This window comes from Laspinema olomoucense D3b, assembly GCF_025370785.1.
Lineage (GTDB): Bacteria > Cyanobacteriota > Cyanobacteriia > Cyanobacteriales > Laspinemataceae > Laspinema > Laspinema olomoucense.
Genome location: NZ_JAMXFA010000020.1, coordinates 1 through 57,671, shown reverse-complemented (window position 1 = coordinate 57,671; position 57,671 = coordinate 1). Strand labels below are relative to the sequence as shown.

Sequence of the window (57,671 nt, the reverse complement as noted above, 5' to 3'; positions counted from 1 at the left end):
TCCAGAGGCGATCGCCAGCCCAGATCCAGTCTTGAACTCGCTTCCCCAGGACGGGTCAAACCAACCCTACAGCTTTGCTCAAACCGCTTCAATGCTGCCCATTCCCTAGGTTAATCAGGGACGATTCATCAGGTCTTAAATTTCTCCCGTCAGGTTATGAGAATCCCTGACAAACTCACGGAAATAAGCTCAGGGATAACCCCAGTTTACCCTAAAAGTTTTCAGCCCCAGACTAGATTACAAAACCCCCGAAGGCAGAGGAAAAAGGACCCAGACCCCTAGATAGGCCTTCATAAACTTACTGAAAAATCAAAAATTGAAGATTTTTCTTTTTCCTACCCCAAATTTGTTAAAACTTTATAAAACCTCGTTTCCCTGACTCCCGAAATTCGCTAAAACTTTATAAAAAATTGTTTCCCTGATTCCATAAATCGGATAAAATCTGAATAAAACTAACCCAAAAGAGGGGAGAAAAAAGGGGGGTATTCCGGGAAGGTGGGGAAACTTCACGGAACCCCTAAGATCTGGGGATTGGGTCGAAACTCGTGAATCCCCGGGTAAACCTGACTCCCTGCAATCGCTTTTGCTGCGGAAGAATCCCGAGGAAGGTGAGTAAACGGAGGAAGGGAGGCGATCGGGCAAATGTTTTGACCCCCTGAGTGCTTTCCTGGGACAGAGAGCCTCAATCTGTTCCGCTTTGGACTGATGAAAAAGGGTCCTATCGAGGAGTAAAGTAAAAGAAAAGCAACAGCGTTTGTCCCTTCCAGGGCTAGGGAAAAAATCGCGATAGCGAGACAGGCGCGGCGTCTGTTGTATGCAGAGAAACGGCTCATAGAGCGGCACGGAGTAAAAAAAGCAATGGCAAATCATCGAACTCAGCCAGTCCATGCTCAGGCGGCGATCGCAGATATCGAAGCAAGAATCGATACCCTTACCACGGCTGTAAAGCAGGGACCCTCGGGATTAGAGCAGGTCATCAAGGCATTAAAGGACGAATCAGAACCCGTGCAGCGGGCGGCCTATTTGCTGCTGCGAAATCGGCCCGAACTAGAGGTCCGCAAAGCCTTACAAGACTATAACCCCTATCGCTTTTTTAAGTGCATCCGCACGATGGGGGGGCATTCCAGCCGGATTTATTCTGTGGCGATTAGCCCCAATGGACGCTTAGTAGCCAGCGGCAGCAATGACAATACCATTAAACTCTGGAATCTGGAAACCGGAGAAGAACTCGGCATTCTCAGTGGACATTCCGATTGGGTGGATTCCGTCGCCTTTAGTCCCGATGGTCGTTTGCTCGCCAGTGGCAGTGGGGATGCTACGCTCAAACTCTGGACCATCAATGAGGAAAACTCTCCCAAAATAGCCTCCCTGAAACAGACCCTCACCGGCCATTCCCGGTGGGTTACGTCGGTTACCTTTAGTGCCGATAGCAAACTCCTGGTTTCCGGTTCCAAGGATAATACGATTAAACTGTGGAATCTGGAGAGTGGGGAAGAAGTTAGAACCCTAGAGGGTCATTATGACTGGGTATATTCTGTCGCCTTCAGTCCCGATGGTAAACAGTTGGTCAGTGGCGGAGACAGCACGGTTAAATTATGGAATATTGACACCGGGGAAGAATTACAAACCTTTACCGGACATCGCGACTGGGTGTATTCCGTCGCCTTTAGTCCCGATGGAGAGTGGATTGCCAGTGGGAGTGAAGATGGGACGATTAAACTGTGGAGTGTGAGTGACCCGAGGGCGATCGCCACCCTCACTGGCCATACTTCGGGAGTCAATGCGGTAACTTTCAGTCTGGAGGGACGGTTGCTGATTAGTGCCAGTGCCGATGATACGGTGCAACTGTGGAATGTAGAAACCGGCAAAATTCCCGAAAATTCCCCCTTAAAAACCCTTAGAGGACATGGAGAGTGGGTCAGTTCCCTGGCGATCGCTCCCGATGGACGCCGGTTAATCAGCGGTAGCGGCGATCGCACCCTGAAAGTCTGGAGTTTAGAAACCGGGGAAGAACTCCGCACCCTGGGAGGTGACGCCGAGTGGGTTGATTCCGTCGTTTTTACCCCCGATGGTCAAATGGTCGGCAGTGGCAGTGGTGGAGACACCGCTAAATGGAACCTGCACAGTGGCGAAGAATTGCGATCGCTCAGTGGCATCTCTAGCTGGGTCGAAGATATCGCCGTTAGTCCCGATGGCACTCGCGTCGCCAGTGGCAGTGAAGATGGACTCGTCAAAATCTGGAGTCTCAACAGTGGCGTTCTCGCTATCCTCCTCTCCGGACATTCCGAAGGCGTTTGGTCCGTCACCTTCAGTCCCGATAGCAAACTCCTCGCCTCCGGTAGCGGTGACGAAACCATCAAAATCTGGAACCTGCAAACCGGCAAAGAAATTCGCACCCTACGCGGTCATTCCTATCGCGTCGATGCCGTCGCCATGCATCCGAAGCTTCCCATTTTAGCCAGTGGGTCCGCTGATGAAACCATCAAACTCTGGAACCTCGACACCGGAGTAGAAATTAGCACCTTAGAAGGCCATTCCGATGCCGTATCCTCAGTTTTGTTCAGTCCCGATGGGGAAACTTTAGCCAGTAGCAGCATGGATGGCACCATCAAACTCTGGAATTTTCATACGGGTGAAGAACTCGGCACCCTAGAGGGTCATGGCGATGCGGTTAATTCCATCAGCTTTAGTCCCACCGGCAAAACCATCGCCAGCGGCTGTGAAGATGGCACCATCAAACTCTGGAACTTACTCACCTGTGAGGAACGCGGGACCCTTTCCGCTCATTCCGAACCCGTTAATTCCGTCGCCTTCAGTCGCGATGGCTATCAACTAGCCAGTGGCAGTGCAGACAGCACCCTCAAAATCTGGCATCTGCGGACGGGGAAAGAATTCCGGATGTTTTCAGGCCATTCTAACTGGGTCAATGCCGTCGCCTTCAGTCCCTCCAGTTCCCATTTCATCGTCAGTGGCAGCGCTGATGGGACGGTTAAAGTTTGGGGAGTGGAGTGATGGGAGTAGGGGGGATGGGGGAGATGGGGGAGATGGGGGAGATAGGGGAGATGGGGGAGATAGGGGAGAGACGGGAGATAGGGGAGATAGGGGAGATAGGGGAGAGACGGGAGATAGGGGAGATAGGGGAGAGACGGGAGATAGGGGAGATAGGGGAGATAGGGGAGATGGGGGGGATGGGGGGGATGGGGGAGATGGGGGAGATGGGGGAGATAGGGGAGATAGGGGAGATAGGGGAGATAGGGGAGATAGGGGAGATAGGGGAGATGTTCAACGTCCCGACTTGCTGTCGTTTCTTCTCCCGCATCCTCCCCATCCTCCCCATCTTCCCCATCCCCCCCATCTCCCCCATCCCCCCCATCCCCATCACTAATGAACAGAATGGGCCTGAACTGGGGGTTTAACCGCTACATTCTCTTGGCGATTTTCTCTTAACTGCCGGAAGCTACAGCGATCGCCTCGGTAGCCGGTTGGCATGACGAGGCGTTTGTAATCGGTGGTGAGGTCGAAGTTAACTTGGTTTAAATCGGCATGATAGAAATTCACACAGTTAAGAGAGGCATTCTCAAAACAAGCCTCACTTAAACAGGCTTCTACAAAAAAAGTGCCGAATAACTGAGCGCGTCTGAAATTGGCTCCGGCTAGATTTGCTTGTTTGAGGAACGTTCCCAGCAAAAAGGTCTCGGAAAAGTTAGCCCTAGTGAGATGAGAATAGGCAAAGTCGGCAGCAGTGAGATTAGCCCCGGTGAAATTTGCCCTGGGTAACTGGACCTCGACTAACCTAGCCCCGGTTAAATTGGCTTCGGTGAAATTCGGTCCCTGGGCATCTTCCCGGCCTAAAATGAGACCATTGAGGATGGCCCCGGAGAGGTTGACGCCGGTAAAGTTTGCTTCACCCACGATCGCGTGAGACAGATCAACTCCACTCAAATTAGAATAAGACAGGTTCGCCCGAGTGAGATCAGCACCGCTGAGGTCTGCATTGTTCAAATCGGCACCACTCAGATCAGCCCCGACGAGATCAACGCCCATGAGATTAATATGGGGTAAGGAAGCCCCGCGCAGATCTAAACCACTGAGATCTAACAGCAAAAAGTCACGTTGTCCGGCTTCATAATGATTCAGCAGGTCCTCAGCACTCATTCGTTTCATAGGTTGCCCTTACTCTGGTTGCGCTTAAAGGGGGTCTGCACGAATTCATAGATCACCCAAAGGCATGACTCGGCAAACACCACCCTCTTTCCTTGCGCCCCAATCGGGCTGCATCCGGACTTTTTGCCTCTCTCACCTGGGTTGAGGGCTTCGGGCGATCGCTGCTTACAAACTGACCCATTCCCTCTGGGTTTGTAGGAGCAATTCCAGAATTGCCCCTAGTCCATTTAGGGTTGCTTCGGTGCGGGGGGTTCGACAATGTATTGATTGGCGGCAGAATTGTCCGGTAGGGGTTCCATGCGTCCGGCATGGACTAAGCTTTGATAAATCATGGCGGCAGCGGAACCCCGACTCAGAAAGTCGGTAGGGTTGAGGACTGATGGATCGGGATGATTAACGACGATATTAGCTTGGGTTGCAGCTAAGATGGGGTCGGTGGCCTCGGAGGGGATGCGATCGGCATCAGTATAATAGGCGGTTAAATCCGGTGTCGGTTGTTTTGTGACAAAGGATTGTTGAGTGGGTTCCTCGACCGAGGGTCCGGGTTGTGAGGGAGGTTGTGCGTTAGCTCGCTGAATTAAGAGTAAAGGTTGCATCATGGCTGTAAACGCCACGGGAAATGCGAGTTGCCGTTTGGCAACCGGGCGTTTCCCTTCAGAGGAGGGGGAAGTGCGATCGCCAGCTTGAGCAGCAGTAGCTGCTGGACGAACTTTGACTAATTGTAACCCTTGTGCTAACGAGGTAATCGCCTCTGCTCTCGTCATTTCTCGCTGGGGATAGAATAACTTATTATTAGAAAAGGCGTTCATAAACCCGCCTTGATAGGCTTCCTCGATCGCCGGAACTGCCCAATGATTTTCAGGAACATCATTAAACTCACTGCCACTGGAAATTTGCCGTTTTTCGGTCACCTCAAAGGCTTGGCGAATCAGTGCCGCAAACTCCTCCCGTTCGATATTTTGATTGGGTCTAAAGGTTCCATCGGGATATCCTGCCACAATGTCTTCTTGAGCTAACCCTTCAATAAAGGGACTGGCCCAATAATTGGGTTGGACATCCGGGAAGGAGCTTTTTTGTTGCGTTTGTTGGGGTTGTTTTTGCGGTTGTTGACCCTGTGCGGAAGCGGTTTCGACCTTCCACAGATCCGGAATGGTCAACCCGGCAGTCACGCCGAGTACAATAGAACTGAGGATAGCGAGGGGCCATTTCAATGAAAAAACCATAATTAATATTCTCCTTACTGCTGGCTGCTTAAAGTGGGGAATCAATCAGCGTTTAATGCTTGTGAGAGTGAAAAAGCTTTTAAAGGGGTGAATTATTCTCTTATACAGGAAGTTTAAATCGTTATGAGAATAAAATTAAGGAGTGGGAGCGGACCACTCCCCAGTTTTAGTAAGGAGTGGTCCGCTCCCACTCCCTTATCGATGGTGAATTGAGTTTATGGGCGCTTTTTATCCTCCACAATGGGATTTCCTTCGCGCTTGACTTCTAATTTTTCGTGACGCAGAGTTTCTTCGGCTTCAACGGTATTGCGTTCGACTTCCTTGCGGATTTCGACTTCCTCTCGCACGAAGGCTTCCTTGCGGATGTCGGCATTCTCTGTATAGACTTCGAGTCGAGCAACTTCCGTGTCATTAAAAGCGACTTCACCCGCCGCCAGATTTTGTTCGGCCCCTACGGCTTCCCGGATTTGAACAACAACTTTTTCATTTTCAACGGGAATCGTCGTTTTTGCCTGTTCAGTGACGACTCGTTTGCTAACTAAAACTTCCCCGGTTTTTTCGCGGCGTTTGTGCGCGACGAGGCGTTCTTCATAAAGCTTGAGTTTTTGATGATCTAGATCGGTCGTATTGTAGAAAGAAGGCTCGCGATCATAACTATAAGACTGATCTTCTTGAGCAACGAGGCGATCGCTTTGTGTTCTTTCTGTTGGGGTGGTCGTCGCACGGCTTGGAGTCTGGGGAAGGGTTGGGGGCATCACCTGGCGGCCCGTGGCAGTTGCGGCTACACCGGCCCCTTCTACTGGCGGACTGTCTTCTACAGCGGCGGAATTTTCCACGCTAGGAACGGCATAAGTAGGAGCGCCATAAATCGATCGCACATTTTGCTCGTACTGGCTATCAACTACGGTATCTTCACGGTATTCCGGCAGGTTTTCAGCTTGTTCTTTGGTTTCCAAACCCATCGCATAGATCCGCTTGTGATCGTTATCGACTCGGCAACGCCCGATGGGAATCAAGACCCGTTTTCCAAACACCCAAAATCCTGTAGAAATTACCAAATAACGAAAATAACCCGATTCATCGACTAAGGCATCATCAACGTTACCAATTTTTTCGTCGTTGGTTCCCGCATAAACGTCATAGCCTTTAATATCATCTCCCTCAAATAAATCGTTCCGGTAGTTGGGATAAAAATCCTCAATTTTGTAAAGCGTCATGGTCATGTCCTTAAAGTTTTGTTACAATTGTGTTCTATAACACTATATTAGAAAAAGTAATAGGTTTTCCCCTCTACCTGACGATTGAGTTTTTGTTGGTTCTAAGGGGGTTAACTTATATCCCTAGATAGATAGATAAAATAGCAAATCGGTCTTACAGTAAATCCATATTGATGCAGGCATTCCCCCCAGTGCCAGCATTTTGCTTAAAAAAAAATTAACGAAAGTAGGGTAAGGGAGATAATAACCATGACTTATGGAAATCGCAGTGGAGTCAATATTGCCGAACCAGCTATGATGGCAACCCCCGTGGTTGATTATCACGATCGCGTTCGGTGGGGTCCAATTTTTGCAGGAATCGTGGTGGCGCTGAGTACCCAATTGGTATTAAGTGCTTTGGGAGTTGCGATCGGGATGAGCGTGGGTGCAGCAGATGGTCAATCCGACCCCGGTTCTATTGGTTTGGGAGTGGGAATTTGGTCTATTATTAGTTTATTTATTGCCCTACTGTTGGGGTCATGGATGATGGCTCGCACCTGTGGACCAATGAATAAAAATACAGCTTTATTGAACGGAGCAATTTTGTGGGCAACCACTTTAGCACTCAGTTCATGGTTACTGGCAAGTGGTGTATCAGGAACCTTCGGAATTGTGATGGCAAATGCTGGAGAAATTGCCGATCGCGTGAATGTAGACCCCGGCGCCGCAAATGTCACCCCGAATGAGGCCCGTAATATCGCCGACGGTGTGGCCCGGGCTGGCTGGTCATTTTTATTCGGTTCCTTGTTAGGATTAGTGGCATCGTTGATTGGAGCAACCCTCGGTGCACGTCGTCCTCGCAACGTTGTTTAAGAACAGCTTCTAGCATTTCAATCTCTTTCAATCTCTATTTTTCCAGCTAGTTCGGACCTCTTATACAACGTCCAGTCTAGCTGGATTTTATATTATGTATGATAAAAATACAAAAACTATAAAATTTGTTCCCTGATTTTGTATAAAAAAGATAGGAAACGAACGGTTTTGTGAATAGATATATACTTCCTTGATTGATGATATCTGGAAGGTTGAACAGGGGTATTCTAAACGAGGAGCATATCCAATCTCATCCCAATCATGCTATGGCAAATCGAAATTTACAAGCGGGATTAGCTCAACTGAAAGCGGGGGATTATGCCGAGGCGATCGCCCAATTAGAAGCTGTCTTAGTTAATGAACTCCATCCGGGTACCCTCTTTAAAGCTAAAAAAGCCTTAGTCAAAGCTTATGAAGGCGATGGGAAAGTGCGTCTAGCTTGGAAACTCTGTCAAGAACTCAGCGAAAGTACCAGTCCTGAAATCCGAGACTGGGGCGATCGCACCTTAGCCGAGCTCGATCGCCGTTACCCCACCCTCGCCTCAGAGATTCTCATCGGACAACGCCTGACTCGTCAGCAAAAAGTGATTCGCGCCTTCATTCAGTGGTTGAAACGTTCCCCCCAGCGGGTCTCTACCCTGGAAACCTCTTGGAACATTATTGAGGAAGAACGGCAGGCTCACTCGGATAATAGTCCCTTGGGGAAACTAACGGTTAATTGGAATATCTTTCGCCGCATCTCCCTTTTTTTGGGGAAAACCTTCGTGATTTGGATTAAAGCTAAATGGCAGAAATTTAAAGCTCGAAAATAAAGCCAGTTGCTGCTGATTTTTGGGGTCTTGAATTTCACTGAATTCAAGCTTTATATAAAGTTTAATCCGGATAACGCTTCAAGTTGTTATCCGGAACCTCAAACTAACTCATCACCCCTCAATCCCTAATTGAAAACTCGCCACCTTCCAAGGAAAAATCGGCACAACCTCCCCCTTAACCCATACCTTCCCTTCTTCTAAATTTTCCTCTAATAAATCCACCTCTTGCAAACTCTTCCATCCCTCCTGAACCACTAATTCTGTCGGGTTTCCTCCCGATTCATAACATCGGATGATCCATTTTGTAGCATCATTTTCAGACTGTTTGAAAGCCATCAAAACCAGACTCTCTCCCGACAACTGTAAAAAACTTTCCTGCAAGTCCAAAGTTTTTTCCCCTGGTTCTGAGACTGACTCTAGGGGACGAACCTGCAAGGGTAAATTCAATTCATACCCCTGTCGGACTGTTTTGGCTGACTGCCAATTTCCCCGATAGGGATAAATGCAATAGGTGAAGTGATGCCACCCTAAATCCGCTTCTGGGTCCGGCCAAGTGGAACCCCGGAGGAGGGTGAGACGCAGTTGATTAGGGGTGGCATCGTAACCATATTTACTATCATTGAGGAGACTTACTCCCTCTTGTGCTCCACTTAAATCAGCCCATTTTAAAGCAGGAACTTCCCATTTAGCTTTTTCCTCGGGGGTTTGGGGTCGAGTGGTTCGTTCCACTGCAGCACAGGGGGTTTCAGAGGTGAAAAAATCTGCCTCAATGGTGAGGGGAAATGCTGCTTTCACCATGATATTGCGGTCTTGCCAATTCACGGTAGTGGCAATTTTTACCAAAGGGGAATCGGCTTGGATAATATACTCCTGAATAAAGTCCGATTGTCCTACTTGGCGAATCACTTGCACTCGTTGTTGCAGTATGTCCCGTTCTATCCATTGAATCTGTTTCAGGGTAGGAGGGGGAAGCGGATGTTGGCTATAATTAGGGTCAATATTCCAAGCATCCCAATATTGTCCTTTATCTTCAAAAGCTTGGAGTTGGTTGCCCGGTTCGTTGAGAATTTCCCAATCATTTATTTTATCATAAATGCTGCTCAAATTCCCGGTTTCAGGGTCAATAATAACGCGCAATTTGTCATTTTCTAGGATAAATTCGTCATTGGGTTCTGGGGAGGAAGACTTGGGATTAAGTTCGGATTGCCCTAACCAAAAAACGTGATAGCCAATGGAGGGGATATCCAGGCATTCAAATAACAGATGGGTGGGGGTGAGTTGCGATCGCACTTGATTTCCGTGACTATTATACACTTGCCATTCCATCCCCGTTGCTGCGGGTTCGGGTAACTCTAGGGAAACAATTTGCGATCGCTGCCAATTGAGAGAATTAAACACCATAATGGGTTGGGCGGATCGCAAGGCAGCAGGAGGAACCCCGGCAACTTGTGAGGCGATCGCCGCGAATGCCTGTTCTAACACCTCCCGCCCATTTTCTTCCGCTTCCTGCCAACCGAGATTGGCATCCTGATACACCTCCGGAATTGAGGAACCGGGTAAAATATCGTGAAATTGATTGAATAATACCGCTTTCCAAGCAGCTTCAATTTGCCCTTTCGGATACTCACTACCCGTCACCCTTGTAGCAATTGCCGCCCATAATTCTGCTTCATATAATAACCCCTCACAACGGCGATTCCATTGTTTTTGGTCTCCATGAGTCGTATAACAGCCGCGATGAAATTCCAGATATAATTCATCCCTCCAAACCGGAAATTCTCTCTGCTGTTGCAACTGGCGCAAATAATCCTCAGCGGTGGTAAATTCCATTGCGGGGAAAAAGGGAGACTGCCGCCAGCGATCGCCTACTTCTAACATATCGCGAGTCGGACCCCCGCCATGATCTCCCACTCCTGGTAACCATAAACTCTCTTTCAGTCCCGTTTTCTGTTCCCAATCACAGGCATAATCCGCCATTTGCACAGGTTCAATTCCCGTCCCAATTGGGGCCGACATTAAACTAAAAATTCGCGTTCCGTCGGGGGATTCCCACCAAAAAACGGGATAGGGGAATTCTGTTGTATCATTCCATCGCAACTTTTGGGTGACGAAATATTCGATTCCCCCTTGTTTTAAAAATTGTGGCAATTGTCCACAAAATCCAAAAGTATCGGGCAGCCATGCCACGGGAGAGAGTTTGCCAAATTTTTCTAAACAATACTGTTGTCCATATAACAGTTGTCTGCAAATTGCTTCCCCACTAATAATATTTAATTCCGGTTCCACCCACAATCCGGCTAAAACTTCCCAACGTCCTGCCGCAACTTCGGCTTGAATATCTGCAAATAACTCTGGACAGTTGTCTTCAATCCAAGCATAGAGGGCAGCGGTGGAATGACCAAAGGTGAGGTGAGGAAATCCCGCCATTAAATCGAGAACAGAGGCAAAGGTAAACTCTGCAGCATCCCAGGTTTCCGCAATGGGCCACAACCAGGCTAAGTCTAAATGGGCGTGACCGAGTAAACATAGTTTACTGGTTTGGTGAAACTGTTGTTTCAAATTTGTTCGCAATTCAGATAGGGACTGTTCAAATTTGGGAACATCATCGGGTAAACTATCCCAGGCGATCGCCTCCATTTGGGTCTGTAATTGCTGCAATTTTGTTTCGGCATCGGATGCAATTCCCCAATATTTGCCAATCACCGCTAATTCGTCTGCAATAAACCCCGGATCAATACAACTTTCATAACTGTCTTCATAGCTTTTTTCATAAATCCAAAGCGATCGCACTAATGCCCCGCAGTCATGTCCTGGACTAACTAACCTTAAAGCAATATCAATCCCCTGACCCGGTTCTACTTCTTCCTCAATCATCACCCGGGTCACACAATCAAATAAATCCCCTTCTTGGACTAACTCCCCATTCACAAAAATTTGGGCTTCATCGGCCCACCAAGTTAGGGCCAAGCGCAAGGTTAATCCCGCCACGGGATACCCCTGCAACTGGTCCGGAACCTGATATCGCAACCCTAACCAAATCGTCTGGTGTCCTTGAGTCCAGGGGATATGTCCTTTCTCGTTCAATTCCGCCCTCTGCCACTGGTCCCAGGTGTCTGCGGCTGTCCCTTCCTCCACGGATAAATCGGCAATTCGGTATCGCCAACTACCGATCGCATTCACCCGAGTCAGTTGCTGCAGTTTCTCAATTGATCGGGTTATTTCACTGTTTGGATCTGGCATAAATTTGCTCAAATTTTCGATATGATTAAATGACGGGTTTCGGATTCCCCAGGCATTCTTTATAAAAAAAACCCGTTACAGAGTTTCATATTGCCGATAGTCAATATGAAATCCGCCCCCGAACAAACTGATTAACTTAAAAATTATGTCCTCTTCCGGTCGATATCAAAGTAAATTATTCAATTTTCTGCAAGCGGGGTCTCGGAAACTGGCGACCCAGTTAGAAAAGGCCGGACAGCAGATCCGCTGGATCGCCCAAACTGGGGGTCATTATTTACTGATTCCTGTCTATGCAGTGTATCAGGCCACGCGGTTCGTGGGAAAGCAGTTGGCGGGAACCGCTAACCCGTCCGAGTCTTCCGCAAAAACCCTGGGGACTACAGAGGCGAATGCGGGGACGAGAGAATCCGACATCACCCCGGAAACCCGTCCAGGCGATCGCCCGATCGCCCGAGTCTTGAGTGGGGTAGAACTCGTTGCCGTTGCTGCAGCAACAGGGGATACCGAGGAATCCTGGCAAGTTTTGGTTACAGAAGAGGACAACAGATCCCAACCGCAAGAGGTTCTCGCGTTAACCGCTGGACGGACTGGGTTGCGGCAACGGGTACTCAACTGGATACCGGGGAAAATTCTCGCCCGGTTTGGGGTCAAAGGCGATCGCCCAGGAACCCTGGTCCCGGTGGCAACCACAGAACAATCCCTAGCTGTGGCAACTCCCGCCTCAGCGATCGCCACTTCTCGTCCGGTGATTCAAGGGATTGCCACCTTGCTGGAAACCCGAAGTTTAGTTTTAATCAGCGATCACAACCAAATATTAGATATTCTCACCCCCATCCAGCAGCAACAATTGCAAGCCAGAATTGAGGGGGAACTGGCAGCAGCAGCGTACAACCTCGAACCGAAAAGCTTGTCATCCCAGGCAACCCATTCGGCCCTCACGGGTTCGCCATCCCAGAAACAGTTACCACCCGTGAAGCGATTGCGTCGTTTGCGGCAACTGATCGCCGGAGTTCAACCCGTTCCCCTGGGCAATTTATTCGACCGGAGTTTAGCCAAAGTTGGGGATTTGTTGCAACCTTCGGCCCTCGTCTTGCAACCCGATGGAGTGGGGGAAGTTCCCCAACCCCAGGGGACAGCATCTCCTCGCCATCAGGGTCAACCTAAAATTGAAGCTGTCTTGTTAAAGATGGATGCAGCAGTGGCGAGATGGGAAGAGATGCAACTGCCCCAGGGGGGAACCCTCAGCGAAACCGTGGCAGACAGAGGCGAGTCTTTGCTGAAGGGAATTCAAAAAGTGGCGATCGCCCTCGTCACCGACCCCCAGCAGGACCCCAGCGATTCTGAACTCTCCAATGAACAGCAATCCCTATCCCTGCAAATGCAACGGTTGATCCAATCAGCAGTGGATTATTTCTTCGGGGCCTCGGATCAGGCTTTAACGGGAAGCGGCGATCGCCCCTTGACTCCTACTGAAGTTCCGGGGAAACCAATATCACAAAAGACAGCAAATGTCAAGCCTTTAACTGGAAATTCTGAGGCGGCGACTGGGCAAATGTCCAGTAACCCGGAATTAGACCAGTTGCCGGACTCCTTCTGGGGAGTCGAGGCAGTGGAACAATTTCTGACCCCGCCCTATCCGACTAGCCGACGAATTGGACCTTCCCAATCCGTCCGTAAGCCCTCCCGCAGCAAATCTAGCAAAGGAAATCACCGCCGAGTCCAACCCCAGCGATCGGTCCCCCGGACAGCAGTCCAACCCACCGCTACCGTAACCGTTGAACCCACCCCAGGGGTTAGCCGCCCCAGTCCCGTTGTTGACTCTGCCGCCCAATTGCCACCCCAGGTCCAAACCCAGGCCAAACGCGACTGGATAGACGTGGAAATTGCCGAAGTGGAATACATTATGCACCCCTTAGAGCAAGCTTTGAAATGGTTTGACCAGATCCTCGTCTGGCTGGAAGAAAAGCTGATTCAAGGCTGGCAATGGGCGCGGCAACAACTGTTTAGTTAGCTCAAAACCTCCACCCTGAAGGGTGGGGCTACAGCGACAAAGCCCGCCTGCGCGGGCTTAAGAGTAAAGTAGGTCTTTGGCAATCGGATTCCGTATTAGTAGGTTTTCTATATTAGCCCGCGCAGGCGGGCTTCGTCTGTATAGCCCCACCCTTCAAGGGTGGGGGTTTTTATAGATCTTTGATAGCCGGATTCCGTCTCACCGGGAAGTTGGGGAACGAGCGATCGCCAACAGACGTCCCCACCGCAGGGTGCTGGAAACCAAAACCCTTTGGTCCATTTAAACTCGGAAACCAGACAAAAATATTTCTTAATAAAACGGGACAGCCTTCCGATATGATAAAAAAACTGGAGAGTCTGGATGGTAAACTCTCACAGCTTTTCCAAACACGGGAGATATCTGTATGGTGACCCTTAAAATCGTAGTTTATGTTGTTGTCTCGTTCTTCGTGGCCTTATTTGTCTTTGGCTTTCTGAACGGAGACCCGGCCCGTAACCCAAAACGGCGCGACCTCGAATAATCAAGGAATTTTCAGACCTTGATGGCGATCGCAGGGGCGGCCTTTTGGTCGCCCAAGCATCGCAAACCGGGGTAACGGGTTCACGTTTGGGCTCGCGTTTGGGCTATTGATTGTTAAGTCTAATCCTTTAAATATGCCTTACCCGGTTCTGCCTCCCCCACCGCCTGCTATTGTTACACCTGTTTCCCCCGAACATCTCAATTCGGAGGCGATCGCCGCTTCAGTGGATGATTCAGCAGCCGACTCGTCGGCACAAATTCATCCCACACCACCGGAAACCCTAGTCACTGAACCCGAGTACGGGGTCAGTTCTGCCGCCCTTTTAGGTCCACCGTTAGAAATCTCCTCACCGCTGAAACGGGTTGAAGGTCCGGGGATTGTGGCAGCTAAAGAATTAGAACAATCAGAAACCCCCATAACTGAACCCTCCACCAAGCAACTCCCCAGTCTCGAATCCCCTGCAGAAAATAACCCCGAATCTGAGGCGAGTCAGACGTTATCCATTGGCTTGAGATGGACCCTGCGTAAGGCCGCTGCCTTACAAGACACTGCATCCCCTGGGGAATCGGCATCGGTGACCGAAACCGAACCCCAGACGAGGGATTTGTATCCAGAGGAAGTGGAAACCACCGAAGTCCCGGTAACGACGGCAGAGGAAACAGGGGAAACCGGCGAAACCGCCGAAGTCCCAGGGACAACGGCAGAGGGAACAGACCCGCAACCTGCTGAAATAGTGGCGGAAGTTCCTGCAACTTCTGGGGAAAATGCCACCCCACCGACGATCGCCCCAGCGGATACCCTGGAGTTAAAAGCCGATCGCCAGGAGTTCGATAATGGACGGCAAATTGTCACCGGAGAAGGCAATGCCCGGATGAGAGGACGGGGGGCCGCCATTGACGCGGAACGCCTGCAAATTAACTTAGAATCCCAAGTGGCGATCGCCGAGGGAGATGCAGTGTATGCCAAAGGACAGCAAGTCCTCCAAGGCGATCGTATTGAATATGACCTCGTGCAGAATCGGGGCGGCATTGATGGGGCCAAAGGAGATATTTTTACCCCCACCACAGCGCAAGACTTTTCCCCCACCCTCCCCACGGATGTCTCTGCTGCTGCCTTGCAACAACAGGATATCATGGACCGACTCCGGGCCGGAGAACCCCCCAGGCGAATCACTCCCGCCGGGGGTGTCACCTTTGGCGGGGGGGGTGGAAGTCTTCCCACTGCGGGGGGAACCATTGATCGCTTTCGGTTTGAAGCCGATCGCCTGAATTTCAATGATTTGGGGTGGGAAGGGACCAATGTCCGGATGACCAACGATCCGTTTTCTCCTCCGGAGTTGGAATTGCGATCGCCCCGGGCCACCTTTCGCCCAATCTCTCCATTACAGGATGAAATTTTTGCCAAAAACGCACGTTTAGTCTTTGACGATCGCATCTCGATTCCATTATTAAGAGAACGAGTGATTCTGGATCGCAGCGATCAAGACCCCTCCTTAATTCGCTTCGGCTACGATCAAGAGGACCGAGGCGGCGTTTATGCTGAAACTACCGTAATTCCCCTCGGAGGTAGCGGACCCGTTCAAATTAATTTAATTCCGCAATATTATATTCAGCGGACCTTGACAGATGGCATTGGCAGCCCCTCCCGCTTATTTGGACTAAAAGCGCGGTTAGGGGCGAATCCGACCCCGACGACTTCCATTGTGGGAGAGGCAAGGTTTACGGATTTTGATTTTAATGACGAAGAACAGAATCTGCGGGGGACATTACGGGTCCGGCAGATGGTGGGAACTCATACAGTATCGGGAGAATATAATTATCGTGATCGCCTGTTTAATGGGTCCTTGGGATATCAAACCGTGCATCAAAATTTTGGCTTGGTTGTGACATCTCCCTCCATTGCCCTAGGGGGAACCGGCATCAATTTGAGCTATCAAGCCAGTGCACAATATATCAATGCCGATAGCGATCGCCCGGACCTTCTCCCCCTCGTCCGGAATAACAATCGCCTTGACTCTAGCCGATTTCAAGCCTCTGCAGCCCTGTCTCGGGGCTTTTTACTCTGGCAAGGGAAAGCCTTACCCCGCACAAGGACAGAAGGATTGCGTTATACTCCTGCACCCGTGGTTCCCTACGTCCGATTGTTTGGCGGATTAACAGGAGTTGCCAGTATTTATGGTTCCGATGATACTCAAAATGCCCTTACGGGAAGCATTGGCATCCAAGGGCAGTTTGGGCATTTTTCCCGTCGCTGGCTGGATTATACCGGGTTTAATGTGAGCTTGTCGCGCATTTGGAAAGATGGGGACTCGCCCTTTTTATTCGACCGAATTGCGGATTCCAAGGTCCTCACGGCGGGGATCACTCAACAAGTCTATGGACCGTTTAGAGTGGGGGTACAAACCTCCTTTAATTTGGATACTGGGGAACGAATTAATACTGATTTATCGATGGAATATAGTCGCAGGACTTATGCCGTGAATCTGCGGTTTAGTCCAGAACGAGAAGTGGGTTCGGTGAGTCTGCAACTGAATAATTTTAGTTGGTTCGGGAGTGGTAATCAGTTTTCCCCAGCGGGCGATCGCTAACTCAATTAGAAAAAGTCATAACGAGTTGGCAATCCGGGCTATCCGCCCTCACTTGCGGGATGTCTCCAGAACCGGAGTGCCGGTTGCGAGAGTCCATGACAGGCACTCAGTGCGGGTAGTACAGGGGCTAACCTGCTGCTTATTTTGGACCCTAGCGGATTAATACAGAAAAGGTTAGAAACGGGGGTATTCACAAAATTGTAAAGAATTAGCAACAAATCTGGACCTCATTTTGTCTTTCTGGTCCTCCCTATTTAATATAGTACGGGCATTGTAGAGGATTGATCCAAGGGCGATCGGGCGTCCAGCCGGTCCGGGTCCTGGAGTTTTTCAGGCAATATTTAACTTCAAACTTCCGTCTGAGGAGGGATGTGCTTTTTTCAGGTTATAGAGAATAATTTATAGGGGTAGGTGATAAACTCGAATTCAAACCTAGTATTGCTACATTTAGCATAGCATTCCTATCTGATAAGTGGCCACAATCTCGCCTATATTAAACACTAATTTATTTATTTTATATGTCTACTTTAAAACAAATTGCTATGCAGCTTAAAGATTTACCCATTTCCTCTTTATCCCCCGAAACGGCCATTGAGAGAAAAGTGGTAACTCTTTCCCCAGACACCCCCTTAGACCAGGCCCTTGGGTTGATGCTGCCAGAAAAAACAGCTTGTCCCTTGCCCGTAGGACCTTGGGTAGACTCAAGAACCCGCGAAGAGAGCGGGCCACTCTGTTTGTTGATCATTGAAAATGAGCAACTTGTGGGCCTATTAACGGAATGGGATTTTGTCAGACTAGGCGCTGAAAAAGCGGAGTTAAAATGCACGACCGTTCGGGAGGTGATGACTCAAAATGTTGTCACCATTAAAGAAGCGGAATTCACCGACATTTTTAGCATTTTAAAAATATTTAGAAGCCATAAAATTAGGCATCTTCCCCTATTGAGCGATACCGGAAATGTCCGAGGAATCGTCACTCTTGATAGCATTCGTAAAGTGTTGAAACCGGCGGATTTACTCAAGGGAAAACGGGTGGAAGAGGTGATGGCCACCGATGTCATTCATGTGCCACCCAAAACCTCGGTGTTGCAAGCGGCTCATTTAATGGCAGAGTACCGAGTCGCCTCGATCATTGTCACCGAAAATATAGAACCCGCCCCAGAGGAACCCGACAGAAACCCCAGCTCATTTTCCTTGCCGGTGGGGGTGATTACCGAACGAGATATTTTGCATTTTATGGCGTTAGAACTCGACCTAGAGCAGATCCAGGTGGGAGATGTGATGAGCGAGCCCCTGTTGTGTTTAAACCATCAGGAATCCGTCTGGACAGCCCATCAACAAATGCAGCGCCGACAGGTCGAGCGGTTAATTATTTGTGGAAATCAAGGGGAACTGCTGGGGATTATCACCCAGGGAATTTTAATGCAAACCCTGGACCCAAACCAACTGTATGGGGTGATTCATGGATTAGAACAAAAAGTTTGGAAACTGCAAGCTGAAAAAGTCGAATTGTTGCACAGTCGCAATATTCAACTGGAAAGAGAAGTCAACCTGCGCACAGCCAAGCTGCATGAACAGGCATCCCGAGAACGGCTGCTGAATAAAATTGCCCTGAGAATCCGGGAATCCCTGAATCTGCATGAGATTCTCAATACGACGGTATCCCAAGTCAGACAGCTTTTAAAAACTGACCGGGTGATTATTTATCAATTTGGACCGCATTGGAGTGGAAAGGTGGAAGTGGAATCGGTGCGGGATAAACACCTTTCAATTTTGGGCCGAACCATTCAAGATCATTGCTTTGAGGAAACAGCACTGAGCTGGTATCAACAAGGGCAAACCCGGGCGATCGAGGATATTTACCATTCCAACTTAACCTCCTGTCACATCCAATTTTTAGAAGAATTTCAGGTACGGGCTAACCTAGTGGTGCCAATTTTGCAAGGGGAAGATTTATGGGGATTGCTGATTGCCCATCACTGCCTAGATATCCGGAAATGGAACCCCTCAGAAATTGATTTCCTAGAAAAGTTGGCAACCCAGGTGGCGATCGCTATCAATCAATCCACCCTATTTCAACAAGCGCAAAGCGAACTCGCCCGCGCCACCCGCGCCGAAGCCGAATTACAGAAAGCCAAAGATCAGTTAGAAATCAAAGTGCAAGAGCGCACTGCCGAATTAAAGGCAGCCAATGAGCAATTACAACGGGAAATCCAGGAGCGAAAACAGGCCGAAACCGATCTGCTTTCTAGTCAACGATTTATCCAAAGAATCGCTGAAACTACCCCAAATATTCTGTACATTTATGACCTCGTGCAGGAGAAAGATGTCTATAAAAATCGGTCGATTGGGGAAATTTTGGACTATACCCCCGACCAGATTGAGGAAATGGGAGAGAACATTTTTTCCCAAATTTTGCATCCGGACGATGTAGCCCAGGTCACGGAACATTTCCAACAACGCATCCTCCTGAAAGAGGAAGAAATTCTAGAAATGGAATATCGGCTCAAAGACGCCCACGATCGCTGGCGGTGGTTCATCAGCCGAGATATGGTCTTTTCCAGAAATGCTGAAGGCTTACCCAATCAAATTCTGGGGACCGCCACGGATATCACCTCTCGTAAACGCGCTGAAGAGGAGTTGCAAAAAGCTAATCTCAACCTCAAGGGATGGGTCAGTGAACTGGAACTGCGAAACCAAGAGATGGATATGCTGGGGCAGATGAACGAATTTCTCCAAGCCTGCTTAAGCGTAGACGAAGCTTACAAAGCCCTGGACACCCTTCTGCAACCGTTATTTCCCGGGACCTGCGGTGCCGTATTCATGCTCAATCAGTCCAAAAATTTAGTAGAGGCGATGGCAAAGTGGGGGGATGATTTGCCAACCCATAGCCTGTTTTCCCCGAGTGACTGTTGGGCATTGCGCAGAGGTCGCCTGCATTGGATCGATCGCACCAATGCCGGATTAGCCTGCAAACATATTCACCCGCATAAAAATCCCGCCCAGTCCCTATGCGTGCAGATGATTGCTCAAGGAGAAACCTTGGGAATGTTGTACTTAGCCAGTGAAGACGAGAGATATTTAACTCCCGGGAAGCGCCAATTAGCGAGGACCGTTTCCGAACAGGTGTCTTTGGCCCTGGCTAACTTAAAACTGCGCGAAACCCTGCATCAGCAGAGCATTCGTGACCCTCTGACGGGGTTATTTAACCGGCGATATTTGGAAGAATCGTTGAATCGGGAGATTCATCGCGCCTTGCGAACGAAGCGATCGCTGGCCGTTGTGATGATTGATGTGGATCGATTTAAGCAATTTAATGATACCTTCGGTCATGATGCCGGAGATGCCGTCTTGCGAGAACTCGGAACCTTTTTGCAAACTAATGTCCGCACCTCAGACATTGCCTGTCGCTATGGGGGGGAAGAGTTGACCCTGATTTTCCCCGATGCGGACTTAGAAGATGCCGCCCGTCGAGCTGAGGCCCTGCGCCAAGGGATCAAGGAGTTGAAAATCACTCATCGCGGTCAAGTTCTGGATCAGATTACAATCTCGATGGGCGTTTCAGCTTGTCCCGATTGCGGGACCGAGGGTGACGACTTGATTAAAGCCGCCGATGCAGCCCTGTATCGGGCCAAAAAAGAGGGACGCGATCGCACCGTGGTTGCCTCCCCTTGAGGGCATGGCGGGACCCCCAGGGGGTGAGGCCAGGACTCGGGGATGCGATGGGCGAAGAAACAGACAGAACCCCGCAAGGAACAAGTCATACCGAATTCGGTTGTTCCAGGTCTATAAAAAGAAGCGCGACTCAAGGGTGGGTCTACAGGGATAAAGCCCGAGAAGCGCGGGCTGAAGAAAAACCGACTTTTGACAACCGGATTTGGTATCACACCAGTGATTTGACGAATAGAATTCTTTGGGGAAAGCATAACGAGGATTTCCGGGATTCGGACATCAAAAGCTGTTGCTAGGGGCGATCGCAGATGTAGGATTGATAGACCATCACCCGTGGTCAAACTCGCGCATGGTAGAGAAGATTGGGGATACCCGGTAGGCAATCAACAATGAACAAAGCGGCCCACGATACTGTATCGGAGAGTGCAGCGGCACTGCTGACTCACTATAGCTTCGATCTCGGCGGCTACAGCACCGGGGAATTGATTGCCGAATGGCTCCTAGAGTATCCGGCAGCTTGGGTGCGTCTAGCTACCATTGAAGCGTTATATCAAGGACGGTATAAAGCCGTTTCGGTCACCCATATTTTAGCCTGTTGGAAACGGCGAAATCAGGCCCTCTATCATTTCAATCATGAATTTGAACGCTTAGTGTCTAGTCAACTGCCGAAAGGTTGGAAAGGGAGCGCAGACACAGGGGAGAAAATGTCATCCACACAGGGGTTTACGGAATTATCCCAAACAGGGGTATTCCCCAGAGCGATTCCCAGTTCCGACGTCCGGCACTTGGAACGGCAAACATCGGGCAACAATCTCGCTCAGAGTGCTGCATTGGAAACCCCGGCGATCGCCACTCCCGAGGAGAATGCTCCCTTACCGGACTCCAAAGCGCCCATCCCCGCACCTCCAGGTCCCCAGGAACCAGATTCGTTATCACCCGAACTCTCCCCCATTGACCCAGAAGATGCCCCAACCCGAGCTACCTCATTCCCCGAAACCCTCAACCCAGGGACAAAAGAGCCGGGAATTACAGGGATAGCCGAGGCGATCGCACCCAACTGCGATGATTTACTCGGGGACCTCTGGCTCGATCGCCCTCAACTTCAACCCATCCGTAACCCGAAAGCCACATTCACCGACTTAAAACCCTCCTCGGAGTCCTCCGTCGCCATCGAGGAGGCACAGAAGGAGGAATCATCCGAGGCGATCGTCAACAACAGTCCCATTCATCAGTTCACCCCCAAAGAAACCTCCTCGGATTTCTACTCCAAGCTCAAAGCGGTCTCCCAAAAACAACCTCAATCTCCCCCTAAAGGCTGAAGTAGAACCCAGAAAACCCTACACCCATCCCGGGTGCAGCTATCCGGACAAAGCCCCTGCCCTAGGGGCAAGAAAAAATAGGTTTTTGGCAACTGGAGCTCATCGCAGATCAATGTCACCACTGAAGTCGTTCTCGATAGTTCAACGTCCCGACTTCAGCAGATAACCCGTTGGGGTGGGATGGGGTTAAGCTGGCTTGGGTGTGCCACCCATGCGAATTTCGCTGTAGAAAGAAGCGAGACTGAAGCCATCCGAGCGCTTGACAACATGGGTTCTTAGGCGCAAATTATCACTGGCATACCAGATGCGTTCTTCCTCGTAGAGATGTTCAGATTCAGCAATGAACGTCACCACATCATCACTGCCAATGATGTAACGACTCGGGGTCGGTAATTCATCAGCAGTGGCTGATTTCCGCAGCAACCGACCTTCAGTCGGCTGGGAACCATTGGCGATCGCCACCAGGAGCGTTGAACCGGATTGTTTCGGTTCAGGGTCGATGGGTTTATTTTCCCATCGAATCCGCACCCCACCTAATGCTTCTGCCGGATCGATGCGATACTCTTGACAAAGGGCGATCGCCTCGGGGTCCTCCGATGACAAAGCATCCAGCCAAAGGTCTGTGGTGCCTGCTACAGATTTGACCGCAGCGAGATCTTGACAGGTACGTTGGGAAAACCACTTCCCGGCACTGTGTTGGAAAAACTCGATAATATCCATCAACAACGTAGGAGTACGAGAAACTTGACTTGAACTGGACTTACGGTTGTACCCAATCGGTTCAGATCAAGACTGCCCACCCATCCAGAGCCTGGGGTGCATAACAGTCAATCCCGTAAGTCCGCTTTTTAATATCCTAAGCTGAATCGTTGCTTCGTGACTTTCTGATTCTGTTGGGCAATCCTGCTCATACCGGATCCCCAAGGCTACTCCGGTATCCCTGAGAAATCCCCAGTAAAATGGCAGGTATTACCTGTGGTTCAAAACAGAACACTAAAAAAAAATGATGAAATTACCTCGTCTGCGGCAGATTTTACTCTCATCTTGCTTGGGGTTGTTACTCCTGGTGAGCGCTTGTGGTGAAGTCCAGGAACCTTCCCGCTGGGATGGCGCACAGCAACAAAGTACGGAAGTCACTAGCGCAGCGGGTCAACCTGTCCCCGGCAGTTCCTTTAACCGCCTATTTCCCTCAGCTAGTGGCGGATATAGTCTCGTCTATACCCAAGAAAAAGCGGGGTTTGCCGAGGCCAAATTGCAACAAGGGAGCCAAGATATGGCCATGTTATCCATTTCTGATACCGTCAGCAATCCGAGTGCAGTACAGAAATTCCAGCAGAGTAACACTCAAGTGGGGGGATATCCTTCTTCGTCCCTGACGCCGAACGATACAGCGATTTTGGTGGGCGATCGCTTCCAAGTGAAAATCCAATCTCGAAATCCCGCCTTTACCGCCAGCGATCGCGAAACCTGGTTGCAGCGATTCGATCTCAACGGACTCAAGCAACTGAAATAATAGAAATTTCCCATTCAAAGGCTAACGGATACTAAAAAACCGACTCCTACCCGCCTAAAAAATTCCCATTCAGCCAATTTCCCTACCCTAGGAGACTCCTGTGAGTAAAACAATCTTCCAGTTAGTTGACGACCTCCCCACCAATAACCTCACCGTTCACTCCCTGCGCGCCCTCGATTTTGTCGTTCCGGGACAGTGGAATAACCTTGTGGGGTTTGAAAACACTATTAAAAGCGTCACCGGGGTAACCGATCAAGCCGTGATCCAACAAATTGGCGATCGGGCCATCCAACTCTACAACGATAAATCCCAAGGCTATCAACGCGCCCTCTGGATCTACCAAACCGTCGATAGTTTTGGGGGAACCCTCGGCGCTGCTGCCCTCGCCAACAAAGTCGGCGAAAAAATCGGGCTACTCGGCTTCCTTAACAAAATTACCCCCCGAGCAGACAAAGCGCAAACCATCGACCTCTCCCTGAAAGTCGTCGCCGAATTAATTGCCTTTTGCCAAATCAACGGCATCCCCGGGGACAGCATCGGCGATTTTGTCAACTCCCTCGGCAACTACAGCGGCGAATCCCTGATGCGGATGACGGCCCTCGTCTGCTTCGATGGTCTGATTCCCCTGGGTCCAAACTTCGTCATGAAAGCCCAATCCGTGATCAGCGGATTGAACCCCGGCGACTTACAAGAAAATGGAATGTTTAAAAAACTCAGTAGCATGATTCCCGGAGGAAACCCGGCGGGTCAACTGGGCTTTATTGGGCAAAGTTTCGCCTCTACCTCCGGTTGGATGAATAACTTTGTCGCCTCTCGCGGATTAACCCCCCAAAAAGTTGCCAACAGCCTTCAGCAATTTATCGAAGTATCCGATGATAAGTTGGACTATTTAGCGGCATTCTTGGATATGTCTACCAATTACTATGAGCATACAGGGATTCAAACCCTCGCTCATCGGTTGATTGAACGAGCTGTTGCCGAGATTTAATTGAGGATAAACAATGTCACCAGACAAACCTAAGCCAGAGGAAGCATCGAACCATCCGACGACTCCCCCGCCGAATCCGACTGCGGGAGAATCGGTTACTCCACCTGCCTCTAAACAGCAGGCGCCGAGTATCGACGAACCCCAAGCAACAGATATGCCAACAGCGAACACGCCAGATCCAGCGAGTGCTAACCCGCAAGAGAATCCGAATGCGGCGGCGGAACCCAAAGCCAAACAACCGGCAGGGAAAGGCGGTGCTGCCAAACCCCCAGGGAAGGCGGCTAAAGCCGGGGATGCCGACCCCGAAGCGGCGGGGGCGAAAAAGGCCAAGGCTCCGGCAGTAGAAGATAAGCCCTTTGTGGAGTTCATCGAACAGGATTATATCCCGGCGTTGAAAGCAGCCCTCGCTCAAAAGGGGATTGAGGACTTACAAATCGCCTGGTCCAAGCAAAAAGTGACCATGCCCGGTTTTACCTCGGATGAAACCTGGGCGCAGGTTAAGGGGGACTGGTTGGGCTCACAGCGTCACTTCCGGGTTTATTTCCCCACGGAGGATATCAAAGGACCAAGAGCGTTTTCCTGCTTTGAGCAGGTGAGCCAACCGAGTACCTTAGAGCCATTTTTAATTGACGAACGCAAGATTGACCTTGATGGGTTGGTCTTCTACGTTGTGCAAAGACTGACGGCTCAAAAGTGGCTGACTCGCAATTAGTCCTCACAATTCGTTGAATCGATAGATAACGACTCCGGAAACGGGGTCGTTTTCTACGCTGACATAACCGGCGGAAACCATCTGGGTGAGGGCTTGCTCGACTTGGGTAAAGCTCCGGTTGGTGTCCATGACAGCTTGGGTAACGGAAAGGTGACCCCCTCGGGCTTGGGCCGCTCTCACGAGGGCAATCATGAGTTGATCTTGGGTTTGAAGGCTGACGGTTTGGCTAATCGAATTTTGTGGAGCTAAGGGGACTCCGGTTTCTGATATCCCGAGTTTTTTTCTCATCTTGTCTTGGTATTTATCCACCATCCCCGGCAGAATAAACCCATCGACAATTTGACCTAAAAAGAAAAAGTTCCAGGTACAAAACCACAGGACTCCGGTGACGTATTTGCCATTATAAAAGCGATGCAGGCCCCCCACTCCAAAAAAGCCCACCATCCATAATAGGTAACTGACGCCGAGTCTGACAGATTTTTCTTTTTGCAAGCGGGACATTTGCTCCCCTAACTCTTCCACGGAGGACAAGGCATTCCTCGGGGGGGTTACGGAGGGGGTCAAGGAAACCCGAGTTGTGTTTAAATCAGCGAGGACCTGGGTGACGGTACTATAGCGCCGAGACAGGGGCTGTTGCAGCATTTTGTCGAGGACCTGCCGCAAGGAATCGCTGACGGGATTATCAACGAGGTAGTCCGGCCAGACCCAGGCCCCTTCTCGGGGGTCGAATAGCTCAAATGGGTCGATTTGGGTCATCAAATGGATGCAGGTGATTCCCAGACTGTAGATATCACTAGCAAAGGTGGGTTTCCCGAGGGCTTGTTCGGGGGCGGCATATCCGGCGCTGCCAATGACGGTGCCGCTTCTGCCTAAGCTGGTGCCGGTGACGGCTTTGGCGGACCCAAAGTCTACTAAGATGAGCTGTCCGTCACTCCGGCGACGAATGATATTTTCGGGTTTGAGGTCCCGGTGAATGACCTGGCGATCGTGGACATATTGCAGGACTGGGAGTAAGTTATTTAAGAGTTGGCGAATTTGGGCCTCGGTGAAAGGACCAGAGAGGGCCAGTTCGTCAGCTAGATGTTGTCCGTCGATGAATTCTTGGACTAAATATTGCCGTCCCTGCTGTTCAAAGGTTGCCAGCAAGTGGGGGATTTGGGGATGTTGTCCGAGTTGTTCGAGTTGGATGGCTTCCTGGCGGAAGAGTTGGGAGGCTTTGGGGGAAGAATTGCTGTTGAGCTGGGCGTCGGGATGGAATTGTTTAATGACGCAGCGGGGTTTGGAGGGTTTGTATTCGTCGATCGCCAGGAAGGTTCTGCCAAAACCACCCGCCGCGATCGGTTGGATGGCACGGTAGCGATCGCCCAACCTTAACAAGAGGCCACAATTGGCACAATATTGCGCCCCATCCTGGTTCTGGGGCTTTTGACACTGAGGATTGAGGCAGAAACTCATAAACAATAAGCGATAGTGATGCCTGTGCTTTCATGTTGGCACAACTCCCCCTCAAGATGCTGGTCCACAGAGGGAATCCTACCGGGTACCCGATGCCCCTAAAGCACCCCGTTCTCTTCCCTGGAGGTACTCCAACATCCCTCCCCTCAACCCCTTTGTACTCCACTCACTCCTGTTCCCTTGCCAATTTTTACCGCCAACTTTACAAAAATTGACGTGGTTTTGTGAATTTTTACCCTTTGGACTGTTCCCAAAGTCTCATACCCTGATAGACTGGAGTTCGTAATCAGGCATCATTCATAACAATGCCCAGCGCTCCGCATTAAGAAGTCGCGCCATTGGCAACGCTTCTGAGTCGGTCTCCACCTCGCCTAAGGCAAATCAGCTATAACACCACCCTCACCTACACCTATGGTAGATTCCCTAAAGAAACCTGCGTTTGAAGAAATCCGCCCGGGGGTTAAAGCTCCCGCCAAGGACACCATCCTGACGCCGCGCTTCTACACCACAGACTTTGATGAGATGGCGCGGATGGACATCTCCCCCAACGAAGACGAACTCCAAGCCATTCTCGAAGAGTTCCGCGCCGACTACAACCGGCACCACTTCGTTCGGGATGAAGAGTTCAACCAATCTTGGGATGGGATTGATGGGGAAACTCGTCAACTTTTCATCGAATTTCTCGAACGCTCTTGCACTGCCGAGTTTTCTGGGTTTCTTCTTTACAAGGAACTAGCACGCAAGCTCAAAGACAAAAATCCGGTTCTAGCCGAGTGCTTTTTGCTGATGTCTCGGGATGAGGCACGTCACGCCGGATTCCTAAACAAGGCGATGAGTGACTTTAAGCTCTCCCTGGATTTAGGATTTTTGACCAAAAGTAAAAAATACACCTTTTTTAAGCCGAAATTCATCTTCTACGCGACCTATTTATCGGAAAAAATTGGGTATTGGCGCTATATCACGATCTATCGGCATTTGGAAGCGCATCCTGAACATCGAATTTATCCGATTTTCCGGTTCTTTGAGAATTGGTGTCAGGATGAAAACCGCCACGGCGATTTCTTTGATGCATTGATGAAGGCCCAGCCTCAAATCTTAAACGATTGGAAAGCAAAACTGTGGAGCCGTTTCTTTTTACTCTCGGTTTTTGCTACCATGTTTTTGAATGATATTCAGCGTTCCGGATTCTACGCGGTGCTCGGTCTGGATGCCCGTGAGTATGATATTCACGTTATCCGCAAGACGAATGAAACTGCGGGACGGGTTTTTCCGGTAATTTTGGATGTAGATCATCCAGAGTTCTTTGCCCGATTGGATACTTGCACGCGAAATAATGCTAAAATAGCAGAAATCGCAGGTTCTAACCAGCCTAAGATTGTGCAGTTTTTCCAGAAGCTACCCCTTTACATCTCAACTGTCTGGCAAATCGTACGGCTTTATTTGTTGAAGCCTATTGATAAAACGTCAGAACAAGGGGTCGCTTACTAGATAGTTTTCCGGTTTCGCTCCTCTGTTGTTTCGTCCTTCGGCTCTGCTTTTGGCAGAGCCGTTTTTGTTGGTGTATTGTGGCTGTGGGTGGCGCTCTCTCCTCGATGAAAGCAAGAGGTTTAAGGGGTGGATTCAGCGGGGAGGGACCCAGAAAAAGGAAGATTGCGATCGCCCCCAATCCGTTCACAGGTTGCTAAATTCTCCAGTGTCAGTGGGACAAAGACCGCCTCGATAATGAGGCGCTACTTAATCATTTCAATCCCTGAAAGGGATTAGGGGTCATAGGGACTTGTATCGATGTTACAAGAATAAAACCAAGCATAAGTTTCAATCCCTGAAAGGGATTAGGGGTCATTGGGACGTGCAGCGCGATTTTTAAGGAGCTTGGTTGAATGTTTCAATCCCTGAAAGGGATTAGGGGTCATTGGGACTGCCCGTGGTTGAAACAGAAATCATCATAGAAGACCCTGGGAAATGGCAAGTTTCAATCCCTGAAAGGGATTAGGGGTCATTGGGACTTGGAGTGATAGTCACAAACTCCCTCTCGTTACGTTTCAATCCCTGAAAGGGATTAGGGGTCATTGGGACTTTTGGGCGAGTTCGATCTCCTGCTGGTTGAGGTATCGAGTTTCAATCCCTGAAAGGGATTAGGGGTCATTGGGACCGAATGCTCCCCCGTCCCAGATTTTCCCAGGTTCGTTTCAATCCCTGAAAGGGATTAGGGGTCATTGGGACTATGTGCGGCAGGGGGAAATGTGGCGGGTTTGTTCAAGTTTCAATCCCTGAAAGGGATTAGGGGTCATTGGGACTTTTTCTATCCTGTCTTGCTTTCTGGCAAGGTAAAGTTTCAATCCCTGAAAGGGATTAGGGGTCATTGGGACTCTCCCAATATTCCGCAAGTGCGGAATAATCACAGGTTTCAATCCCTGAAAGGGATTAGGGGTCATTGGGACTGAGCCATCTTCCTTGCAAATTTCAGCAACTTGAGTTTCAATCCCTGAAAGGGATTAGGGGTCATTGGGACTCAATCCTGCCTTTGTTGCTGCGGCCATTAGTCGTTTCAATCCCTGAAAGGGATTAGGGGTCATTGGGACTAGCTTTACTATCACCGCCAAAGGGTCAAAATTTGAGTTTCAATCCCTGAAAGGGATTAGGGGTCATTGGGACGGAGTAATTTCCCCTTATGGGCGCAAACATCAAGTTTCAATCCCTGAAAGGGATTAGGGGTCATTGGGACATAGTAAACAGCAGATTATAGTGATGTTTCTAAGGAAAGTTTCAATCCCTGAAAGGGATTAGGGGTCATTGGGACCCCGCCCATTTTGGCCGCGTGGAAGGATTCCCGTTGCGTTTCAATCCCTGAAAGGGATTAGGGGTCATTGGGACTAAAATTGATCTACTTCTTCAGGGACCCACCGTAGTTTCAATCCCTGAAAGGGATTAGGGGTCATTGGGACGAGTAACTTACAAGCGACAGTCTCAGTAATACCTGTTTCAATCCCTGAAAGGGATTAGGGGTCATTGGGACACGGATGAAAGATGGGCTTGAGTTGCAATCACAAAGAGTTTCAATCCCTGAAAGGGATTAGGGGTCATTGGGACTAATAAGGTTGCCCCACCCATCCAGGAAATTTTGTTTCAATCCCTGAAAGGGATTAGGGGTCATTGGGACTAGAATCGCCAATCCTTGGGGAATAGGACCATTCGTTTCAATCCCTGAAAGGGATTAGGGGTCATTGGGACGAGACATGTGTTCCAGTGGTATGTCAAGTGTCCCCACTGCGAGTTTCAATCCCTGAAAGGGATTAGGGGTCATTGGGACTTTCCCTGATTTGGGGGTAATCCGCGATCGCAAACGGGTTTCAATCCCTGAAAGGGATTAGGGGTCATTGGGACACACTCCCTGGGTGGTGCATTCAATTCCATGCAGTTTCAATCCCTGAAAGGGATTAGGGGTCATTGGGACCATCGATCGCCCCGAGTTGGTTCAATCTGGCTGGGTTTCAATCCCTGAAAGGGATTAGGGGTCATTGGGACGTTGCGGAGCGTCTCAGTAGAAAAGAGGTTGACGTTTCAATCCCTGAAAGGGATTAGGGGTCATTGGGACTGTAGAATCCAGGACAACCTTATGGAGGTTCAGGGTTTCAATCCCTGAAAGGGATTAGGGGTCATTGGGACTGCGGATGTCATAGACCCATTGACTGGGGCGCTTCATGTTTCAATCCCTGAAAGGGATTAGGGGTCATTGGGACACATCGGGAGTGGTGGCACGAGTGTCTATGCAGAACGGTTTCAATCCCTGAAAGGGATTAGGGGTCATTGGGACCCTACTTCTTAGAAGATTTGGTCGTGTCTATCTGGGTTTCAATCCCTGAAAGGGATTAGGGGTCATTGGGACCGGGCTAAGTCCTCGGCATTGCCTGATCGCCCCACAAGCCCAGTTTCAATCCCTGAAAGGGATTAGGGGTCATTGGGACGAATCCCGAAAGCATCCGCATTTGCCCAGGCTGTTATGTTTCAATCCCTGAAAGGGATTAGGGGTCATTGGGACCGTTGTACCCGCTGGCGAGGATTTGCCTATCTTTGTTTCAATCCCTGAAAGGGATTAGGGGTCATTGGGACAAGTCTTAGACCGCTAAAATCCCGTTCAGTTACCGTTTCAATCCCTGAAAGGGATTAGGGGTCATTGGGACCCGCCAACTGAGTAAGTCTGTTAGATGAGCGCAACTCAGTTTCAATCCCTGAAAGGGATTAGGGGTCATTGGGACCCCAGCGCGGAAAAGGTGGCGTCATGAGTCAAAGTTTCAATCCCTGAAAGGGATTAGGGGTCATTGGGACTTATCCCCCCTGATGCAATCCTCACGCGATTCTCGTTTCAATCCCTGAAAGGGATTAGGGGTCATTGGGACTGCCCGTGGTTGAAACCCTTGGTATATGCAGTTTTCAAGGTGCATTTGCGCGAACCTAGCTTTAAAATACCATTAGAGCCGCCAGCTTGTAAATAGGTCTGGTTCATATTTTCCTCAAATCATCTCCCCATATAGGTTTCAGCATTTGCGCGAACCTGCCAACCGGGTGAACAACCCTCAAAGCCTGCTCAGTCAAGGATTTCCCGCTTTATTTTGGCCTCCTTGCTTTCTACAGCTTAGGGTTCGCGCTAAAACGAGGCTGGAATCTGTCGGTTTGACTCCGGTGATAGGTTCTATTTTTATTTTACACCAGTGGCTCAGTTTTAATGCTCAGGGTTTGAAGGGTTTAATTTCGGGAAGTTAGGGGGGAGTGAGAAGTATAGATTTTGAAGGAAATACAAGGGCGAGAGAATGGCGAAATTAATTCATGCCCTGATTTCCAGTCCGGTTAATCGGGTCTAAACCCGGATGCTTTGAATATGAATTCCCGACCCTTCCCAGGGAAGCGCTGGGGAAGAGGCTGAGGAATAAGGCAGGAAGAGATAGATGGAATGTGAGAAAAGAGACTTCCATGTCAGATTAGTGTATATTTTTTGTTGTTTTTGTCAGACAAGGTATGACGATCGCCCTTAAACTCCGGGCGTAATTCGACGGGCGATCGCCCTGGATGACAAGTTATAATCTCAATCCGATGCCTAGAGGGAGTTTAAACCCGGTTTGACCCCTTATGCTAAAACGGAACAGGTTTCCAGACTCAACCTTCCCAGGTTGGGTATTTGTTCATGTCATACTAACCATGCCGTTGCTCATTCATCCCAGTTTAAGATGATACCTAATCCAACCCATCGGAGTTCCCGGCCCGTCCCTCCTGCGGTCTCCTCTCCATTTGCGCTCAAGGGAATGCACAGAACCCGGGAAAACAGTAGAATTTCTGAGTCTGTGCCATTGTTTAAATTCCTCAGTTCCCTTTTCCCCAGAGGACTGGCGGGTTATAGCCTCCAATACAGTATCGGTCTGATTTATCTGGCCTTGCATCTAACCTTGACTTGGGGCGGGATTCCGGTGGCATCGGCGAGGCCCCTGTTAGCCCAGGTTGAGGACTCGCCCCTTGATTCGGAACCCTCGAACTCGGAGTCTGTGGACTTGAGTCCGGAAATCATCGAAGGTAGTCCGGTCCTCCAACGGTGGTTAGAAGAAGTGCCGAATGTGTTGGAAGAGATTCGCAATGACCCCAGTTTTCGGACTCGTGTGCGGGTCGGATATGCCCAAGTCACCTCCTCCGATGATGATGGCAGTGGAGTGAATGTGGGGGTGGAGGACTTGTTTATTGGTGACACCGGATTAACCCTCAGTGGAGACTATTTTGCTGGAAGTGGGGGATATTCCGGTGGCGGTGCTCAGTTGCGTTATTATGTGCTGCCCTTGGGGGGATATTTCAATCTGGCACCCGTGGTTGGATATCGGCAGATTGAGGGAGAGTCTTACTCGACGAGTGGAGTGGAGTTGGGGGGACGCGCTATGTTGGTTCTCTCGCGCACAGGTGGGGCAGATTTGTCTTTAGGATATAGCGTAGTAGGAGTCGGTGGTGATCAGACCGTAGGGTTAGGAACTTTGGCAGTCGGATATGCCATTACTCCTCAATTTCGCCTCTCGACGGATATCCGGCGTCATGATGCGGAGGGGGATAACGATACTCGCTTTGGGATTGCGATCGAATGGATGCCCCGACTCTAACTTGGGAATAGTCCTGTAGCGGGTGCGATTTTACCCCAAACACCAAAAATCGCCCGGGAAGGCGACTGAGAGAGGCTGGGATTTTACAAAGGCGGCACCCGGATTCGAACCGGGGGTAAAGGTTTTGCAGACCTCTGCCTTACCACTTGGCGATGCCGCCGCTTTTGTGTCATGAACTTCTATTATAGCAGAGTTTGTGGAGGACGCAAGAGCCGTGACGAAAATTTTTACTCACGGCGATCGCCTAGATAGGGTTGGGGCATTCTTTTCATCGGGATTGACTCTGGACCTGTATGATTAATGGAGTTGCCCGTTTGTTTGCCTAGCAATGCTCCCAGCCTCTCCCCTGCGATTAGCTCAAATTACGGATCTTCATTTATTTGCCCGCCCCGATCGCAAATTGCTTGGGGTCCGCACCCTTTCATCCTTTGAGGCTGTTTTAAGGGGATTGCTCTCCCTCAATTATGCCCGGGATATCCTCTTACTCACCGGGGACCTTTCTCAAGATGCAACCCCGGAATCTTACCAAGTTCTCCGGGATTTAATCCGTCCCTTGCAAGTTCCCACCTACTGGGTTCCCGGCAATCATGACAATCTCTCGGTGATGGAGTCGATTTTAACCGAGACTCCCTTTTGTGCGGACAAATCCTTTGAAAAGGGCAATTGGCGCTTTGTCTTGCTCAACTCTCAGGTGCCAGGGGCCGATGGGGGCCGACTTTCAAGGACGAGTTTGGAGTGGTTGGACTGGGAATTATATAAAGCTGGAAAACAGCCCACCTTTATTGCTCTGCATCATCCCCCCTTTCCCGTTAATTCGGAATGGTTGGACCAAATTAATCTGGAAAATGCTGAGGCATTTTTTGGGATTTTAGACCGTTATCGCAATGTGAAATTAGTCGCTTGCGGTCATGTTCACCAAAATTTACTGTTTTATCGGGAAAATGTCGCTTATTTTGCGACACCTTCCACTTGTGTCCAGTTTATGCCGAAAAGTATTGAATTTGCCCTGGATGATGCGGCCCCGGGGTTTCGCTTATTTAATCTTTATGCCGATGGCACTTGGGAAACGAAGGTGGAACGAGTGCCGATCGCCGCGCAACCCGATTTAACCGCTGTGGGATATTAATATCCAGCCTGGATCAAGTGCGATCGCAACCGAAGACTTAACCTGGCATAATATTGGGGATAAACTGGCGATCGCTCGACTAATTCCCAACCGGCGGGTTCTAATATCCGTTTAAGTCGGTCAACCTGGAGATGGGGATAATCTGGATTGACTTCATCCGTGGGTCCGATGCCGCCTAAATCTCTACATCCCGCCTCTAAGCAAGCTAATAAAATCTCCGGTTCCTCAATTAAATTGGGCGGGACTTGCAGGGCGACTGACTCGGGTAAAATTGCTCTAGCTCTAGCGACTTCTCCCGGTAATTCCCTCAAATCCAATCCGGGGGCCCCGCCGCTTTGGTGGGTTCCAGGACGATAGGGTTGGATAATCACTTCTTGGATATGGCCCCAGCGCTGGTGAATTTGAGCGATCGCCTCTAAAGTCGCTTGGCGATCGTCTGGTGTCTCGCCAATTCCCAGTAATAACCCCGTGGTAAAGGGAATTTTCAGTTCTCCCGCCCATGCTAATTGTTGCAGTCGCACCGATGGCACCTTGCTGGGTGCATGACGATGTACGGTTTCCCCCAAACGCGGCGTCACCTGTTCCACCATTAATCCCATAGAAAGATTAACGGTTTTCAACCTTGCCATTTCCTGAAAACTGAGCGGACCGGCATTGGTATGGGGAAGAAATCCCAGTCCCAGAGCCAATTCCCCTAACTCATACAGGCGATCGCACCAGTCGGAACGTTTCTCAGAATTCGGATGCACTTCGCCACTGAGGATTAAAATTTCCTTAATCCCAGTCCCCATCAGAGATTTCAGGATTCGTTCCGCCTTGGGTAATTCTAACCAGGGGCTTTTTCCCGGGTCCTGGCGAAAGTTGCAGTAGCCACAGCGGTTAAAACATTCGTAGGTTGGAACTAAGGTGTAGGCGGGACTGTAGGTAATCCGGCGGGAGGCAGAAGCAGTCAGCATGGCAATTGATAAGAAAATTTAATAGCACTAATCAGCAAAAATTTTTATGAAAACCCTTTACAAAGCTTAACAAGTTGTGTAAGGTAGTAAGCAAGGTAGAGAAACCTCTACCAACTACCTCGAAAACCTCATAGCAATCATAAGAAATATGACGACTACCTTACAGCGGCGCGAGAGCGCCAATCTGTGGGACCGCTTCTGCGAGTGGGTCGCCTCCACCGAAAACCGCCTCTATATCGGCTGGTTCGGCGTGTTGATGATCCCCACCCTCTTAAGCGCCACTGTCTGCTACATCATCGCTTTCATCGCCGCTCCTCCTGTGGACATCGATGGGATCCGCGAACCTGTTGCCGGTTCTTTACTGTACGGAAACAACATCATCTCTGGTGCAGTTGTTCCTTCCTCTAACGCAATCGGTCTTCACTTCTACCCCATCTGGGAAGCAGCCAGCTTGGATGAGTGGCTCTACAATGGTGGCCCTTACCAGCTCGTGATTTTCCACTTCCTCATCGGCATCTTCTGCTACATGGGTCGTGAGTGGGAACTCTCCTACCGCTTGGGTATGCGTCCTTGGATCTGCGTTGCTTACTCTGCACCTGTTGCAGCCGCTTCTGCAGTGTTCTTGATCTACCCGATCGGTCAAGGTTCTTTCTCTGATGGTATGCCTTTGGGTATCTCTGGAACCTTCAACTTCATGTTGGTGTTCCAAGCTGAGCACAATATCCTGATGCACCCCTTCCATATGTTGGGTGTGGCCGGTGTGTTCGGTGGTTCCTTGTCCAGTGCTATGCACGGTTCTTTGGTCACCTCCAGCTTAGTTCGTGAGACCTCGGAAACCGAATCTCAAAACTACGGTTACAAGTTCGGTCAAGAAGAAGAAACCTACAACATCGTTGCAGCTCACGGCTACTTCGGTCGTTTAATCTTCCAATATGCTTCCTTCAACAACAGCCGTTCCTTGCACTTCTTCTTAGCTGCTTGGCCGGTTGTGGGGATCTGGTTCACCGCTTTAGGTGTGTCCACGATGGCCTTTAACTTGAACGGATTCAACTTCAACCAGTCCATCATCGATTCTACGGGTCGTGTGGTGAATACCTGGGCTGATGTGATTAACCGCGCTAACCTGGGTATGGAAGTGATGCACGAGCGTAATGCTCACAACTTCCCCCTTGATTTGGCTGCTGGTGAAGCGACTCCGGTTGCTTTGACTGCTCCTTCTATCAACGGTTAAGTTTTAACTGAAGATTCAGACGGACTCTATACGCGACATATAGTCAGTCTGTAACATAAAAAGCGTCCCTATACAGGGGCGCTTTTTTATTGGCTAAAAATAATGAGGGCGGTTTATATTGGGGGAAGCACAGGGGGCGATCGCCGCTGATGTGGAATTTTTTAGAATGTAGGTGAATTCCTGAGCATCACGTTTACAGGAATGATTTAGACTAGCTATGGGTACTGTGGGCAATGGTTTTAAGAATAAGACAAGCACGATAACTCAGTGAAAAGAATTAGTTGGTTAAGGGAGCCCGGACGGAAAAATGACCCTGGATTTAGTGCTGGAGTGGGAATGACGGACAATGCAGGTGTGAGTCGTCTGGGTTAATTTAATTGAGATTTACTGACTCAGCGGGACTGACGCATCACCGTTAGTCAAGAGAGCGGTGCGGTTGAGCTACTGGCCCTACTGAGGGGGTGAATTTTCACAATTAGGGTGGGTTGTTGTCAAAAAACCGGGCTGGAAAGCGCTCAGGAAATCAGGGGAGTGTTCACAACCTTAAGGGTCACAGAAACGTCAAAGCGTGGTGAGGGAGCGTGTTGCATGAGTCGGATTTTGGATGAAGTTCAAGAGGGAATTGTATTCATCAATGCAGGGGGCGATCGCCTGGATTATTTGAACCCTGCGGCAGCTCAATTGTTTGGGGGAACGGTGGCGGGGTTTGAGAATCAGCCGGAGTTTTGGACACAGGGAATTGAACCGCAATGGCGATCGCAAGTGGGAAAGGCTTTAGGGCGGGTTTGGGAAACGGAGATGGTGGAGGTAAACTATACCATTGTGGGGATTGACGGGCAAGCCAGGGACCTGCAAAGTAAATTTTGGGCGATCGTCGATGACGAGGGGACGCCGGTTCGCATTGAAGGAACTATCAAGGAACGCCGCCCTCCCGAAAAATTGGACAGAGCGATCGCACAATGGTTCAATTTATCGCTGGATTTACTCTGTATTGCCGGGACTGATGGTTATTTTAAGCAATTAAATCCGATGTGGGAAACAACATTAGGATATAGCACGGAGGAATTGCTTTCAATCTCCTTTTTAGAGTTAGTACATCCCGATGATGTCGCCTCAACCCTCGCAGAAGTCGAGAAACTCTCAAAAAGCAAAAACAGCATTTATTTTGAAAACCGCTATCGTTGCCGAGATGGTTCCTATAAATGGATGGCTTGGACTTCCTCTACGGTGCAAGGGGATGTGATTTATGCAGTAGCCCGGGACATCAGCGCTCACAAGCAGATGGAGGCTGAACGACAACACTTACTGACCTCAGTACAAGAGAGTGAGGCCCGATATCGCTCGGTACTAAGTGCTATGAGTGAGGGGGTGATCATGCAAGATGCCAATGGCATTATTTATACTTACAATTTAAGTGCCAGACGAATTCTCGGTTTGAGCCTGGAACAAATGATGGGATGGACCGCCATCGATCCGCGCTGGCGGGCAGTGAGAGAAGATGGTTCGCCATTTCCAGCGGAAGAATATCCATTCGCGCTTACCTTACGGACTGGGGAGTCCTTTCGCGATCGCATCATGGGAATTCACAAACCCGATGGGAGCTTAACCTGGATTTTGGTCAATTCCCAAGCCTTGTTTCGCCCTAATGAAAGCGAACTGTATGCCGCAGTCTGTACTTTTACGGATATCAGCGATCGCATTCAAGCAGAAGCCTTAGTGCGAGAAAGTGAGGCCAAATTCCGGGCCGCGTTTGAGCAGGCTGCGGTTGGCATTGCTCATGTGGGACTTGGGGGGAACTGGATTGAGGTCAATCAAAAATTATGCGACAGTCTCGGATATAGTCGCGAAGAATTACTCACTCTCACTTATCAAGAGATAACCCATCGTGATGATGCGGAATTGGATGGGAAAGCCGAGCGTCAGTTATATGAAAGGGAAATCAATAGCATCATCTTTGAAAAGCGGTATCGGCACAAAAACGGTTCGATGGTGTGGGCGAATGTGACGGCCTCGATGATTCGCAATGCTGCCGGAGAGCCTCAATATTTTCTGGCGGTGATTGAGGATATTAGCGATCGCAAGCAAGTGGAACTGAGCCTAAAACAAAGCCAACGAGTCCTAGAAGAAGCCCAACAAATCGCTCATCTGGGTAACTGGGAATTTGACCTAGAAACAGCCAAGATGACTTGGTCCAAAGAACTGTTTCGGATTGGGGATTTTGACCCCAAACAGGAAGCACCTTCCGTGTCCAAGCTTTTAGAAAAAGTTCATCCCCAAGATGCTGAAGCACTGAAAATTCGCTTGGAAAAAGCGAGCACCTTGGGAATTCCTTTTGAATTAGAGCATCGGATTCTTCACCGAAATGGGTCCCTCCGGTACGTCCATGCCAAAGGAAAAGTTGAGCAGAACTCTCAAGGAGAAGTGGTGCGACTATTTGGGACAGTTTTGGACATTACAACCCGCAAAAAAATTGAACAGGAATTACAAGAACGAGAGCAGTTTTTGCGGGCGATTTGGGAAGGAGTGGATTACAGTATTTTTGTTTTGGAAGTTTTGGAGGAAGGGGAATTTCGCTTTGCCGGGATGAATCCAAAAATGGTCCAATCTGCCCAAGTTCCGGTAGAAAAAATGCTGGGAAAAACCTTGGCGGAAGCCTTACCCCCGGAGATGGCAGCCCTGTGGCGTCCGCATTATCTCCAGTGCGTCCACTTGAGGAAAACCCTCTCTTTTGAGGAAAGTTTTGTGGCAGATGGAATTGAGAGGTGGTGGCTGATGACCCTGAGTCCCTTGCAGGATAGTAACGATCGCATTGATCGGATTATTGCCACCACCATCGATATCAGCGATCGCAAACAAGCGGAACTCGCATTGCAATACCGTGAAGCGCAATATCGAGAATTAGCCCAACGGGAAGCCCTGCTAAATCGGATTGCCACCCAAATTAGAAACTCCTTAGAATTGGATACCATTCTCGATAGTGTAGTCCAGGAAATCCAAGAGGTGATGGAAATTGACCGATGTCACTTCCTCTGGTATCGAGACAAGGATACCGAACCTTTTTGGGAAGTGGTAGCTGAATCGAGAAATCCCGGATTAATTGACCTGATTGGCTGTTATAGTATTGAACAAGCTGGACCAATGGTCAATGGACTCTTAAAGGGAGAAATTCTAAAATTTGATGATATCAACGAGGTGATTGATTCTACCCTTCATGAGTTTTTAAACAAGCTGGGATATGGGGCCATATTGGCGATGCCAATCCAAACAGAAGCGGGGAAAATAGGAGTCATTTCTTGCACTTGTCATAACCGCACTAAAGCTTGGAAGCCGGAGGACGTGGAACTGTTAGGAGCCGTCTGCGACCAACTGGCGATCGCCATCAATCAAGCGGAACTTTATACTCAAGCCCGGGTATCCGCCCAAATTGCTGAAGCAAAAAGCCACGAATTACAACAAACATTACAGGAACTCCAACGCACCCAAAGCCAATTAATTCAGACCGAAAAAATGTCATCCTTGGGTCAATTGGTGGCCGGGGTTGCCCATGAAATTAATAATCCGGTGAATTTTATTTATGGAAATCTGACTCATGCCGATGATTATATGCAAGATTTGTTAAACTTAGTGGAGCTTTATCGAACCCATTATCCCGAACCCGCCTTGGAGATTGAGGAAGAAATTGACAGAATTGATTTGGATTACTTAGTGGAAGATTTTCCCCAAATCCTCGCCTCCATGAAATTAGGCGCGAATCGCATTCGAGATATTGTTAAATCCCTGCGGACTTTTTCCCGCTTAGATGAATCCGACATGAAAGCCGTGGATTTGCATGAAAATATTGATAGTACGTTGATGATTTTACAAAATAGGCTGAAAGGCAAGAGCGATCGCCCGCCGATTCAGGTGATTAAGGAATACGGGCCGATTCCCGAGATTACCTGTTATGTGGGGCAGATTAATCAGGTGTTTATGAATGTTTTGGGGAATGCGATCGATGCGGTAGAAATGAAGGGAGATGACTGGGTGAATAATGGGAATGATTCTCTCGGTGACCCCACGGGACCCTTGCCGGACCCGTTAATTCGGATTACCACCACTCTGATGGAGGGACATCGAGTCGAAATTGCGATCGCCGATAATGGAATAGGCATGAAACCCGAATCTATTAGCAAAATTTTTGACCCCTTTTATACTACAAAACCCATTGGCAAAGGCACAGGACTGGGGTTAGCCATTAGCTATGAAATTATCGTAGAAAAGCACCGGGGGAGAATGCAATGCCTTTCTGAACTGGGAAAAGGAACTGAGTTTATTATTCAAATTCCCCTGGAACAGAACGTCAATCTGGGAAACCCATCGGGATAATAAAACCCGCTGTGGGAATTCGGGTCGGTTTCAACTCATATAGCCTCTTGCTCCCCTCAGACTAAATCGGGTACTCGCCAGTCTGAAAAACCCTCTCAGGACGGGAATTCACCTTAACTCCAGCCCCTTCCCAGTCCCGAATCCACAGAAGGGGGAGACTAACCCTGACGAAACGGTGCAGTTTCGGATAAAATACAAGTTCTAACGCCGTTTGAGCATCAATCATGGGAAACACTTTCGGGCATCTGTTTCGAGTCACCACATTTGGAGAATCCCACGGTGGGGGTGTAGGGGTCGTTATTGATGGATGCCCACCCCAACTCGATATTAGCGAAGCAGAAATTCAAGTCGAACTAGACCGGCGAAGACCGGGACAGAGTAAAATTACCACACCGCGCAAAGAATTAGACACCTGCGAAATCGTTTCTGGGGTGTTTGAGGGGAAAACCCTCGGCACACCGATAAGTATCTTGGTGCGAAACAAGGATGTCCGATCGCAAGATTATAATGAGATGACGGACACCTACCGCCCCTCTCATGCCGATGCGACTTATGATGCCAAATATGGGATCCGAAACTGGCAAGGCGGAGGGCGATCGTCAGCGCGGGAGACAATCGGCAGAGTCGCCGCAGGTGCGATCGCCAAAAAAATCCTCCACCAAGTCGCCGGAGTGGAAATCGTCGGCTATGTGAAGCGCATCAAAGACTTAGAAGGTGTCATCGACCCCAACCAAGTCACCCTCGACCAAGTGGAGAGCAATATCGTGCGCTGTCCGGATGCCGAATGTGCCGATCGCATGATTGAACTGATTGAACGAATCGGGCGAGAAGGGGATTCTACAGGTGGCGTCGTCGAATGCGTGGCGCGTCACGTTCCCAAAGGGTTGGGAATGCCCGTATTTGACAAACTCGAAGCCGATCTCGCCAAAGGGGTGATGTCACTGCCTGCGAGTAAAGGATTTGAAATCGGGTCCGGATTTGCCGGGACCCTGATGACGGGTAGCCAGCATAATGACGAATTTTATACCGATGAGCAAGGAGAGATTCGCACCCGAACCAATCGTTCTGGAGGGATTCAAGGTGGAATTTCCAACGGAGAAAATATTATTATTCGAGTTGCCTTTAAACCAACTGCTACAATTCGCAAAGAACAGCGCACTGTAAATAGCTTAGGCGAAGAAACCATCTTAGCAGCTAAAGGACGGCATGACCCCTGTGTGTTACCGAGAGCTGTACCAATGGTAGAAGCAATGATGGCTTTAGTGCTGTGCGATCATCTTTTACGCCATCAGGGTCAAACCGGCACATTCAGACCAAAAGTTGGTCAAGCAGGTTAATAAGCTGTTAAGTATTTAATGGGGTGATCCGAGCGAAGCCCGATGCTCACACTCCAAGACACTGAATTGATGTTTTTTCACCATTTAAAGACCAAACAGCTTACTTAGCCCCATTAACGGGTTAGATTGAAACATCGGGCGATCGCCATCCCTTTCCCCGATCCCATCGTTGACACAGTTTACGTTAGTTCCACTTGTTCAAATACAAAACCGTAAGAGCCTGTATGGAAACGAACCATTCCTCTGAGTTTGTTGTCCAATTCTGGGGCGTTCGAGGCAGTATTCCGACCCCCGGAAAGGACACTGTTCGCTATGGCGGCAATACCTCCTGTGTGGAAATGCGAATTGGTGGAAAACGCCTGATTTTTGATGCGGGTACGGGATTGCAGGTTTTAGGACAAACTTTGCAAAAAGAAATGCCCATAGAAGCCTATATGTTCTTTACCCACTACCACTGGGATCACATCCAGGGCTTCCCCTTTTTTACCCCCGCCTTTATTCGCGGAAATAGCCTGCATATTCATGGCTCAGTTCCCCTGGATGCCGAATCAATGGAACAGCATTTTGTTGAAAGAATTCTCCATCCAAATTCCCCCGTTCCCCTAGAAGGAATGCAGGCCAATTTGAAATTTTCACAAATGGTTTGTGGGGAACCCTTTCATGTGGATGATATCTACTTTGAAACCGGCCCTTTAAACCATCCCAATAGTGCAATGGGCTATCGGGTCACCTATAAAGGTCATAGTGTATTTTACTGTACCGATACAGAACATTTTCCCGATCGCATGGATGAAACAGTTCTGCACATGGCACGCAATGCGGACTTGTTGATTTACGATGCTATGTACAGTGATGATGAATATAATAATCCTAAATCCCCCAAACATGGCTGGGGACATTCCACCTGGCAGGAAGCCGTCAAAGTTGCCAAAGCCGCTGGGGTCAAAAAACTGGTGATTTTCCACCACGACCCCAGTCACAATGATGCTTTCTTAGATAAATTGGATGGAGAGGTTAAAGAAGCATTTCCCAACTCAGTTCTCGCTCGCGAAGGGTTGGTTTTAGATGTCTGTGAATCCGTTCTCGCTGTGGTGTAAAATCCCCCGTTAGCTAGAAGGCAAGGAAAGTGGGAGATTGTTCTCTAGTCTCCCTTAACTCATCACCCCAAAATATTGGGCATTCTGACCAAAATTCCCTCTCTACTTTAAGCGAGGGAATTTTATTAAATCCCTTCAAAAATCCTAGCTACTTCGATTCTATTAACCGAAACGCAGCTATCCCGGATCCGCACAAAAACTTAAGAAAACTGCCCCAAAGTGATTAAATTATCAAATAAAACCTGTTGAAACTTCTTCAAATTTGAGCCTTTAATTAGTTTTTCAGCATCCTTAATTTATCGTCTCAATTCAGGCAATTTAAAATAAACTCATAACCCTTTTGCCCGTTCCTACATTTTATCTCTACAATAGGAACAGTATCAGAGCGAAACTCGACCCTTCCTCCAACAGTCTTCCCTCCAAATCCACCCTAGGTTGCTAAGATGAAACTCCTCTGGAATTCCTGGCTCATTACCCTTAGCTTGGTACTCCCCATTGCAACACCTGCACTTGCGGAGTTACCCCTTCCCTCCCGATTGGCGCAAGCTAACAGCGAAACCCGACCCACCTTACCCGCCAGTGAACCGACCCCCGAAACCTCCGAGGAAGCAGAGGATCTGCCAAGGGAGGAAGAGGACCCGGAACCCGCCAATGCCGAAACCTCCGAGGAAGCAGAGGATCTGCCAAGGGAGGAAGAGGGCCCGGACCCCGCCAATGCCGAAACCTCCGAAGAAGCGGAGGAGTCATCGGAAGAAGGATACACGCTGGATCCAGAAGAAGCCGCAAAACAAGCGGAAAGACGCCGCCTTTTGGAACGATTGGCAGAAGCCGATCGCCTCTATGTTGCCGGAGACATTGCTGCAGCTGAGGCAATTTATCAGGAGGTTAAACCGCCCTTTTCCGACAATGGCAAGCAAGCGGCAATTTCTACCCTCCCCGAACCCTTGACGGATCCGGAACAACTCTCCCCTGCCTCGCGGGTGTACTGGCGCGAAGCACAAGCGGGATGGGAAAGTAAACTTGAATCTCGGATCTTCGTTCCCCTAGAATTCCTAGTGGAAGCTTCACCGGAATTTCTCCCGGGACATTTATTACTCGCCGAAGCTTACACTAGCTATAAACATCCCGAAAAAGCAGTTGAAGTCTTAGAAAGAGCCACCACTTTTTATCCCAATAGTCCGGAATTGTTGCGGGTAAAAATTGCTGCCCTTGCTGCAACAGAACAATGGCTAGAAGCCTCGATCGCCGCCCGCCAATTTGCCCTTCTCAATCCTGATCACCCCGATGCTGAAGAATTTGCAACTTTAGCCGAAGATAACTTCGGTAAATTTCGCGGATACATTCGGAAAGTGATCGCGGGAAATGCCATTGGAAATGTCGTAACCGGGGCGATCGGTGTTGCTTTAACCGGCAATCCTCTCGGTGCATTGTCTGCGGTGGAAACCTTAGTTATGTTAGCCCGAGGAGAATCGGCGATCGGCAGAAGTATTGCTAATCAAGCGATCGAAGAATTAGAGATGGTTGAAGATGAAGAAATCGTCGCCTACGTTCAAGAACTTGGAGCAAAACTCTCCAAACTCTCGGGACGGAATGATTTCGAGTATGAATTTTATGTCATTAAAGATAAAAATCTCAACGCTTTTGCACTTCCTGGTGGTAAAATCTTCGTCAATGCCGGGGCCATTCTCCACAGTGACACCGAAGCCGAATTAGCCGGATTAATCACCCACGAACTTGCTCATGCAGTCCTGTCTCACGGCTTTCAAATGGTCACTCATGGCAATTTAATCGGCAACATGGCACAATATGTCCCCTTTGGTGGCACATTAGCCAACCTCCTAGTGCTCGACTACAGCCGGGATATGGAACAACAAGCCGATGTACTCGGGACTCGATTACTCACCTCAGCCGGTTATTCTGCCGATGGATTGCGAAATCTCATGGTGAAACTCAAGGAACAATATGGCGAAGGGAGTTCCTTTTGGAAATTCATGTCCTCTCACCCTCCTACAAAAGAACGAATTAGCGATCTCGAAACCCTCATTGAACGGGGGGGTTATAATCGCTTCGCCTATGAAGGGGTAGAACAACATCAAGAAATGCGTCAGCGTGTGGCAGAATTGCTCCGAGAAGAACTCTCCCAGGAAGATTTAGTCAAGCTGGATATAGAATTGGAGGAGGTTGAAACTGAAGAAACTGAAGAAGGTGAAGAAACTGAAGAGGAAGAGTTAAACTCTGACAAGGATGAAGCGAACTCGGAAGAGGAAGAGTTAGACTCTGAGGACAATGAAGCAAACCCGGAAGGGGAAGAGGAAGAGTTAAACTCTGATGATAAGGATAAACAAGAGGAGGAATAAGGATAAATTTTGGAGGGATTTAGAATCTTATTTACCTTTAGGTCTTGAGTCTTTTATTTAATGGAGATAGGGTATATAAATCATTTTTCTCTTAGGTAAAAGTCTTTTCCATTCCTCAGTTATGTTAGGGATTAGAGTGACTAATTTTTTTGATAAATCTTGCTTGTTTAGCTCTTTTCCCTATCTCTACTGAGGTATGTTTATTATTTTCTTCTGCCTGAAATGTCAGAATCTTGGCTATCTAGGAGGCAGAACTTATCAAGCTTTAGGTCAAGCTATTGCACAAGCATTTAGTAAAGTCTCTGTCGAAAATCCCAACCATTGGTTTACTCCTTGTGGTGACTGTACATCATTTAATTGAGAAAAGGTTTAAACTAAAACAACAACTTTGGTACTGGATCATCATTGATGGCAAGTATTCCAGGATACATCTCTTTTAAGTACAAGTGTTGTGGTAACAAGGTTTCCAGTTGTGTAGCGGTAAGACAAAGGATTTCTACACCACTGACACTACGGAATTGTGACCCACACTCTAAGGGAAATAACTTCCAACCGATTTCCAAGCTACGAGCTAACTCCAGTCTTTGTTTAAAAGACATTGCCTTGACGTCCTGCCGCATGGCATCGTATTCAAGGCTAGGGATTGAAGTCAATCCAGCAAAGCGTTTCTCTCTCATGACTTCATACATCGTAGGGTGATGCATGATACGTTCTCCAAGCCACGGGATGAGGCGAATTTCAATACCGTTACACCTTGCCCGCCAATGAGCACAATCTTTACGTCGAAGCACCTCCGTCCATCTAAATAAACTGTTTGGCTTTTTATTAAGTGCTTGCAAACTCTTGCGAAGATTTGTTGTTGCACGCAGTGTCTCTCCGTAATTAGCCAAATAACCCAAAATAACTGTTTTTAGCCGTTGGTTGTCGGCTGGACAGACCCCCAAGCCAAGCACCCCTTGATTGAGGTTCTTCAACAACTGCGTTAGCATCTGAAAGCTGGGTACGATTTGCTGCTTTGGTACTGTTGTTTGGTTTAAGGTTGGACAGTAATACTCGATATACTGACGTTCTAGCTCCTTAAGCTGACTTTGATCGCAATTCAGCCAAAAAAGTTTGACTTCGCACCGTCGATTAACTGCTTCAAGTTGCGGAAAACGGTGATGATTCTGCCAACGATTTCTAAGATTGGTTGCCAAACCAACATAGAGAATTTGCTCACCAGCACTGGCAAAGTAAATGGCAGAACACTCCGGCAACCTTTGTCTATCTGCCAGTTTTAGGTAGGGTAACGTAATGAATTCTTGTAACATTGTTTTAAGTGGCTCATTTATTAAAACGACTTCAGTCGTTACTCAAAACTAATTCGAGGTAAATGGGTTCATTTATTCAGCCTTTATAGGAATCCGACTGGCTAAAATTTGATAACACTCACTCACAGCTAGTCGCTGTTCCATTGCGGTGACTAAGGCTTGATAGGCATCTAAATGAGATTCTATGAGGGTTTTGGCTTGCAAAATGGCCCACCGTTCTTTGAGTTGAGCATCGATCGCAGATTTGCGGTTTTGGGCCAAGATTGCTTTTAATTTGGCTTTGTCTTCTGCACCACCTTCAGCCCGATCGCCGGTTAAGGTTTCAGCGGCTATCCCTGCCATCCAGACAATGCAGTAACGGTCAAATAATTGGGCAGAGAGACTGCCTTGTTGGAGTTCGGCGAGGAGTTCTTGATCGTCAAATTGCACGCCACCGCCAGCGGATTGGCCTTGTTTAAAGGCTTCCCAGGCATTTAAGGCATAGCTGGTGATGGGAATTTCTAATAAGTAGGCAACTAAAAAATGTCCGGCTTCATGACGCAATACCCGTCGGCGATGATCTTCGGACATTCCGGCAAAAACATCCACGAGCAGGTTAGCACCTTTTCCTTGCCAGCCGAGGGTATCTAGGGTAAAAAAGCCTAATAGACTGGCGGTGGCGATCGCACCAATCAGGGGAGATAGCTCTAGGATGGGTCCGAGCAATACGGAAAGGGTCATCAAAAAAACCGAAATCGCAACCAGATTAAGCGCTGTTTGACTCATGATGCAGGGGTCGGAATGGGGAGGAGCAAAAGTAGAGTAGAACGAGGGCAACCCAACATCCAGTTAGGGTTGAGTTTCTATATTTTTTTGCGGGTTTCGGGCTTTATAAAAGGTTTCCAGACTGTCGCGATCGCCCACAAATCTCCAATGCCAGGGTTCATAAGTCACCCCTTGAGTATTTCCTTTCGGAAACGATACCTCAAAACTATAATAGGCAGCATTCTCTTTCATCCATTGGAACGCCGGGGTATTTTCAAAGCTCGGACTCAAATCCGTTGCCGGAAGATTGGCATCCCCAATATCTACCGCATAGCCGGTATGGTGCTCGCTGTACCCTGGAGGTGCGCTGACTTCTGCTCGTTCCGTGGTAACCTGTCCCCGTTGCGCTTTTACCTCAAAAAACAGATATTTCTGGTCTTCCTCGCTGCGAAATCCAGAAATCGGGACCAGAGAGACCCCTTGCGATCGCGCCGCCTCTTTCATCTCCAAAAACGCTCTAGCTGCCGCTTGACGCATCAGGATTCTCCCATCACTGGAAATCGGCTGAAGGTCTTCGCGAGGCGCTTCTTTATAGGGGAAGTGACCCAGTAACGTCTCTGTTTTCGGGGCAGTTGGGTCTACAGTAGCATTAGGGTCCGGGGAATCCGTTTGCTCCGTTTGAGCCACCTGGGAGTTATTCAGGAGTCCCAGCATTCCCCCCTGCCATGCCACCAGCACCCCTGCGACTAGGGCAACTGTCCCGGCAATCAGGGCAATTACAATCCATTTGACCGATTTCGACCCCTGAACCGTAGAGACTTTCTCGGAGGTATCTCTAACCGCTTGAGGAATGTCCTCCCCCATAAATGTCGAGGTTTTCGACGCTTGTCCCGACACAGTTGCCTTATTCAATGACTCGACTCCTACAGATTGACTCGGATTGCCTAAACTATGATAATGAACGGCTGCGGAAGCCCTGACGGATCTTTGGACGGAGGATCCTTCAGGGGTTGAGCTTCCCTCTCCCCTACAGGGTTACAAAAGCATTCTACCGAATCCTTGTAGATCGGGACCGAAGAGGGTCATTTGGCGTTTGTCTTATGTCGTTTGTCCTTTGTCATTGGTCTTATGTCATTGGTCATTTGTTGTTTGTACAGGGACCCGGGACCAATGACCAGGGACCAACGACCAATGACCAATGACCAACGACCAACGACCAGGGACCAACGACCAATGACCAATGACAAAAATCCCCCCGTTTAGCGTCAAGTGCTACGGACTCAGCCCTTGGTTCTATGGCAATATTAATCCCAAATTGCTGCATAATTTCTTCATGATTTCCCCATTGAGAGTTGGTCCAAGCGGTGTTTGAATTGGAACGGGCTACGGCATCGTTATCCTGCCCATTGAGACGCAGTGAAAAAACTCCTTTGAATCAGGGGATAACCCCCCAACTCAATGAAAACTAATCCTCCCTTAAATTATTATGCTCGTTCTGGGAATTCATCTCCTAAAACTCTACCTCCAACTTGGGGGATTAGCGTTATTAGGATTTATTCTGGGTCGGCTGCTGCCCCCTAAAATCCCGATTTATATCGGTAAATTTCTGTTTTGGATTGGCGTTCCCATCGGGGTGATTGCCTTCGTCCGCCGCTCGGATTTATCAGGTTCAATCTGGTTAGCACCAGCGATCGCCTGGGTGGCAATTCTACTGGGCGTGGGGCTTAGCTGGCTTTGGCTCAGGAGTAAAACCCATCCCGGTTCTGCTTCCCTAGAGCTAGAACAATCATCCCAATGGTCTCATCTCCCCACTCAAGGCAGTTTTGTCCTTTCAACAATGGTCGGTAATACAGGCTTTATTGGCTATCCCGTTGCTTTGGCATTAGTGGGAGAACAATATTTTGCCTGGGCGCTATTTTATGATTTGTTGGGTACGGTGATCGGAGCTTACGGCTTAGGTGCGGTATTAGCCTCCCGATTTGGAGAAGGGTCGAAAAGTTACAAACAGTTTATCCATGCCATCCTCTACAATCCCACCCTGTGGAGTTTAGGGTTGGGGTTATTGGTGCGAGATATTCCCCTACCACCCCTCTTGGAAAATAGTTTACAGCGGTTTGCTTGGAGTGCGATCGCCTTGTCTTTGATTCTCTGTGGCATGAGACTGAGCCAATTACATTCTTGGAGTAGTCTCAAACCCGCCTCAGTCAGTCTCGTCATTAAAATGTTAATTGTGCCACTGTTCCTCGGCATCATCCTGTCCTTTTGGGGACTCGATCGCCCTGCATTGCTGATTCTGGTGTTACAAATGGCAATGCCTCCAGCCTTTGCCACCCTAGTCCTAGCGGAAACCTACAACCTCGATCGCGATTTAGCCGTGACTGCCCTGGGACTCGGTTCTGTTTGCTTATTAGTCACCCTCCCGATTTGGGTCTTAATGTTTGGAATTCCCACCGTTTAAGCTAAGACTAACCCTCTCTAAATGTAGGGTTCAGAATGCGAATTGACCCTACCACTCAACAAGTAAATGCGTAAGTCTTAGCCCAGCCCAATTTCACCGAAAATTTTCGCCCTAAATTCGTGATTTGAGATTAGACCTCTGGCAAAAAAAGATTGATCCCCCCAACCCCCCTTATTAAGGGGGGCTTAAGACAATTCTGCCATAAGTCTATTAACTTGCGATCGTTTGATAGCTCTGAGCGAGTTGCTCTGGGGTGATTTGTTCATACCCTTCAAACGGTTGATGAATCCAGGGATTATCCGTCAGGTAATCGACATAGTAATCCGGTTGAATTTCCGAACAAGCTTTGTACCAGAGGACTGCGGTGCGAATCTCCTGAATCTGATTTTCATAATGGCAATTGAGCCAAAGTTTGGTTTCCTTGAGAGAAATTCCGGTATCTACCAGGTCATCTACTAATAAAACATAAGGGCCGAGGGTATCGCCGATCGCCGTTAAGTGGCGGGCAATCTTCAAGGCTCCTCGGTGTTTGCCCTCTGCACCCCCATAAGAGGCGGTGGATAAAATCCCTAAAGGGCGATCGTAAATCCGGGCGAGGATATCCCCAACCCGCAGCCCTCCTTTGGCAATACAAACGATCTGGTCAAAATGCCAATTGGACTGATAAATTTGGACCGCAAGCTGCTCTATTTTTTGGTGGTACTCGGCCCAACCGATATGAAGGTCACGCATGGGGGCAATTTTTCCAACAGTAGCAACAGGAAGCAGGAATAAAGGTAATAGACCAAAATAGCATAAAATTGACAAACCGTCTTGTATGCCACAATACAGAAAAGCGCCGCTGAAATTTGTATCGTCACTGGCGCTTGTTGTCCTCCTCCAGCAATTGCAGTAATCCTGCCACGCTCTTTCCCCGGAAAAAACAAAGTCCATGAATCACTCGTCCCCTTCCGATCCATCTTCCGACAGATCCCAGCCCGACAAACTCAGTCTTTCCACAAAACTGGCTTATGGGGCTGGAGATATGGGGGCTGGGATCACCACAATTTTAATCTCGTTTAGCCTCTTAATCTTTTTAACGGAGGTGGCGGGTTTAGACCCCGGATTGGCAGGAACAGTCCTGATGATTGGTAAGGTGTGGGATGCCATCAATGACCCGATGATCGGGATGTTGAGCGATCGCACCCGGTCTCGCTGGGGACGCAGGCGATCGTGGATGCTCTTTGGTTCCCTACCCTTTGGTCTGTCTTTTTTCCTCCATTGGTTAGTCCCTCACTTCAGCGCCGATCCCCAGGTGAATCAGTGGGCGCTGTTCACCTATTACATCGTGGTGAGTATCTTGTTCCAAACCGCTTATACCGCAGTGAATCTCCCTTATACAGCCCTCACGCCGGAACTCACTGAGGACTACAACGAGCGCACCAGTCTCAACAGCTTTCGGTTTGCCTTCTCCATTGGGGGGAGTATCTTAGCTCTCATTTTGGGTGTGGTCTTGACTCAACTGATGCCTGACCTGAAACAAATGTATGTCGCCCTAGGCGGCATTTGTGCGATTCTCTCGGTATTTCCCCTCTATTGGTGCGTCTTCGGAACCCGAGAACGCTATCAAACCCAAGCCGAACCCACAAGTTTATCTCTGATTTCTCAGTTCAAAATTGCCCTGAGCAATCGTCCGTTTCAGTTTGTGAGTGGGATTTATCTTTTTTCCTGGTTAGCTTTGCAATTAACCACAACAATTATCCCCTATTTTGTCGTGAGTTGGATGCGGCGAGATTCATTCTTTGAAGTCGCCTTAATTGTGCAAGTTGTGGCGATTATCATGCTATTTGTCTGGAGCGAAATTAGCAAATCTTTGGGGAGAAAAGCTGTTTATTTTATGGGCATGGGGTTTTGGATTATTGCTCAGGCGGGACTTTTCTTTTTACCGCGCGATCGCATGGATTTGATGTTCTTCCTAGCAGTCCTAGCCGGGGTGGGCGTGGCAACAGCTTATCTCGTTCCTTGGTCCATGCTCACCGATGTGATTGATTTAGATGAATTAAATACAGGTCAACGTCGGGAAGGAATCTTCTATTCGTTTATGGTCTTTTTACAAAAACTGGGGTTAGGATTGGGGATTTTCTTTGTAGGACAAACTCTCCAATGGTCGGGTTTCATAGAATCCGCTGGAAGTACCACAATTCCCGAACAACCAGACTCGGCTTTGTTCGCCATTCGCATGGCGATCGGCCCTCTGCCGACCCTGTTGTTAATCGGGGGTTTAATTTTGGCTTATTTTTATCCCCTCTCTCGGGAAGTTCATGCGGCGATTTTATTGCAGCTTTATGAACGGAAGCAGCAGGCTTCTGTCAAGGCTACAGACTAAACCATGAGGAGGCGATCGCCTCTTTATTAAACCAATTGGAAGGTTACCCAGTTTCATCGCCCTTTCTGGGGCGAGAATTGTCACAGATTTTCAAAGCATAAACCCGGTTTCTAACCCGTACCCCCAGACTCGGCGATCGCCGGTTCGGAAATCCCTCCCTAAACAGGGCCAATTTTCTCCCCATCCCTCGGTCCTGGCTCTATAATAAAAAAGTGAATGTAAACTTTTGTAAATTTTCTAAATCTATGTCCCTATTAACTTTAGAAGAAATAGCCGTCAAGCTGGAGAGTGAGAATTCCGGCGATCGCATGGTGGGCTTGGCTTCCTTGCGGAACGTCCCCGCTGCGGATGCCTTCCCCTTTATCGAAAAACTCCTCAATGATGAGAACCTCCAAGTGCGATCAATGGCAGTCTTTGCCTTAGGCATCAAAGCCACTGCCCAATCCTTTCCCATTCTGGTAAAAATCCTCGAAGGCGAACCCGATTACAGCATCCGTGCCGGTGCAGCGGGGGCCTTGGGATATCTCGAAGACGAAAGAGCCTTGGAACCCCTAGTGCGCGCCTTCTATGAAGATACCGATTGGCTGGTGCGCTTTAGTGCCGCAGTCTCCCTCGGAAATCTCAAGGACCTTCGTGCGCAGGAAGTGTTGCTCAGTGCCTTGGATAGCGAAGAAATCGTCTTGCAACAAGCGGCGATCGCAGCCCTTGGGGAAATCAAATGTATTGAAGCCGTCGATCGCCTCTTGCGCTTCGTCCAGTCCAAGGATTGGCTAGTGCGTCAGCGCCTTGCCGAAGCTCTCGGACATCTCCCCAGTGAAAAAAGCATATCCGCCCTCAAATACATGGCAAAAGATAGTCATTTCCAAGTTTCTGAAGCCGCGAACCTTTCTCTGAAACGATTAGCTGATGCAACGGCTGTTTAATCAGAGCGATCGACAAATTACACTCTCCCTAGAGCATTTCTGCCAGCAGTCCGACCCTAGAATTGAGCAGTGGGAGCATCTTGCTCCCTACTTCTCCAGTAGAGAAAGATACTCCCACTCCTTTAAGGCAACCCTGTCCGGGTTTTTTTCATTCCCCTATTTTGCCGGGGTTACAGGGTCAGGGGGGCAAAACCCATCGAACCGATAACCCTCAAACCCCTCAAGACTAACCCCTTAAAAATGGCGAGAATTAGAGGAAGAATTTCCTTGAAAATCCTGAATAAAATGAGAGATAGCCGAGACTAAATTGGTGTATAGCATCCCATCGGAAGCCCGGTAACCTCGACCACTCCATCCCGGTAAATCCAGGGTCTCCGCCAACTGCCCAAAGTCCGAGGCGATCGCCCAGGTTTCCTGAGCCACTTGCGGTTCCTCTGCGGCGACTTTCCCTTCCCCTTGACGATAGCGCTGAAGTTCCTCCTCTTGCTGGGCCACCTTTTGGGTCATCCGGTCCAACTTTTCCACCAAAGGCTGATAGGCTTTTTCTAAGTCCGCATTCACCACCTTGGCAGCTTCCGCATTAAAAGTATTTTCCCAGCTTTCCTGTTTAGACTGTTCTAAGGCAGCCTCTAAATCAGCAATTCGTTCATCCTTGAGTTGATTTTCCCGCTGTAACTGAGCAATCCCTTCTAGTTCGGCTTGTTTTTGTTGCAATTCGGCAGCAAGTTCGGCATTTTTAGCCCGGAGTTCTTCCCGTAGTTCCTGCGCGGCAGCGACTTCCGTTTTTGCCGCCAGCAATCCCGCATCCCGCGCCTGACGAAATTCTGCCTGTACTCGGTCCTGGAGTTCTTGTTCTAACTGAATTCGTAGGGTTGCCAGTTCTTGGTCCTTTTTGGCGATCGCCTCGGCGATTTTTCGGTCTACCTCTTCTTGGGTAAATCTTCTCGGGGAAGGTTTGCGGGCGATCGCCGGTTTGCCGGTGCGTTCCGTGCGGACCCGTTGTCTAATCATCGTGGCACTGGGGCGATCGCCAGAGGTTAAAATCTTTTCCGCGAGGCGATCGGACCCGCCACTGAGGGCCGCTAATGCAGAAATACTCCATCCCGCCATTTCATCGATCCGGTGGGGAATCCGCTGCACCAGTTCCGCCACCTTGATTAAATTTCCCGCGAGATATTCCGACCCATCAAAATAGCGATCGACCCAGACTTTAAATAAGACTTTTCCCAATCGCTGCTTCGTTTCCAGCAAGTCGCACCCGTTCTCAATCTGCTGAATGGTCCCGGTTTTGATGCGATCGCGGATCCGGGACACCACCGCCTCCGCCGCTTCTACTACATTGGGGGGTAAATTTCCATAATCTAGGGGAGATGGGTTGATACCTTCCGTCGTCTGTGCCATAATTGTCCTTAATGGTTTAAGTTTAATAGTCCTTAACTGTTCTGGATTGTCCTTAGATAGTCCTTAACCGTTCTGGATTGTCCTTAACTGTCCTTAACTGTTCTTGTGCTTACGAGAATGGTCCTTGTACGTTAAGAACCTCAGTGTGGTTAGACCTGAGAGTTTCAAATGATTTTGATCCCCTATCCGTGGCTTGAATAAGCGGTTAGGCTTAACATTTACCCGCGTTCTGTCTTGCCGGACAGAGCGCGGTTTTTCCTTAGTACCTAGTTTATCACAACAGGGTACCTTACCGAAGCGGATTGGTTCCCTATTTGTCAAGCTAACGTCCATTGTAGCTCCAACGATGTATCATAAAACTGTTGACATCGAGACAAAACAGTGAGTAAACGAGTCCATGTAACCCTCCCCGATGCCGTCTATGATGCCCTCGAACGGTGGGCAGACAGTCAAGGACGCCCTGTGGCTAACTTAGCCGCATTTATTATTGAGAAAGCTGTAGAAGGAGCCAATAACGATGGGAAAATTCCGCCGCCACCCTCATCCCCGGCGAAAAATTAGCGGCAATTCAAAGTAAGGATTGGATTGCTCTGATCCAATCCGGAGCGTTTGCAGTTGAGGAGCAAGTCGCCCTCAGTTTTAGGGTTAGGGCGATCAACTTCCGACGTTCCCTCGAATGACCTGTGAGTCTGTATTGGTTTATCCGTTTACGTTCCTTGATTTTGTTATTAAATGGATTGATTAAATATAAAATAGCTTGACGTTTTGGGGAAGATGAACAATTGAATTTTTAGGGCAAGTATTATTTATATAGGGTCTCTGTTCCAGCATTCACACCCAAAAATTGAGCCTGGGGAGCATCTGATTTCCCTCCTAATTCAAGGGAGAGCAAACGCTAAAACTAAATCTTTTAAGAATTTTTGAATTAATTTAGAGGGGCTATATACCGATTTTAAAAGTAAGGAAGGGGAGCATCTGGCTTCCTACGGCCAATAATAAAAAGCCAGATGCTCCCCCTCCTTTGGTCAAGGATTTTTGAATTAATTTAGGGCGGCTATCGAAAAGAATAAACGGCTGAATTTTTCACTACAAATACAAAAAATATAAAATAAAAACTCTTGATTTTGTTCAGGGTTTAGGCTAGTTTTTGGGCTTAAATTTGGGGTGGAGCAAATAAAATTAATGAGAATTTATACCTAATTGATGGAAAGAAATTCTGAATTTTCAATCAACAATCTGAAATACGGCGTTTTTTTGGGGAATCTCGCAGCCGTTTGTCAGTAGTCGGCTCATGGTGCGATAACGTTGTTATAGGGAAAACATGATAGTTTCGGCAATACCGGGACCGCCTGAACATTGCCGTGCAGATTACAAATGGTTGTTGCCTACAGTGGAAATAAAGACAAGATAAATGAGCATTCCTACTTCGGTGCTGGAAGAGTTGCTGCACGCCTTGCCCCTGCTGAGAACTCAAATTTATTTCAAGTCTTCTTTAACCGCACTGTCCCATGCGATGGAAGATCAAGTCCTGGCGGGGGCCGATCGAGCGTTGGTGATTGCCTGCTTTCAACGGGAGCGATTTTATCGTCAGGAGGCACACCGATATCGCCGGATCAGCAACAAGACGGATCAAGTGTATGTCCTGGCAGCACCGGAAACGGAATTTCAAAATAGTTCACAAATCCAGGAGGCGATCGCCTTTGAGCCCGATGATGGGTTAGCAAAAGAGTGGCACTTGGTGGTGCTGGCGCCGAACTATTCCACTTGTCTGGTTTGTCGGGAAAAAGAGGGAGCGGTGGTGAAGCCATCGGAGCTGCAATCGATGGATCAATCGAGACGGTTTGAGGGGATTTGGACCTTTGACCGTCAGGTTTCCAGTACCGTGGCGCGGTTATTGTTAGAGCGAGTGCGGGTGTATCGCCCCGAATTGGAGGAGAAGATTGAAAGGGCGATCGCCACATATCGATTGAGCGAATCCGACAAAGCCCTTGAAGCAGCAGCGAGATTCCAGGATGTAGACCCCGGACCCTTCGTGCAACGGTTGGTCACGTACCTACAGGCGGGTCAACATAAATTAGTCAAAACCTATCGCTCGATCGCCGCGCAGGAGCGTCGAGAACGGTTAGTCAACTCCATCACCACCGCCATTCGTCAGTCCCTGAATCCCGCAGATATTTTCCAAGTGGCCGTGCGAGAATTGGGCGGAGCCCTGGACGTTTGTCGGTGTTTAATTTATCGCTGCAAAGCCACGGATCAAGAAGCGGCGATCGCTTATGAATTTTTAGGGCGATCGGTCAAGTCCCTCACCGGAGAAGTCTGGCCCTTGCAGGAGAATCCCCTGTTTCAGGAAGTCGTTGCCTCGGGGGAACGAGTCGCCGTGGAAAACATCAGGACTGATAGCCGGATTACCGGATCTAAGCGGTTAATGACCTTAGTCCAGGAATGGGAGATTCAATCCTGGTTAATGGTGCCCGTGCTGTATCAGAATCAACTCGTGGGAATGGTCGAGTTGCACCACTGTGGCTGTGAGTACAGAGAGTGGGATGCAGAGGAACTGACAATGGTCGAGGCGATCGCCACCCAAGTTGGAGTAGCCACCCTACAAGCTGAAGCCTACGCCAACTTAGGAGACTTGAACGAACAACTCGCCGCCCTCGATCGCACCCGCAGCAACCTAATCGCCATTACCGGACATGAACTACGCACCCCCCTCTCCACCATTCAAGTCTGCCTAGAAAGTCTCGCCTCCGACCCCGATATGCCCCCAGAACTGCGGCAAGTCATGCTCAGTACCGCCCTAGACGATGCGGAAAGAATGCGGACCCTCGTGCAAGATTTCTTGACCCTATCGCGCCTAGAAAGCGGACGAGTAGAATGGAACACCGAAGCCCTACCCTTGCACGAATGCCTGTCCTTAGCTATCAGTAGCGTGCGCACCCGGACCAACCCCGAAGCGGCTGCCTTACCGACCTTGATCCTGGAAGTGCCCGAGGATTTGCCCTTGGTGCGTGCCGATGGGGAGTGGTTGGTGGAGGTGCTCTCCAAACTGATTGATAATGCTTGTAAATTTACGCCTTCCGGGGGAAAAGTGACCATTTTGGCCCAAACCCGAGGCGATCGGGAACTGGAGGTCAAAGTGGCGGATACGGGACGAGGGATTAGCCGTGATCGCCTCGAAACCGTCTTCGATCGCTTTTACCAAGAAGAAGGTGCATTACGTCGTTCCACCGGCGGCACCGGCTTAGGATTAGCCATCTGTCGGCAAATCGTCACCGGCTGGGGGGGGCAAATTTGGGCCAAATCGGGAGGGAAAGATTGCGGCAGTCAGTTTCATTTCACCATCCCGATCGCCCCCGACAGCGCTTCCGAAGTCACCCCCAATCCTAGTCCCCGCAGCAAAAGCAAATCTTCAAAAGGCGATCGGTCCTCTGGCAGTTCCCGCAATCGCCGGACACCGATTGGGTAGTTAGGGAGATAGGGGAGATGGGGGAGATGGGGGAGATGGGGGAGATGGGGGAGATAGGGGAGATGGGGGAGATGGGGGAGATGGGGGAGATGGGGGAGATGGGGGAGATGGGGGAGATGG

At 49.1% G+C, this 57,671-nt stretch carries 39 protein-coding genes, 1 tRNA gene and 1 CRISPR repeat array (1 of these 41 running past the window's edge); of the genes, 26 read left to right on the top strand and 14 right to left on the bottom strand.

The window, feature by feature from the left end; all coding sequences use genetic code 11:
• From NG792_RS16150 to NG792_RS16140, 3 genes are all read left to right on the top strand, one after another.
• On the top strand, positions 1 to 109 hold the 3' portion of the coding sequence (locus NG792_RS16150) for a hypothetical protein (protein WP_261200574.1). The gene continues 32 nt to the left of window position 1, outside the view; the window shows 109 of its 141 coding nt (coding positions 33-141); its start codon lies off the left edge, out of view; its stop codon occupies positions 107 to 109.
• 749 nt (positions 110 to 858) lie between these two features.
• A complete protein-coding gene (locus NG792_RS16145; RefSeq protein ID WP_261200573.1) occupies positions 859 to 3,012 on the top strand; it encodes a WD40 repeat domain-containing protein in 2,154 nt (717 codons plus the stop codon).
• A gap of 14 nt (positions 3,013 to 3,026) precedes the next feature.
• Positions 3,027 to 3,416, top strand: a complete 390-nt coding sequence (locus NG792_RS16140; protein WP_261236064.1) for a hypothetical protein — start codon at positions 3,027 to 3,029, stop codon at positions 3,414 to 3,416.
• Here NG792_RS16140 and NG792_RS16135 read toward each other — a convergent pair.
• From NG792_RS16135 to NG792_RS16120, 4 genes are all read right to left on the bottom strand, one after another.
• Positions 3,382 to 4,164: a pentapeptide repeat-containing protein gene (locus NG792_RS16135; RefSeq protein ID WP_261236063.1), complete on the bottom strand. Its 783-nt coding sequence runs from the start codon at positions 4,162 to 4,164 to the stop codon at positions 3,382 to 3,384. The genes NG792_RS16140 and NG792_RS16135 overlap by 35 nt on opposite strands.
• 52 nt (positions 4,165 to 4,216) lie before the next feature.
• On the bottom strand, positions 4,217 to 4,345 hold the full coding sequence (locus tag NG792_RS16130; RefSeq protein WP_261201252.1) for a hypothetical protein: 129 nt from the start codon (positions 4,343 to 4,345) through the stop codon (positions 4,217 to 4,219).
• A gap of 46 nt (positions 4,346 to 4,391) precedes the next feature.
• Positions 4,392 to 5,387 carry an S-layer homology domain-containing protein gene (locus NG792_RS16125; RefSeq protein ID WP_261236062.1) on the bottom strand — a complete coding sequence of 332 codons (996 nt, stop codon included), beginning with the start codon at positions 5,385 to 5,387 and terminating at the stop codon, positions 4,392 to 4,394.
• 215 nt (positions 5,388 to 5,602) lie between these two features.
• A complete protein-coding gene (locus tag NG792_RS16120; RefSeq protein ID WP_261236061.1) occupies positions 5,603 to 6,604 on the bottom strand; it encodes a DUF2382 domain-containing protein in 1,002 nt (333 codons plus the stop codon).
• A gap of 249 nt (positions 6,605 to 6,853) precedes the next feature.
• Between NG792_RS16120 and NG792_RS16115 the strand changes: the two genes are divergently transcribed.
• On the top strand, positions 6,854 to 7,456 hold the full coding sequence (locus NG792_RS16115; RefSeq protein ID WP_261236060.1) for a hypothetical protein: 603 nt from the start codon (positions 6,854 to 6,856) through the stop codon (positions 7,454 to 7,456).
• A gap of 266 nt (positions 7,457 to 7,722) precedes the next feature.
• Complete coding sequence (locus NG792_RS16110; protein ID WP_261236059.1) at positions 7,723 to 8,268, top strand: outer membrane protein assembly factor BamD; 546 nt, start codon at positions 7,723 to 7,725, stop codon at positions 8,266 to 8,268.
• Between the two features lie 111 nt (positions 8,269 to 8,379).
• Here the strand turns inward: NG792_RS16110 and NG792_RS16105 are convergent, their stop codons facing one another.
• Positions 8,380 to 11,508: an alpha-mannosidase gene (locus NG792_RS16105; protein ID WP_261236058.1), complete on the bottom strand. Its 3,129-nt coding sequence runs from the start codon at positions 11,506 to 11,508 to the stop codon at positions 8,380 to 8,382.
• Positions 11,509 to 11,653: 145 nt separating this feature from the next.
• Between NG792_RS16105 and NG792_RS16100 the strand changes: the two genes are divergently transcribed.
• The 5 genes from NG792_RS16100 to NG792_RS16080 all read left to right on the top strand — a co-directional run bounded on the left by NG792_RS16100 (position 11,654) and on the right by NG792_RS16080 (position 21,616).
• On the top strand, positions 11,654 to 13,519 hold the full coding sequence (locus tag NG792_RS16100) for a hypothetical protein (RefSeq protein ID WP_261236057.1): 1,866 nt from the start codon (positions 11,654 to 11,656) through the stop codon (positions 13,517 to 13,519).
• Between the two features lie 403 nt (positions 13,520 to 13,922).
• On the top strand, positions 13,923 to 14,039 hold the full coding sequence (locus tag NG792_RS16095; protein WP_015151639.1) for a photosystem II reaction center protein I: 117 nt from the start codon (positions 13,923 to 13,925) through the stop codon (positions 14,037 to 14,039).
• Between the two features lie 133 nt (positions 14,040 to 14,172).
• Positions 14,173 to 16,626: a DUF3769 domain-containing protein gene (locus NG792_RS16090; protein ID WP_261236056.1), complete on the top strand. Its 2,454-nt coding sequence runs from the start codon at positions 14,173 to 14,175 to the stop codon at positions 16,624 to 16,626.
• A 518-nt stretch (positions 16,627 to 17,144) separates the two neighbouring features.
• Positions 17,145 to 20,300, top strand: coding sequence for a diguanylate cyclase (locus NG792_RS16085; RefSeq protein ID WP_261236055.1), 3,156 nt, complete (start codon positions 17,145 to 17,147; stop codon positions 20,298 to 20,300).
• A 386-nt stretch (positions 20,301 to 20,686) separates the two neighbouring features.
• A complete protein-coding gene (locus NG792_RS16080) occupies positions 20,687 to 21,616 on the top strand; it encodes a hypothetical protein (RefSeq protein WP_261201242.1) in 930 nt (309 codons plus the stop codon).
• A gap of 186 nt (positions 21,617 to 21,802) precedes the next feature.
• Here the strand turns inward: NG792_RS16080 and NG792_RS16075 are convergent, their stop codons facing one another.
• Positions 21,803 to 22,336 carry a phycobiliprotein lyase gene (locus tag NG792_RS16075; protein WP_261201254.1) on the bottom strand — a complete coding sequence of 178 codons (534 nt, stop codon included), beginning with the start codon at positions 22,334 to 22,336 and terminating at the stop codon, positions 21,803 to 21,805.
• 283 nt (positions 22,337 to 22,619) lie between these two features.
• Here NG792_RS16075 and NG792_RS16070 point away from each other — a divergent pair, with 283 nt between their 5' ends.
• The 3 genes from NG792_RS16070 to NG792_RS16060 all read left to right on the top strand — a co-directional run bounded on the left by NG792_RS16070 (position 22,620) and on the right by NG792_RS16060 (position 24,829).
• Positions 22,620 to 23,129, top strand: a complete 510-nt coding sequence (locus NG792_RS16070) for a hypothetical protein (protein WP_261201241.1) — start codon at positions 22,620 to 22,622, stop codon at positions 23,127 to 23,129.
• A gap of 100 nt (positions 23,130 to 23,229) precedes the next feature.
• Positions 23,230 to 24,117: a hypothetical protein gene (locus tag NG792_RS16065; RefSeq protein WP_261201240.1), complete on the top strand. Its 888-nt coding sequence runs from the start codon at positions 23,230 to 23,232 to the stop codon at positions 24,115 to 24,117.
• Between the two features lie 13 nt (positions 24,118 to 24,130).
• Positions 24,131 to 24,829 carry a DUF2996 domain-containing protein gene (locus NG792_RS16060; protein WP_261236054.1) on the top strand — a complete coding sequence of 233 codons (699 nt, stop codon included), beginning with the start codon at positions 24,131 to 24,133 and terminating at the stop codon, positions 24,827 to 24,829.
• Positions 24,830 to 24,832: 3 nt separating this feature from the next.
• Here NG792_RS16060 and NG792_RS16055 read toward each other — a convergent pair whose 3' ends face one another.
• On the bottom strand, positions 24,833 to 26,284 hold the full coding sequence (locus tag NG792_RS16055) for a protein kinase domain-containing protein (RefSeq protein ID WP_261236053.1): 1,452 nt from the start codon (positions 26,282 to 26,284) through the stop codon (positions 24,833 to 24,835).
• 411 nt (positions 26,285 to 26,695) lie between these two features.
• On the opposite strand from NG792_RS16055, the gene acsF reads away from it, so the two are divergent.
• Positions 26,696 to 27,772 carry a magnesium-protoporphyrin IX monomethyl ester (oxidative) cyclase gene (gene acsF / locus NG792_RS16050; protein WP_261201237.1) on the top strand — a complete coding sequence of 359 codons (1,077 nt, stop codon included), beginning with the start codon at positions 26,696 to 26,698 and terminating at the stop codon, positions 27,770 to 27,772.
• 252 nt (positions 27,773 to 28,024) lie between these two features.
• Positions 28,025 to 30,681: a CRISPR direct-repeat array (repeat unit 37 nt; unit sequence GTTTCAATCCCTGAAAGGGATTAGGGGTCATTGGGAC).
• A gap of 939 nt (positions 30,682 to 31,620) precedes the next feature.
• A complete protein-coding gene (locus NG792_RS16045) occupies positions 31,621 to 32,415 on the top strand; it encodes a hypothetical protein (RefSeq protein WP_261201236.1) in 795 nt (264 codons plus the stop codon).
• Positions 32,416 to 32,504: 89 nt separating this feature from the next.
• On the opposite strand, the gene NG792_RS16040 is transcribed toward NG792_RS16045, so the two are convergent.
• Positions 32,505 to 32,575: transfer RNA gene (locus NG792_RS16040), tRNA-Cys, on the bottom strand.
• A gap of 168 nt (positions 32,576 to 32,743) precedes the next feature.
• On the opposite strand from NG792_RS16040, the gene cpdA reads away from it, so the two are divergent.
• Positions 32,744 to 33,541, top strand: a complete 798-nt coding sequence (gene cpdA / locus NG792_RS16035) for a 3',5'-cyclic-AMP phosphodiesterase (RefSeq protein ID WP_261236052.1) — start codon at positions 32,744 to 32,746, stop codon at positions 33,539 to 33,541.
• On the opposite strand, the gene cofG is transcribed toward cpdA, so the two are convergent.
• Positions 33,538 to 34,497: a 7,8-didemethyl-8-hydroxy-5-deazariboflavin synthase subunit CofG gene (gene cofG, locus NG792_RS16030; RefSeq protein WP_261236051.1), complete on the bottom strand. Its 960-nt coding sequence runs from the start codon at positions 34,495 to 34,497 to the stop codon at positions 33,538 to 33,540. The two genes, cpdA and cofG, sit on opposite strands and share 4 nt — an antisense overlap.
• A gap of 148 nt (positions 34,498 to 34,645) precedes the next feature.
• Between cofG and psbA the strand changes: the two genes are divergently transcribed.
• From psbA to NG792_RS16005, 5 genes are all read left to right on the top strand, one after another.
• Entirely contained in the window at positions 34,646 to 35,728 is a 1,083-nt protein-coding gene (gene psbA, locus NG792_RS16025) for a photosystem II q(b) protein (protein ID WP_261236050.1), read from the top strand.
• Between the two features lie 588 nt (positions 35,729 to 36,316).
• Complete coding sequence (locus NG792_RS16020; protein WP_261236049.1) at positions 36,317 to 40,093, top strand: PAS domain S-box protein; 3,777 nt, start codon at positions 36,317 to 36,319, stop codon at positions 40,091 to 40,093.
• Positions 40,094 to 40,317: 224 nt separating this feature from the next.
• Positions 40,318 to 41,430 (top strand): chorismate synthase, encoded by a 1,113-nt coding sequence (gene aroC, locus NG792_RS16015; protein ID WP_261201232.1) that lies wholly within the window; start codon positions 40,318 to 40,320, stop codon positions 41,428 to 41,430.
• 224 nt (positions 41,431 to 41,654) lie between these two features.
• Positions 41,655 to 42,527: an MBL fold metallo-hydrolase gene (locus NG792_RS16010; RefSeq protein WP_261236048.1), complete on the top strand. Its 873-nt coding sequence runs from the start codon at positions 41,655 to 41,657 to the stop codon at positions 42,525 to 42,527.
• 443 nt (positions 42,528 to 42,970) lie between these two features.
• Positions 42,971 to 44,884, top strand: a complete 1,914-nt coding sequence (locus NG792_RS16005) for a M48 family metalloprotease (protein ID WP_261236047.1) — start codon at positions 42,971 to 42,973, stop codon at positions 44,882 to 44,884.
• A 374-nt stretch (positions 44,885 to 45,258) separates the two neighbouring features.
• Here the strand turns inward: NG792_RS16005 and NG792_RS16000 are convergent, their stop codons facing one another.
• The 3 genes from NG792_RS16000 to NG792_RS15990 form a co-directional block, all read right to left on the bottom strand.
• Complete coding sequence (locus NG792_RS16000; protein ID WP_261201229.1) at positions 45,259 to 46,194, bottom strand: GIY-YIG nuclease family protein; 936 nt, start codon at positions 46,192 to 46,194, stop codon at positions 45,259 to 45,261.
• Between the two features lie 72 nt (positions 46,195 to 46,266).
• Positions 46,267 to 46,959: an ATP-dependent Zn protease gene (locus tag NG792_RS15995; protein WP_261236046.1), complete on the bottom strand. Its 693-nt coding sequence runs from the start codon at positions 46,957 to 46,959 to the stop codon at positions 46,267 to 46,269.
• Positions 46,960 to 47,022: 63 nt separating this feature from the next.
• On the bottom strand, positions 47,023 to 47,850 hold the full coding sequence (locus NG792_RS15990) for a M15 family metallopeptidase (RefSeq protein WP_261201227.1): 828 nt from the start codon (positions 47,848 to 47,850) through the stop codon (positions 47,023 to 47,025).
• 574 nt (positions 47,851 to 48,424) lie between these two features.
• Here NG792_RS15990 and NG792_RS15985 point away from each other — a divergent pair.
• A complete protein-coding gene (locus NG792_RS15985) occupies positions 48,425 to 49,396 on the top strand; it encodes an AEC family transporter (protein WP_261201226.1) in 972 nt (323 codons plus the stop codon).
• Between the two features lie 210 nt (positions 49,397 to 49,606).
• Here NG792_RS15985 and NG792_RS15980 read toward each other — a convergent pair whose 3' ends face one another.
• The gene (locus NG792_RS15980; protein ID WP_261236045.1) at positions 49,607 to 50,128 is read right to left on the bottom strand and encodes a phosphoribosyltransferase; all 522 of its coding nucleotides are present in this window, start codon (positions 50,126 to 50,128) and stop codon (positions 49,607 to 49,609) included.
• Positions 50,129 to 50,327: 199 nt separating this feature from the next.
• Here NG792_RS15980 and NG792_RS15975 point away from each other — a divergent pair, with 199 nt between their 5' ends.
• On the top strand, positions 50,328 to 51,761 hold the full coding sequence (locus NG792_RS15975; protein WP_261236044.1) for an MFS transporter: 1,434 nt from the start codon (positions 50,328 to 50,330) through the stop codon (positions 51,759 to 51,761).
• Between the two features lie 245 nt (positions 51,762 to 52,006).
• On the top strand, positions 52,007 to 52,684 hold the full coding sequence (locus NG792_RS15970; RefSeq protein WP_261201222.1) for a HEAT repeat domain-containing protein: 678 nt from the start codon (positions 52,007 to 52,009) through the stop codon (positions 52,682 to 52,684).
• 234 nt (positions 52,685 to 52,918) lie between these two features.
• Here NG792_RS15970 and NG792_RS15965 read toward each other — a convergent pair whose 3' ends face one another.
• The gene (locus tag NG792_RS15965; protein ID WP_261236043.1) at positions 52,919 to 54,085 is read right to left on the bottom strand and encodes a hypothetical protein; all 1,167 of its coding nucleotides are present in this window, start codon (positions 54,083 to 54,085) and stop codon (positions 52,919 to 52,921) included.
• 381 nt (positions 54,086 to 54,466) lie between these two features.
• Between NG792_RS15965 and NG792_RS15960 the strand changes: the two genes are divergently transcribed.
• Together NG792_RS15960 and NG792_RS15955 are read left to right on the top strand one after the other, a co-directional pair.
• Positions 54,467 to 54,646, top strand: coding sequence for a ribbon-helix-helix domain-containing protein (locus NG792_RS15960; protein WP_261201220.1), 180 nt, complete (start codon positions 54,467 to 54,469; stop codon positions 54,644 to 54,646).
• An 850-nt stretch (positions 54,647 to 55,496) separates the two neighbouring features.
• Positions 55,497 to 57,551, top strand: a complete 2,055-nt coding sequence (locus NG792_RS15955) for a DICT sensory domain-containing protein (protein WP_261236042.1) — start codon at positions 55,497 to 55,499, stop codon at positions 57,549 to 57,551.
• Positions 57,552 to 57,671 lie beyond the last annotated feature (120 nt).

Coding starts and splice junctions, on each gene's coding strand:
- NG792_RS16090 (WP_261236056.1), top strand. CDS start 14,173: ATGCCTTACCCGGTTCTGCCTCCCCCACCGCCTGCTATTGTTACACCT.
- NG792_RS16140 (WP_261236064.1), top strand. CDS start 3,027: ATGGGGGAGATGGGGGAGATGGGGGAGATAGGGGAGATGGGGGAGATA.
- NG792_RS16110 (WP_261236059.1), top strand. CDS start 7,723: ATGGCAAATCGAAATTTACAAGCGGGATTAGCTCAACTGAAAGCGGGG.
- NG792_RS16020 (WP_261236049.1), top strand. CDS start 36,317: ATGAGTCGGATTTTGGATGAAGTTCAAGAGGGAATTGTATTCATCAAT.
- NG792_RS16055 (WP_261236053.1), bottom strand. CDS start 26,284: ATGAGTTTCTGCCTCAATCCTCAGTGTCAAAAGCCCCAGAACCAGGAT.
- cofG (WP_261236051.1), bottom strand. CDS start 34,497: ATGCTGACTGCTTCTGCCTCCCGCCGGATTACCTACAGTCCCGCCTAC.
- NG792_RS16075 (WP_261201254.1), bottom strand. CDS start 22,336: ATGGATATTATCGAGTTTTTCCAACACAGTGCCGGGAAGTGGTTTTCC.
- NG792_RS15965 (WP_261236043.1), bottom strand. CDS start 54,085: ATGGCACAGACGACGGAAGGTATCAACCCATCTCCCCTAGATTATGGA.
- NG792_RS16120 (WP_261236061.1), bottom strand. CDS start 6,604: ATGACGCTTTACAAAATTGAGGATTTTTATCCCAACTACCGGAACGAT.
- NG792_RS15975 (WP_261236044.1), top strand. CDS start 50,328: ATGAATCACTCGTCCCCTTCCGATCCATCTTCCGACAGATCCCAGCCC.
- NG792_RS16125 (WP_261236062.1), bottom strand. CDS start 5,387: ATGGTTTTTTCATTGAAATGGCCCCTCGCTATCCTCAGTTCTATTGTA.
- NG792_RS16115 (WP_261236060.1), top strand. CDS start 6,854: ATGACTTATGGAAATCGCAGTGGAGTCAATATTGCCGAACCAGCTATG.
- NG792_RS16080 (WP_261201242.1), top strand. CDS start 20,687: ATGAACAAAGCGGCCCACGATACTGTATCGGAGAGTGCAGCGGCACTG.
- NG792_RS16130 (WP_261201252.1), bottom strand. CDS start 4,345: ATGGGTCAGTTTGTAAGCAGCGATCGCCCGAAGCCCTCAACCCAGGTG.
- NG792_RS15980 (WP_261236045.1), bottom strand. CDS start 50,128: ATGCGTGACCTTCATATCGGTTGGGCCGAGTACCACCAAAAAATAGAG.
- NG792_RS16145 (WP_261200573.1), top strand. CDS start 859: ATGGCAAATCATCGAACTCAGCCAGTCCATGCTCAGGCGGCGATCGCA.
- NG792_RS15995 (WP_261236046.1), bottom strand. CDS start 46,959: ATGAGTCAAACAGCGCTTAATCTGGTTGCGATTTCGGTTTTTTTGATG.
- NG792_RS16060 (WP_261236054.1), top strand. CDS start 24,131: ATGTCACCAGACAAACCTAAGCCAGAGGAAGCATCGAACCATCCGACG.
- NG792_RS15970 (WP_261201222.1), top strand. CDS start 52,007: ATGTCCCTATTAACTTTAGAAGAAATAGCCGTCAAGCTGGAGAGTGAG.
- NG792_RS16005 (WP_261236047.1), top strand. CDS start 42,971: ATGAAACTCCTCTGGAATTCCTGGCTCATTACCCTTAGCTTGGTACTC.
- NG792_RS16135 (WP_261236063.1), bottom strand. CDS start 4,164: ATGAAACGAATGAGTGCTGAGGACCTGCTGAATCATTATGAAGCCGGA.
- NG792_RS16000 (WP_261201229.1), bottom strand. CDS start 46,194: ATGTTACAAGAATTCATTACGTTACCCTACCTAAAACTGGCAGATAGA.
- NG792_RS16105 (WP_261236058.1), bottom strand. CDS start 11,508: ATGCCAGATCCAAACAGTGAAATAACCCGATCAATTGAGAAACTGCAG.
- acsF (WP_261201237.1), top strand. CDS start 26,696: ATGGTAGATTCCCTAAAGAAACCTGCGTTTGAAGAAATCCGCCCGGGG.
- NG792_RS16100 (WP_261236057.1), top strand. CDS start 11,654: ATGTCCTCTTCCGGTCGATATCAAAGTAAATTATTCAATTTTCTGCAA.
- aroC (WP_261201232.1), top strand. CDS start 40,318: ATGGGAAACACTTTCGGGCATCTGTTTCGAGTCACCACATTTGGAGAA.
- NG792_RS16070 (WP_261201241.1), top strand. CDS start 22,620: ATGATGAAATTACCTCGTCTGCGGCAGATTTTACTCTCATCTTGCTTG.
- NG792_RS16010 (WP_261236048.1), top strand. CDS start 41,655: ATGGAAACGAACCATTCCTCTGAGTTTGTTGTCCAATTCTGGGGCGTT.
- cpdA (WP_261236052.1), top strand. CDS start 32,744: ATGCTCCCAGCCTCTCCCCTGCGATTAGCTCAAATTACGGATCTTCAT.
- NG792_RS15955 (WP_261236042.1), top strand. CDS start 55,497: ATGAGCATTCCTACTTCGGTGCTGGAAGAGTTGCTGCACGCCTTGCCC.
- NG792_RS16085 (WP_261236055.1), top strand. CDS start 17,145: ATGTCTACTTTAAAACAAATTGCTATGCAGCTTAAAGATTTACCCATT.
- NG792_RS16095 (WP_015151639.1), top strand. CDS start 13,923: ATGGTGACCCTTAAAATCGTAGTTTATGTTGTTGTCTCGTTCTTCGTG.
- NG792_RS15985 (WP_261201226.1), top strand. CDS start 48,425: ATGCTCGTTCTGGGAATTCATCTCCTAAAACTCTACCTCCAACTTGGG.
- psbA (WP_261236050.1), top strand. CDS start 34,646: ATGACGACTACCTTACAGCGGCGCGAGAGCGCCAATCTGTGGGACCGC.